Source organism: Microbacterium sp. GQ128 (assembly GCF_059758615.1).
In genome coordinates this window covers 280,336-330,998 of sequence record NZ_JCAXDY010000005.1, presented here as the reverse complement: position 1 = coordinate 330,998, position 50,663 = coordinate 280,336, and the positions used below count along the sequence as shown (strand labels likewise).

The 50,663-nt window shown below is 69.1% G+C and carries 55 protein-coding genes and 1 riboswitch (1 of these 56 running past the window's edge); of the genes, 13 read left to right on the top strand and 42 right to left on the bottom strand.

Annotated features, from left to right (window positions below; translation table 11 throughout):
* Window positions 1–335: 335 nt before the first annotated feature.
* Window positions 336–1,679, top strand: a complete 1,344-nt coding sequence (locus tag AC6CHX_RS17555; RefSeq protein ID WP_498273849.1) for a CoA transferase — start codon at window positions 336–338, stop codon at window positions 1,677–1,679.
* Here AC6CHX_RS17555 and AC6CHX_RS17550 read toward each other — a convergent pair.
* Genes AC6CHX_RS17550 through AC6CHX_RS17540 form a run of 3 tightly spaced genes read right to left on the bottom strand, consistent with a single transcriptional unit; the run spans window position 1,664 to window position 4,781 of the window.
* Window positions 1,664–2,458, bottom strand: a complete 795-nt coding sequence (locus AC6CHX_RS17550; RefSeq protein WP_498273848.1) for a DUF4184 family protein — start codon at window positions 2,456–2,458, stop codon at window positions 1,664–1,666. The genes AC6CHX_RS17555 and AC6CHX_RS17550 overlap by 16 nt on opposite strands.
* 28 nt (window positions 2,459–2,486) lie before the next feature.
* Window positions 2,487–3,788, bottom strand: coding sequence for a tyrosine--tRNA ligase (gene tyrS / locus AC6CHX_RS17545; RefSeq protein WP_498273847.1), 1,302 nt, complete (start codon window positions 3,786–3,788; stop codon window positions 2,487–2,489).
* Window positions 3,789–3,827: 39 nt separating this feature from the next.
* Entirely contained in the window at window positions 3,828–4,781 is a 954-nt protein-coding gene (locus AC6CHX_RS17540; protein WP_498273846.1) for an aldo/keto reductase, read from the bottom strand.
* A 53-nt stretch (window positions 4,782–4,834) separates the two neighbouring features.
* On the opposite strand from AC6CHX_RS17540, the gene AC6CHX_RS17535 reads away from it, so the two are divergent.
* The gene (locus AC6CHX_RS17535) at window positions 4,835–5,191 is read left to right on the top strand and encodes a MerR family transcriptional regulator (RefSeq protein ID WP_498273845.1); all 357 of its coding nucleotides are present in this window, start codon (window positions 4,835–4,837) and stop codon (window positions 5,189–5,191) included.
* 7 nt (window positions 5,192–5,198) lie between these two features.
* On the opposite strand, the gene AC6CHX_RS17530 is transcribed toward AC6CHX_RS17535, so the two are convergent.
* Together AC6CHX_RS17530 and AC6CHX_RS17525 are read right to left on the bottom strand one after the other, a co-directional pair.
* Window positions 5,199–6,026 (bottom strand): hypothetical protein, encoded by an 828-nt coding sequence (locus AC6CHX_RS17530; RefSeq protein ID WP_498273844.1) that lies wholly within the window; start codon window positions 6,024–6,026, stop codon window positions 5,199–5,201.
* Complete coding sequence (locus AC6CHX_RS17525) at window positions 6,023–6,667, bottom strand: SatD family protein (protein WP_498273843.1); 645 nt, start codon at window positions 6,665–6,667, stop codon at window positions 6,023–6,025. Before AC6CHX_RS17525 ends, AC6CHX_RS17530 begins: the two co-directional genes overlap by 4 nt.
* 75 nt (window positions 6,668–6,742) lie before the next feature.
* Here AC6CHX_RS17525 and AC6CHX_RS17520 point away from each other — a divergent pair, with 75 nt between their 5' ends.
* Window positions 6,743–7,312, top strand: coding sequence for a DUF1349 domain-containing protein (locus tag AC6CHX_RS17520; protein ID WP_240745039.1), 570 nt, complete (start codon window positions 6,743–6,745; stop codon window positions 7,310–7,312).
* A gap of 27 nt (window positions 7,313–7,339) precedes the next feature.
* Here AC6CHX_RS17520 and argH read toward each other — a convergent pair whose 3' ends face one another.
* From argH to infC, 24 genes are all read right to left on the bottom strand, one after another.
* Entirely contained in the window at window positions 7,340–8,770 is a 1,431-nt protein-coding gene (gene argH, locus AC6CHX_RS17515) for an argininosuccinate lyase (protein WP_498273842.1), read from the bottom strand.
* Complete coding sequence (argF, locus tag AC6CHX_RS17510) at window positions 8,770–9,699, bottom strand: ornithine carbamoyltransferase (protein ID WP_136041676.1); 930 nt, start codon at window positions 9,697–9,699, stop codon at window positions 8,770–8,772. The genes argH and argF overlap by 1 nt, the downstream gene beginning before the upstream one ends.
* Window positions 9,696–10,901, bottom strand: coding sequence for an acetylornithine transaminase (locus tag AC6CHX_RS17505; RefSeq protein ID WP_498273841.1), 1,206 nt, complete (start codon window positions 10,899–10,901; stop codon window positions 9,696–9,698). Before AC6CHX_RS17505 ends, argF begins: the two co-directional genes overlap by 4 nt.
* Complete coding sequence (gene argB, locus AC6CHX_RS17500) at window positions 10,898–11,815, bottom strand: acetylglutamate kinase (protein WP_091030447.1); 918 nt, start codon at window positions 11,813–11,815, stop codon at window positions 10,898–10,900. The genes AC6CHX_RS17505 and argB overlap by 4 nt, the downstream gene beginning before the upstream one ends.
* The gene (argJ, locus tag AC6CHX_RS17495; RefSeq protein WP_452326929.1) at window positions 11,812–12,969 is read right to left on the bottom strand and encodes a bifunctional glutamate N-acetyltransferase/amino-acid acetyltransferase ArgJ; all 1,158 of its coding nucleotides are present in this window, start codon (window positions 12,967–12,969) and stop codon (window positions 11,812–11,814) included. Before argJ ends, argB begins: the two co-directional genes overlap by 4 nt.
* Window positions 12,966–14,018 carry an N-acetyl-gamma-glutamyl-phosphate reductase gene (gene argC, locus AC6CHX_RS17490; RefSeq protein ID WP_498273840.1) on the bottom strand — a complete coding sequence of 351 codons (1,053 nt, stop codon included), beginning with the start codon at window positions 14,016–14,018 and terminating at the stop codon, window positions 12,966–12,968. Before argC ends, argJ begins: the two co-directional genes overlap by 4 nt.
* Before the next feature lie 234 nt (window positions 14,019–14,252).
* The gene (locus AC6CHX_RS17485) at window positions 14,253–16,403 is read right to left on the bottom strand and encodes a bifunctional hydroxymethylpyrimidine kinase/phosphomethylpyrimidine kinase (protein WP_498273839.1); all 2,151 of its coding nucleotides are present in this window, start codon (window positions 16,401–16,403) and stop codon (window positions 14,253–14,255) included.
* Window positions 16,400–17,248, bottom strand: coding sequence for a hydroxyethylthiazole kinase (gene thiM, locus AC6CHX_RS17480; RefSeq protein WP_498273838.1), 849 nt, complete (start codon window positions 17,246–17,248; stop codon window positions 16,400–16,402). The genes AC6CHX_RS17485 and thiM overlap by 4 nt, the downstream gene beginning before the upstream one ends.
* Window positions 17,239–17,332, bottom strand: a riboswitch (TPP riboswitch). It overlaps the preceding gene by 10 nt.
* A gap of 27 nt (window positions 17,333–17,359) precedes the next feature.
* The gene (locus AC6CHX_RS17475; RefSeq protein WP_498273837.1) at window positions 17,360–18,322 is read right to left on the bottom strand and encodes an NAD-dependent epimerase/dehydratase family protein; all 963 of its coding nucleotides are present in this window, start codon (window positions 18,320–18,322) and stop codon (window positions 17,360–17,362) included.
* A gap of 60 nt (window positions 18,323–18,382) precedes the next feature.
* Entirely contained in the window at window positions 18,383–18,697 is a 315-nt protein-coding gene (locus AC6CHX_RS17470; RefSeq protein ID WP_136041683.1) for a type II toxin-antitoxin system PemK/MazF family toxin, read from the bottom strand.
* Window positions 18,698–18,699: 2 nt separating this feature from the next.
* Window positions 18,700–18,933, bottom strand: coding sequence for a YlcI/YnfO family protein (locus AC6CHX_RS17465; protein WP_498273836.1), 234 nt, complete (start codon window positions 18,931–18,933; stop codon window positions 18,700–18,702).
* Between the two features lie 52 nt (window positions 18,934–18,985).
* On the bottom strand, window positions 18,986–21,496 hold the full coding sequence (pheT, locus tag AC6CHX_RS17460) for a phenylalanine--tRNA ligase subunit beta (RefSeq protein WP_498273835.1): 2,511 nt from the start codon (window positions 21,494–21,496) through the stop codon (window positions 18,986–18,988).
* Window positions 21,496–22,536 (bottom strand): phenylalanine--tRNA ligase subunit alpha, encoded by a 1,041-nt coding sequence (gene pheS, locus AC6CHX_RS17455; RefSeq protein WP_376107873.1) that lies wholly within the window; start codon window positions 22,534–22,536, stop codon window positions 21,496–21,498. The genes pheT and pheS overlap by 1 nt, the downstream gene beginning before the upstream one ends.
* Window positions 22,537–22,578: 42 nt before the next feature.
* Window positions 22,579–23,481 (bottom strand): amino acid ABC transporter permease, encoded by a 903-nt coding sequence (locus tag AC6CHX_RS17450; RefSeq protein WP_498273834.1) that lies wholly within the window; start codon window positions 23,479–23,481, stop codon window positions 22,579–22,581.
* Window positions 23,478–24,125, bottom strand: coding sequence for an amino acid ABC transporter permease (locus tag AC6CHX_RS17445; protein WP_498273833.1), 648 nt, complete (start codon window positions 24,123–24,125; stop codon window positions 23,478–23,480). The genes AC6CHX_RS17450 and AC6CHX_RS17445 overlap by 4 nt, the downstream gene beginning before the upstream one ends.
* An 80-nt stretch (window positions 24,126–24,205) precedes the next feature.
* Window positions 24,206–25,120: a glutamate ABC transporter substrate-binding protein gene (locus tag AC6CHX_RS17440; protein ID WP_498273832.1), complete on the bottom strand. Its 915-nt coding sequence runs from the start codon at window positions 25,118–25,120 to the stop codon at window positions 24,206–24,208.
* A gap of 50 nt (window positions 25,121–25,170) precedes the next feature.
* Window positions 25,171–25,917: an amino acid ABC transporter ATP-binding protein gene (locus AC6CHX_RS17435; protein WP_376107961.1), complete on the bottom strand. Its 747-nt coding sequence runs from the start codon at window positions 25,915–25,917 to the stop codon at window positions 25,171–25,173.
* Between the two features lie 256 nt (window positions 25,918–26,173).
* Window positions 26,174–27,136, bottom strand: coding sequence for a TAXI family TRAP transporter solute-binding subunit (locus AC6CHX_RS17430; protein WP_498273831.1), 963 nt, complete (start codon window positions 27,134–27,136; stop codon window positions 26,174–26,176).
* Window positions 27,133–28,509: a sensor histidine kinase gene (locus tag AC6CHX_RS17425; RefSeq protein ID WP_498273830.1), complete on the bottom strand. Its 1,377-nt coding sequence runs from the start codon at window positions 28,507–28,509 to the stop codon at window positions 27,133–27,135. The genes AC6CHX_RS17430 and AC6CHX_RS17425 overlap by 4 nt, the downstream gene beginning before the upstream one ends.
* Window positions 28,510–28,512: 3 nt before the next feature.
* Window positions 28,513–29,184, bottom strand: a complete 672-nt coding sequence (locus AC6CHX_RS17420) for a response regulator transcription factor (RefSeq protein WP_376107863.1) — start codon at window positions 29,182–29,184, stop codon at window positions 28,513–28,515.
* Window positions 29,185–29,219: 35 nt separating this feature from the next.
* The gene (locus AC6CHX_RS17415; RefSeq protein WP_498273829.1) at window positions 29,220–30,032 is read right to left on the bottom strand and encodes a TrmH family RNA methyltransferase; all 813 of its coding nucleotides are present in this window, start codon (window positions 30,030–30,032) and stop codon (window positions 29,220–29,222) included.
* An 84-nt stretch (window positions 30,033–30,116) separates the two neighbouring features.
* Window positions 30,117–30,503: a 50S ribosomal protein L20 gene (rplT, locus tag AC6CHX_RS17410; RefSeq protein WP_029262486.1), complete on the bottom strand. Its 387-nt coding sequence runs from the start codon at window positions 30,501–30,503 to the stop codon at window positions 30,117–30,119.
* Between the two features lie 31 nt (window positions 30,504–30,534).
* The gene (gene rpmI, locus AC6CHX_RS17405) at window positions 30,535–30,729 is read right to left on the bottom strand and encodes a 50S ribosomal protein L35 (RefSeq protein ID WP_017828564.1); all 195 of its coding nucleotides are present in this window, start codon (window positions 30,727–30,729) and stop codon (window positions 30,535–30,537) included.
* A gap of 72 nt (window positions 30,730–30,801) precedes the next feature.
* Window positions 30,802–31,428 (bottom strand): translation initiation factor IF-3, encoded by a 627-nt coding sequence (gene infC / locus AC6CHX_RS17400; protein WP_136041694.1) that lies wholly within the window; start codon window positions 31,426–31,428, stop codon window positions 30,802–30,804.
* Window positions 31,429–31,682: 254 nt separating this feature from the next.
* Between infC and AC6CHX_RS17395 the strand changes: the two genes are divergently transcribed.
* On the top strand, window positions 31,683–32,081 hold the full coding sequence (locus AC6CHX_RS17395) for a DUF1844 domain-containing protein (protein ID WP_116636340.1): 399 nt from the start codon (window positions 31,683–31,685) through the stop codon (window positions 32,079–32,081).
* Between the two features lies 1 nt (window position 32,082).
* Here the strand turns inward: AC6CHX_RS17395 and AC6CHX_RS17390 are convergent, their stop codons facing one another.
* The 7 genes from AC6CHX_RS17390 to AC6CHX_RS17360 all read right to left on the bottom strand — a co-directional run bounded on the left by AC6CHX_RS17390 (window position 32,083) and on the right by AC6CHX_RS17360 (window position 36,922).
* Window positions 32,083–32,502, bottom strand: coding sequence for a hypothetical protein (locus AC6CHX_RS17390; RefSeq protein ID WP_498273828.1), 420 nt, complete (start codon window positions 32,500–32,502; stop codon window positions 32,083–32,085).
* Between the two features lie 22 nt (window positions 32,503–32,524).
* Window positions 32,525–33,322 carry an SseB family protein gene (locus AC6CHX_RS17385; protein ID WP_498273827.1) on the bottom strand — a complete coding sequence of 266 codons (798 nt, stop codon included), beginning with the start codon at window positions 33,320–33,322 and terminating at the stop codon, window positions 32,525–32,527.
* Window positions 33,306–34,052, bottom strand: coding sequence for a bifunctional 1-(5-phosphoribosyl)-5-((5-phosphoribosylamino)methylideneamino)imidazole-4-carboxamide isomerase/phosphoribosylanthranilate isomerase PriA (priA, locus tag AC6CHX_RS17380; RefSeq protein WP_136041697.1), 747 nt, complete (start codon window positions 34,050–34,052; stop codon window positions 33,306–33,308). The genes AC6CHX_RS17385 and priA overlap by 17 nt, the downstream gene beginning before the upstream one ends.
* A 103-nt stretch (window positions 34,053–34,155) precedes the next feature.
* Complete coding sequence (gene hisH, locus AC6CHX_RS17375; protein WP_498273826.1) at window positions 34,156–34,791, bottom strand: imidazole glycerol phosphate synthase subunit HisH; 636 nt, start codon at window positions 34,789–34,791, stop codon at window positions 34,156–34,158.
* Window positions 34,788–35,405 (bottom strand): imidazoleglycerol-phosphate dehydratase HisB, encoded by a 618-nt coding sequence (gene hisB / locus AC6CHX_RS17370; protein WP_498273825.1) that lies wholly within the window; start codon window positions 35,403–35,405, stop codon window positions 34,788–34,790. The genes hisH and hisB overlap by 4 nt, the downstream gene beginning before the upstream one ends.
* A complete protein-coding gene (locus AC6CHX_RS17365; protein WP_498273824.1) occupies window positions 35,402–36,487 on the bottom strand; it encodes a histidinol-phosphate transaminase in 1,086 nt (361 codons plus the stop codon). Before AC6CHX_RS17365 ends, hisB begins: the two co-directional genes overlap by 4 nt.
* Before the next feature lie 66 nt (window positions 36,488–36,553).
* Complete coding sequence (locus AC6CHX_RS17360; RefSeq protein ID WP_498273823.1) at window positions 36,554–36,922, bottom strand: LysM peptidoglycan-binding domain-containing protein; 369 nt, start codon at window positions 36,920–36,922, stop codon at window positions 36,554–36,556.
* 290 nt (window positions 36,923–37,212) lie between these two features.
* Here AC6CHX_RS17360 and lexA point away from each other — a divergent pair, with 290 nt between their 5' ends.
* Window positions 37,213–37,899, top strand: coding sequence for a transcriptional repressor LexA (lexA, locus tag AC6CHX_RS17355; RefSeq protein ID WP_029262496.1), 687 nt, complete (start codon window positions 37,213–37,215; stop codon window positions 37,897–37,899).
* Window positions 37,900–37,920: 21 nt separating this feature from the next.
* Window positions 37,921–39,786 (top strand): S9 family peptidase, encoded by a 1,866-nt coding sequence (locus tag AC6CHX_RS17350; protein ID WP_498273822.1) that lies wholly within the window; start codon window positions 37,921–37,923, stop codon window positions 39,784–39,786.
* A gap of 10 nt (window positions 39,787–39,796) precedes the next feature.
* On the opposite strand, the gene smpB is transcribed toward AC6CHX_RS17350, so the two are convergent.
* The 3 genes from smpB to ftsE form a co-directional block, all read right to left on the bottom strand.
* On the bottom strand, window positions 39,797–40,273 hold the full coding sequence (gene smpB, locus AC6CHX_RS17345) for an SsrA-binding protein SmpB (protein WP_021199784.1): 477 nt from the start codon (window positions 40,271–40,273) through the stop codon (window positions 39,797–39,799).
* 63 nt (window positions 40,274–40,336) lie between these two features.
* Entirely contained in the window at window positions 40,337–41,251 is a 915-nt protein-coding gene (ftsX, locus tag AC6CHX_RS17340; RefSeq protein ID WP_136041703.1) for a permease-like cell division protein FtsX, read from the bottom strand.
* On the bottom strand, window positions 41,248–42,369 hold the full coding sequence (gene ftsE / locus AC6CHX_RS17335; RefSeq protein WP_498273821.1) for a cell division ATP-binding protein FtsE: 1,122 nt from the start codon (window positions 42,367–42,369) through the stop codon (window positions 41,248–41,250). The genes ftsX and ftsE overlap by 4 nt, the downstream gene beginning before the upstream one ends.
* 184 nt (window positions 42,370–42,553) lie before the next feature.
* On the opposite strand from ftsE, the gene AC6CHX_RS17330 reads away from it, so the two are divergent.
* A complete protein-coding gene (locus tag AC6CHX_RS17330; RefSeq protein ID WP_498273820.1) occupies window positions 42,554–43,567 on the top strand; it encodes a DUF2510 domain-containing protein in 1,014 nt (337 codons plus the stop codon).
* 25 nt (window positions 43,568–43,592) lie between these two features.
* Entirely contained in the window at window positions 43,593–44,549 is a 957-nt protein-coding gene (locus tag AC6CHX_RS17325; RefSeq protein WP_498273819.1) for a DUF2510 domain-containing protein, read from the top strand.
* Window positions 44,550–44,600: 51 nt separating this feature from the next.
* On the opposite strand, the gene prfB is transcribed toward AC6CHX_RS17325, so the two are convergent.
* Window positions 44,601–45,710 carry a peptide chain release factor 2 gene (gene prfB, locus AC6CHX_RS17320; protein WP_029260598.1) on the bottom strand — a complete coding sequence of 370 codons (1,110 nt, stop codon included), beginning with the start codon at window positions 45,708–45,710 and terminating at the stop codon, window positions 44,601–44,603.
* 118 nt (window positions 45,711–45,828) lie between these two features.
* On the opposite strand from prfB, the gene AC6CHX_RS17315 reads away from it, so the two are divergent.
* The 5 genes from AC6CHX_RS17315 to AC6CHX_RS17295 all read left to right on the top strand — a co-directional run bounded on the left by AC6CHX_RS17315 (window position 45,829) and on the right by AC6CHX_RS17295 (window position 50,000).
* Window positions 45,829–47,088, top strand: coding sequence for an MFS transporter (locus AC6CHX_RS17315; protein WP_498273853.1), 1,260 nt, complete (start codon window positions 45,829–45,831; stop codon window positions 47,086–47,088).
* A complete protein-coding gene (locus AC6CHX_RS17310) occupies window positions 47,085–47,645 on the top strand; it encodes an NUDIX hydrolase (RefSeq protein ID WP_498273818.1) in 561 nt (186 codons plus the stop codon). The genes AC6CHX_RS17315 and AC6CHX_RS17310 overlap by 4 nt, the downstream gene beginning before the upstream one ends.
* A 134-nt stretch (window positions 47,646–47,779) precedes the next feature.
* Window positions 47,780–48,577 carry a glycosyltransferase family 2 protein gene (locus AC6CHX_RS17305; RefSeq protein ID WP_498273817.1) on the top strand — a complete coding sequence of 266 codons (798 nt, stop codon included), beginning with the start codon at window positions 47,780–47,782 and terminating at the stop codon, window positions 48,575–48,577.
* Window positions 48,574–49,425, top strand: a complete 852-nt coding sequence (locus AC6CHX_RS17300; RefSeq protein ID WP_498273816.1) for an endonuclease/exonuclease/phosphatase family protein — start codon at window positions 48,574–48,576, stop codon at window positions 49,423–49,425. Before AC6CHX_RS17305 ends, AC6CHX_RS17300 begins: the two co-directional genes overlap by 4 nt.
* A complete protein-coding gene (locus AC6CHX_RS17295) occupies window positions 49,422–50,000 on the top strand; it encodes a DUF2238 domain-containing protein (RefSeq protein ID WP_136041709.1) in 579 nt (192 codons plus the stop codon). The genes AC6CHX_RS17300 and AC6CHX_RS17295 overlap by 4 nt, the downstream gene beginning before the upstream one ends.
* Before the next feature lie 12 nt (window positions 50,001–50,012).
* On the opposite strand, the gene AC6CHX_RS17290 is transcribed toward AC6CHX_RS17295, so the two are convergent.
* Together AC6CHX_RS17290 and AC6CHX_RS17285 are read right to left on the bottom strand one after the other, a co-directional pair.
* Complete coding sequence (locus AC6CHX_RS17290; protein ID WP_498273815.1) at window positions 50,013–50,450, bottom strand: pilus assembly protein TadG-related protein; 438 nt, start codon at window positions 50,448–50,450, stop codon at window positions 50,013–50,015.
* Window positions 50,447–50,663: the final stretch of a TadE family protein gene (locus tag AC6CHX_RS17285; protein ID WP_498273814.1), read on the bottom strand. Its footprint extends 239 nt past the window's final position; the window shows 217 of its 456 coding nt (coding positions 240–456); its start codon lies off the right edge, out of view — the gene reads right to left on this strand; it ends in the stop codon at window positions 50,447–50,449. The genes AC6CHX_RS17290 and AC6CHX_RS17285 overlap by 4 nt, the downstream gene beginning before the upstream one ends.

The following is a 50,663-nucleotide window of genomic DNA, read 5'->3' as shown; positions in this document are numbered from 1 at the left end:
CACCCTGTCCCGCTTGTCAAATCGGCGCGCCGTGCAGATCAGAGATCCGCAGCGCAGCTGATGACAGCCGCAGAAGAGGTGGATTCCCTATCCTAGACGCAAGTGCCTGATCTCTCAAGTGAGAGTGGATCGGGAGTGGTTCTCCGCTTGAGGGGGGTGAAGCTCTTGGCTCCTCCGCTTCCCTGTGGGGCGAACAAGTAATAAGTTACGTGGGTTCCGGGGTTCTGGCAAATCGGGGCATACCGCCCGGGCGTGTCGCCTGAGCGCCCCAGGTGCTTTACGCCGGATCAGCCGCGGTTTCCGGCGCAGCATCCCCTCGAGAGTACGATCTGGCCATGTTCCCGACCACCGTTGACCCGGCCATCAGCCCGGGAGCCGCCCTGCTCGATCGGGTCAGGATCCTGCTCGATCTCCGCCCCATCAATCGCGCGCTCGACGCCCACGCCGCGGTCCCGCTCCCCTCTCGGCTGGCGACCGGCGAACTCGCCTGGGCCAGTGTCGCCTCGGCCATGCTCTCCGCAGGCCGCTCCCCCGCGGCCATCGACCCCCACCGTGCGGCGACCGCCTATCGGAGCGACCGCGTGCTCTCGATCGACGGCGTCGCTCCCCCGGTGTGGTCGCCCTACTCGGGGTTCTGGCGGACCGCGGACGGGTGGATCAGGACCCACGGCAACTACCCGCATCACGCGACTGCCCTGTGTACCGCTCTCGGAGTGCACGATGACGCCGACGCGGATGCGGTTCGGGCTGCGCTCCACGAACGGGCGACGGCGGAGGCCGTCGCAGCGGTCACGCGCGCCGGAGGGCTCGCCGTCGCCGTGACCGCCGAGGATCCGGCGATTGATCGAGCGCTCCGTGATGCGCCGCTTCTCGACGTCCGACACATCACCGGCGCCACACCTCGCTACCGGCGGCCCGAACGCGCAATGCCGACGCACGACGATCGTCTCCCCCTCGCCGGTATGCGCGTGCTCGACCTCACCCGCGTAATCGCCGGTCCCGTGTGCACCCGCACGCTCGCTCTCCTCGGCGCGGACGTTCTGCGCATCGATCCGCCGCACCTCCCGGAGCCCGAGTGGCAGCACCTCGACACCGGTCACGGCAAGCGCTCGGCTCGGCTGGATGCGCGCACGCCGCAGATGCACGAGTTGCTCGCAGCTGCCGACGCCGTCGTGCTCGGTTATCGCCCCGGGGCGCTGGACCGGCTGGGGCTCAACCCCTCCGTACTCGCCGAACGCTATCCGGGCCTGATCATCGCGCAACTCAGTGCCTGGGGTACCGAGCATCCCGATCGCGCCGGCTTCGACAGCCTCGTGCAGGCAGCATCCGGTATCGCGCTCGTCGAGTCACCGGACGGCGACCGCCCCGGCACGCTTCCCGCCCAGGCGCTCGACCACAGTGCCGGATACCTGCTCGCCGCTGCGGTGACCACGCAGCTTCTGCGCCGCGCACGCGAAGGCGGTTCCTGGTACACCGGCACCTCACTCCGCCGCATCGCCGCCGAGCTCCTCGGGATGCCGCGCCGCCGGGAGCCGGAAGACGACGTCGAGTTCGATGTCGGCCCGCACCTCGCGCGCTTCGAGGTCGACGCCAGATCCCTCGTCACCGCGCGACCGGCGATGACCGGACTCGAGTTCGACGCCCCGCACCCCTGGGGGTCGGATCAGCCGATCTGGTGACGACGCCCGCGAACCGCCAGCACGATGCAGAGCACGAACGTGATCGCACCCCACACGGCACACGCCGGAGGCAGGACCCGATAGGCCAGATGCTGCACGGTGAACTCGGCGTCGATGGGGCCGAACGCGATGATCCCCCAGACGAGCGCGGCGACCAGGATCACCGGAAGCGAGACCCACCACGCGATGCGCAGCCCCTGCGGCAGCGACTGCGTGACATCCGCTCGCGCGTCCCGCCGACGCAGCCACAGCAGCGCCCAGACGCCGATGATCAGCAGGCCGATCACACTCGACCCGTGCTGGAGCCACTTGAATCCGGGCAGCGGACCCCACATCGCATCGAGACCGGGGAGCAGCTGCACGCCGGCACGACCCTCGTGTGTGAAGAGATCCCACAGGATGTGCGATGCCACGCCGATCAGGAAAGACACCGCGAGGAGCACCGGGTACCCGCGCTTCTCCCCCACGCCGACGGCTCGCCCCGCGGCTTCCGCACCGCCCTCGCTCCAGTCCTCCGGAAGCCGACGCGCCAGCCACAGCGGCGCGAGTTCCGGCACCGCCGGTCGCAGGATCACGCGCCAGAGGAGGAAGAGGACGAAGGCGAGCAGCGCCGTCCACAGGATGTTGCCGAAGGTGTGGGTGAACGAGTAGTTCAACCCGACACCGCGCACGAACAGCGGCAGATCCGGGGTCATGGCGCCGATCGCGATCGCCGCGGGCACCAACGGTGTCCGGATGAACGGCAGCGCGACGAGCGCGTGGCTGGGAGTGAAGGGCATGCGGCGCCGCTATCCGAAGAGCGAAGGCTCAGCCGAGGAAGACGCCGGCGAGAGTCTTCTTGCCGCGGCGGAGGACGGACACTCCCCCGGGAAGAGTTCCCTGGACCGTGGCGGCATCGTCTTCGACACGTTGACCGTCGAGCGTGACACCGCCCTGGGCGATCGCGCGCCTCGCCTCGGAGAGACTGGCGACCAGGCCGGTCGCGACCAGAGCCTCGACCACCGCAGTGCCGGGCGCGACGGTCGCGTTGGGAAGCTCTTCCAGCGCGGTGCGAAGCGTCGCCGCGTCGAGCGCGGTCAGATCGCCCTGCCCGAACAGCGCCTCGGATGCCGCGATCACCGCCGCCGCGGCGTCGACACCGTGCACGGTCACCACCACCTCGAGCGCGAGACGCTTCTGGGCGGCGCGCCGGAAAGGCTCGGTCGCCACGAGTTCCGCGTACTCCTCGATCTCCGCTCGGCTCAGGAACGTGAAGACCTTCAGACGGTCGATGACGTCGGAATCCGCGGTGCTCAGCCAGAACTGGTACATCCGGTAGGGGCTGCACATCTCGGCGTCGAGCCAGACGGCATTGCCCTCGCTCTTGCCGAACTTCGTGCCGTCGCTGTTGGTGATCAGCGGAGTGCCGATCGCATGCACCGACGCTCCCTCGGCGCGGCGGATCAGGTCCGTCCCGCTGGTGAGGTTGCCCCACTGGTCGGACCCGCCCGTCTGCAGCACGCAGTCGTACTGGCGGTACAGCTCGAGGAAGTCCATCCCCTGCAGGATCTGGTAGCTGAACTCGGTGTAGCTGATGCCCTCGTCGGAGTTCAGACGCGCAGCGACCGCATCCTTCTTGAGCATCGTGCCGACACGGTAGTGCTTGCCGATCTCGCGGAGGAAGTCGATCGCGCTCAGCGGCGCCGTCCAGTCGAGGTTGTTCACGATGCGGGCCGCGTTGTCACCCTCGAAGCTCAGGTAGCGCTCGACCTGCGTGCGCAGACGTCCCACCCACTCCTCGACGGTCTCCCGCGTGTTGAGGGTGCGCTCCGCTGTCGGACGCGGGTCGCCGATCAGACCGGTGGAACCACCGACCAGGCCGAGAGGCTTGTGCCCGGCGAGCTGGATGCGACGCAGCGTCAGGAGCTGCACGAGGTTGCCCAGGTGCAGGCTCGGCGCGGTCGGATCGAACCCGCAGTAATACGTGATGGGGTCTCCCGCGAGCAGGGCGCGCAGCGCCTCCTGGTCGGTGGACACCTGGACCAGGCCACGCCACACGAGTTCGTCCCACACGTTCTCGAACGTGGGGTCGATCGCCTGGGGTGCGGTCGTCAGAGCGGGAGTTGACACGCGTTCCAGGCTATCAGCGCAGAGCAGCACCGAATCGCCTCAGACCGGCTCGTCGAGGCGCTCGATCTCCTCGACGGACAGGGTGATCGACGCGGCATCCAGCGCGACATCCAGCTGATCGAGCTTGCTGCCACCGAGGATGGGACGGATGCCGCGCGCGAGCTGCCACGCCAGCACGACCTGCCCTCGGCCGAGACCCCGCGCCGCCGCGATCTCGTCCAGCACCGCGAGCCGACGTGCAGTCCCGGGGTGGTCGTACACCTCGGGAACCGGCTTCTCCGGATTGTCGTAGGCACCCGAGAGCAGCGGGGTGTACGCCCAGATCTCGATCCCGTTCGCCCGGGCGAAGTCGCGTTGCTCGTCGCTCAGCACACCGAAGGGGTGAGCGACGCCGGGCGGAAGCGTCCCCGGACGCGTGCGCAGGTACGTGCTGTTCAACTGGAACGCGTCGATGGGCACGCTTCCGATGGACCTCGCGTGCGCACGGGCGCGCTCGATGCGCCAGGCCGGGTGGTTGGAGGCGCCGACCCGGCTCACCGTGGCGTCGGCGGTGAGCTCCGCGAGAGCGTCCACGGTGTCCTCGATCGCGACCGCCCGATCCTCCTGGTGCAGCCAGAGCAGGTCGATCCTGTCGACGCCCAGGCGTTCGAGACTCCCGTCGACCGCAGCGCGGATCGCGCGCGGAGAGAGTCCGGTCCGGCGCTCGGGCCAGGATCCGGGCCAGAGGGGTTCGGCGCCGACCTTGGTGGAGATACGGACCTGCGCGCGTGCACCCGGTCGCGCTGCCAGCCATCGACCGAGCACCGCCTCGGAGGCCCCTCCGTGCCCCGTCCCACTGGCCCAGAAGCTGTAGCAGTCGGCGGTGTCGATCCAGATGCCGCCGCGTTCGACGAAGCGGTCGAGCAGGGCGAAAGAGGTCTCCTCATCGACGAGCGTTCCGAAGGACATCGCTCCGAGAACGAGCGGGGATACAGGGGTGTTCAGGTTGGTCATGACTTCACTGTGCAACCTGGAGCGCGCTCCAGGTCAAGCCCTATGCTCTGCTCATGACGACGTACACTCCGGCGGAGACCGCGGCCCGGTCCGGCTTCAGCATCGACACCCTCCGGTACTACGAGCGCGAGGGCATCCTGCCCGCGGTGTCGCGCACGGCCGGCGGACATCGCGCGTACACCGATGCCGAACTCGGACTCCTGGAGTTCCTCAAGTGCCTCCGCGAGACCGGTATGCCGGTGGAACGCCTGCGCCGCTACGGTCGACTCTGCCAGCGCGAGGACACGATCCCGGAGCGGATCGCGCTTCTCGAGGAGCACGCGATGACCGTCGAGAAACAGCTCGCCGAGGTTCTCGCGCAGCAGCGGCGTCTCGCAGAGAAGCTGGACTGGTACCGATCGTTGGGCTGACCCGCCGTCAGCTGTGCGCCGCCCACCAGACGAGGAAGGCTGCGCCGAGGGCGATGACCCAGCTGACGAGGCTCCCCACGAGGAAGTACTCGGCCCTGGCGCCGGTCTCGCCGTCGCGCGAGATCTCCGGGAAGCGGACGATGCCCTTCGCCGCCAGCATCGCCGCGAGGATCGGGTACGCCGCGGCGAGCGTGAGGATCAGGGCGAGGATGCGCTCGAGCGGGCCGATCAGGCGCCCGCCCTGGAAACCGGTTCGGGGGTCGGGGGCGGTCGCCACCGCAGACGGCTGATCGTCGGTCGGTCCGGCGACCGTCGGATGCGGTTCCGTGGCGCGGGATGCGGCTTCGGGGACGGATGCGTCGTCAGAGCCGGAATCGGGCTCCGCGATCTGCTCCGCCGGACGCCAGGTGTGCTCGCCGTCGAGAGCCGCACGCACCACGAGGTTCGCGGACTCCAAGAGGAACGCCGTCACTCCGAGCACCAGGATCGCCAGATCGAATGTGACCTCACCGAACGGCGAACGCAGCTGCCACACCGCGCCGATGAGGCCGGCATGCGCTCGCCCACCCGTCCAGATCACAGCTCCCACGACGATGAGAGCGAGGACGACGGCCGGCCAGAATCCGGCGCGCGACGCTCGATCGTCGGGCATGCACCAGATCCAGAGCGCGCCGGCCACGAGCGCGGCGATCATCGGCAGCAGAGCGTCGCTGACGCTGCCGAGCAGCAGCAGCACGACAGCAGCGGCCAGATATCCGATCCAGCGACGGGGAACGAACTGCCGCACGAGGTCTGCGGCTCCGATGGCGAGCAGGATGAACCCGGCGAGGATCATGCCGACTCCTCCCTGAGCGCAGCGAGTCCTTCGATGAGCGCGGCGGATCCGGCGCGTCGCAGCGACTTCGAGATGCTCGGCTGGGAGATGCCCTCCTGCTCCGCGAGCTCCTGCTGCGATCGGCCGACCAGGCGCCCGTAGGTGAGTCGGCGCTCGCGCGCACTCATCGCTCCCACCAGCTCGTCACGCGCGAGCAGATAGGCGTTGGAGACCGCGATCGTCGAAGCCATGACCTCATCCTGCCCCGGCGCTCCGACAATCCAGGTGCGCGTCCGCGGCACGGCGCGCTGCTCACGGGAGTGCACGGTCTCGATCGCCGCGCGGGCGGCGTACCAGCCGGGCCCGTCGGCCAGTTCGCCGTGCACGGAGGCGACGGCGCGCACCTCCCCCACGCCGATGCCGAATCGGAAGGCGATCCCATCGGGCAGCAGCAGCTGGATCAGGAAGAGCGAGGTCAGCGCATCGCGGAGCTCCCGGTAGACGCCCTGCTGCTCGTCTCCCACCGTGGGGGTCAACGGCTGAACGGCCAGAGGAAGGTCGGTCTCGGCCTGCGCGATGGTCTCGTCCAGCACGCGCTGCGCCGCTCCACGATCCCCGAGCTCCCGGGATCCCACGATGTCTGCGATCACGGCTATGACCATGCGATAACCTTATCACGAATATTTGCTGATATATGCGTTATTAGGTTATGGATTGGAAATATGCCTCATACAAGCATGATTGCATGGTCCGAAGGAACCTGGACCCATGCCCCTGCCGCCGTGGAGGACGCCGAGCACCTCGACGTCACCGCCGTCGAAGGCAGCGACGCCTGGCGGCACACCGCATATGGATTCGTGCACGACACCGAGCACGCTCTGCTTGCCCCGCTCGCTGTGGGCGAGGCGATGGAGGTGTCGTTCCGTGCACCGTGGGACGGCCAGTTCGACCAGGCGGGGGTCTTCGTGCGTATCGACGACGAGCACTGGGTGAAGACCGGCCTCGAGTACGCCGACGATCATCTCGGGCTCGGTGCCGTCGTCACCGCCGGAGGATCCGACTGGTCGGTCGGATTCGTCGACGAGTGGCACGACCGAGAGATCACGGTGCGCGTGAGCCGGTGGGCGGATGCCGTGATCGTCCGGGCGCGCGCCGACGACGAACCGTGGCGGCTGGTGCGCGTCGCTCCGTTCGACGGCCAGGCTGCGGCGTCCGCCGGGCCTTTCCTCGCCGCACCGACACGTGCGGGTCTCACCGTACGGTTCACCCGATGGGAACGGTCGGCTGCCGACGCCGAGCTGCACTGAGCTCGAAAGGCCGCCGTCCGCGACCGACTACAAGCCGAGGGCGTGGGCGGCGGCCTGAGCGCGGGCGACGAGTTCCGCACGCTGCTCGGCGACCCGCACCGGGGCGGTCCCGCCGACGCCGGTCCGCGATGCGACCGACCCCTCGATCGTGAGGACCTCGCGCACCTCCGGCACCAGATGCGGCGAAACCGACAGCAGCAGCTCGTCGGACGCGTCTTCCAGCCCGATCCCCTGCTCCTCGCACGCGCGCACGAGAGCGCCCGAGATCTCATGGGCATCACGGAACGGCACCCGCCGCTTCACGAGCCACTCCGCGACATCGGTCGCGAGGGAGAAGCCCTGCGGTGCCAGCGCCGCCATCCGCTCGGTGTCGAAACGCAGCGTCGCGACCATGCCGGCAAACGCGGGGAGCACGACCTCGAGGGTCTGCACCGAGTCGAAGACGGGCTCCTTGTCCTCCTGCAGATCGCGGTTGTACGCGAGCGGCAGCCCCTTGAGCGTGGCCAGGAGGCCGGACAGGTTGCCGATGAGGCGGCCGGACTTGCCGCGGGCGAGCTCGGCGATGTCGGGGTTCTTCTTCTGCGGCATGATGCTCGACCCCGTCGAATAGCCGTCGTCGAGCGTGACGAAACCGAACTCGCGGGTGTTCCAGAGGATGATCTCCTCGGAGAGCCGCGAGAGGTCGACTCCGGTCATCGCCGTGATGAACGCGAACTCGGCCACCACATCGCGTGCGGCTGTGCCATCGAGCGAGTTCTCGGCGGGACGATCGAGGCCCAGCTCCGTCGCCACGAGTGCGGGGTCGAGGCCGAGCGTCGAGCCGGCCAGCGCTCCCCCGCCGTAGGGCGAGACACCGGCACGACGACGCCAGTCCACGAGGCGCTCGAGCTCGCGCACCAGCGGCCAGCCGTGCGCCTGCAGGTGGTGGGCGAGGAGCACGGGCTGCGCATGCTGCAGGTGCGTGCGTCCGGGGAGGATGGCGTCGGGGTGCGCCTCGGCCTGGGCGACCAGCGCGTCGATCACCCGCAGGATGTCGCGGGCGATCACCCGCGCGTGGTCGATCAGGTACATGCGCACCAGCGTCGCGATCTGGTCGTTGCGGCTGCGACCGGCACGCAGGCGACCACCCAGCTCCGGACCGAGCTCGGCGATCAGCGCCTGCTCGAGCGCGCCGTGCACGTCCTCATCGGTCGGCACAGGGCGCAGGGTGCCGTCGGCGACCTTGCGGGCCACGGCATCCAGCCCCTCGTGCATGCGTCGCGCCTCGTCGGGTTCGAGGTATCCGGCCGCCTCGAGCGCGGTGGCGTGCGCGTGGGAGCCGGCGATGTCGTACGGCGCGAGGATCCAGTCGAAGTGCGTCGAGCGGCTGAGCTCCACCAGCTCGGGCGACGGCCCGGTGGCGAAGCGGGCACCCCAGAGCGCGCCCTCGTTGGTGCCTTCGTGCGTCGACTCGCTCATCACGCGTCCTTCTTGCCGAGCAGCCAGACCAGGAGCGCCTTCTGCGCGTGCAGCCGGTTCTCGGCCTCGTCCCAGACCACGCTCTGCGGACCGTCGATCACGCTGGAGTCGACCTCGTAGCCGCGGTCGGCGGGGAGGCAGTGGATGAAGATCGCCTCGGGGTCGGCGAGGGTCATCGTCTCGGGAGTGACCTTGTAGCCGCCGAGATCGCGGATGCGCGCGAGCTTCTCCTCCTCCTTGCCCATCGAGACCCAGGTGTCGGTGACCACGACGTCGGCACCGGCCGCGGCCTCGACCGGATCGGTGTATAGCGTGATCGAACCGCCGGTCTCGGCGGCACGGCGGTCGGCGGCCTCGATCACATCCGCGCGGGGCGCGTAGTCCTCCGGAGAGGCGATCCGCACGTGCATGCCCGCCGTGACGCCGGCGAGCGCGTAGGAGTGCGCCATGTTGCTCTCTCCATCACCGAGGAATGTGAGCGTGAGCCCCTTCAGCTCGCCCTTGTGCTCGCGGATGGTCAGCAGATCGGCGAGCAGCTGGCACGGGTGGAAGTCGTCCGAGAGTGCGTTGATCACGGGGACGCGCGTGCCTGCCGCCATCTCCTCGAGCCCGGACTGCGCGTAGGTGCGCCACACGATGGCCGCGACCTGGCGCTCGAGCACCCGCGCGGTGTCGGAGGGCGTCTCCTTGCCGCCGAGCTGGCTGCTCGCGGTCGAGATGATGAGGGGGGAACCGCCGAGGTCGGCGATGCCCACCGCGAACGAGACGCGGGTGCGCGTGGAGGACTTGTCGAAGATCACCGCGACCGTCTGCGGACCCGCCAAGCTCTTGTCGGCCCACCGATCCTTCTTCAGCTCGATGGCGAGATCGAGGATCTCGGCCTGCTCGGCGGGCGTCAGGTCGTCGTCACGCAGCAGGTGGCGGGTCATGCGGATACCTTTCCGGCAACAGAGGCCTGGACGTCGGCGAGAGCGGCGGTGAACAGCTCGCGGAACTCGGCGAGCTCGGCGTCGCCGATCGTGAGAGCCGGTGCGATGCGCACGGTCTCGGGGTTGGCGGCGTTGACGATGAGCCCGCGCTCCTGCGCTGCGGCGACGACGGCACCGGCCACCGGCTCGGTCAGCGCGACACCGACCAGGAGGCCACGGCCGCGGACGCCGTCGATCAGCGGGGAGTCGATGCCGAGCAGGATCTCGCGCAGCTCCGCACCGCGGCGCGCAGCATTCTCCACCAGACCCGCACTCTCGATCTCGGTGAGCACCGCGTCGGCGACCGCAGTCGCGAGCGGGTTGCCGCCGAAGGTCGAGCCGTGCGACCCCGGGGTGAACAGCGCGCTGGCTGCACCGTAGGTGACCAGAGCGCCGATCGGGAAGCCGCCGCCGATGCCCTTCGCGAGCGTGATGGCGTCGGGGGTGATGCCCTCATGGCTGAAACCGAACCACGCGCCGGTACGACCGGCGCCGGTCTGGATCTCGTCCAGGATGAGCAGCGCACCGTGCGCGAGCGTCAGCGAGCGGGCGGCGGCCAGGTAGCCCTCTGGCAGCTCGACGACACCGGCCTCACCCTGAATCGGCTCCACGATGATCGCGCCGACACGGTCGTCCATCGCCGCCTCCAAAGCCTCGATCGTGGCGGGGATGTGCTCGACACCCGCGGGCATCGGCTCGAACGGCGCTCGCATCGACACCTTCGCGGTCAGCGCGAGCGACCCCATGGTGCGGCCGTGGAAGCCGTTCTCGAGCGCGAGGATGCGCGGACGCTCGGTGCCGCCGTGCAGACGCGCGAGCTTGAACGCGGCCTCGTTGGCCTCGGCACCCGAGTTCGAGAAGAACACCCGACCGTCGAGGCCGGCACCGGCCAAGCGCTTGAGGCGCGCGGCGAGGGCGAGCTGCGGTGGCGTCGCGAAGTAGTTCGACACGTGCGCGAGGGTGGCCGCCTGCCTCGAGACGGCTTCGACGAAGACCGGGTGCGCGTGCCCGAGGGAGGTCACCGCCACGCCGGCGAGGAAGTCGAGGTGACGTCGGCCGTCGGCGTCCCAGACGTGCGAGCCCTCACCGCGGACCAGCATCGCGAGCCGGTCCCCTGCGTTGAGCACGAGATCGCGTGCCGCGTCGTCCTGCCAGACGGTCATGCCGTCACCTCATTCTTTCCCAGGACCACTTCGGTCCCGATTCCCTTGCTGGTGAAAAGTTCGACGAGCACCGAATGCGGCACCCGCCCGTCGATGATCGCCGCCGCATCGACGCCGCCCTCGACCGCGTCCAGGCAGGCGCGCATCTTCGGGATCATCCCCGACTCGAGCTTCGGCAGCATCTCGATGAGGGCCTCCGAGGTCAGGTGCGAGACGAGCGAGTCGCGGTTGGGCCAGTCGGCGTAAAGGCCGGGCACATCGGTGAGGATCACGAGCTTGCGGGCGTTCAGCGACACCGCGAGAGCGGCGGCCGCGGCATCCGCGTTGACGTTGAGCGACTGACCCGGGTGGTCGAGGTCGGGGGCGATGCTCGACACGACCGGGATGCGGCCGGCCGCGAGGTGATCGAGCACGGGCGTCGGATCGACCTCCACGACGTCGCCGACGCGGCCGAGGTCGACCTCTTCGCCGTCGATCACGACGCCGCGGCGGCGGCCGCCGAAGAGCCCGGCATCCTCCCCGCTGAGGCCGGTCGCGATCGGACCGTGCGAGTTGATCTTGGTCACGAGCTGCGGGTTGACCTGACCGGTGAGCACCATCCGCACGACGCTGATCGCCTCGGTGTTGGTGACGCGGTAGCCGCCCTTGAACTCGCTGGGGATCTCGAGCCTCTGCAGCATGTTCGAGATCTGCGGACCGCCGCCGTGCACGACGACCGGCAGCACTCCGACGTAGCGGAGATAGGCGATGTCCTGAGCGAAGGCGTCCTGCAGCTCCTCCGACACCATCGCGTTGCCGCCGTATTTGATCACGACGATCTGGTCACGGAACTTCTTCAGCCACGGCAGCGACTCGATCAGCGTGGTGGCCTTCTGCGCGGCGACCTCGGCAGGAGTGTCCTGGATGTCGGTCATGAGGCGTACGCACTGTTCTCGTGCACGTAGTCGTGGGTGAGGTCGTTGGTGAGCACGGTGGCGGTCTGATCCCCGACCTTGAGGTCGATCACGAGGTGCGTGGCGCGCGGCGTCAGGTCGACCTCCTCACGCGGACGGTCGGGGCCACCCTCGGTGCAGACGCGCACGCCGTTCATCCAGACGTCGACGTCGTAGGGGTCGAACTGCGCGTTCGTGGTTCCGATCGCGGCGAGCACACGGCCCCAGTTCGGGTCGTTTCCGAAGATCGCGGCCTTGAAGAGGTTGTTGCGCGCGACCGACCGGCCGACCTCGACGGCGTCCTGCTCGGACACCGCATGCTGCACCTCGATGGTGATGTCGTGGCTCGCGCCCTCGGCATCGCCCTGCAGCTTCACCGCGAGTTCTTGCGACAGCTCGGTCAATGCGGCGGCGAAGTCGTCGAGGTCGGGGACGATCTCGGATGCGCCGTTGGCGAGCAGCGTGACCTGGTCGTTCGTCGACATGCAGCCGTCGGAGTCGAGCCGGTCGAAGGTCTGCCCCGTCGCGCGGCGCAGCACCTCGTCGGCCTGCAGCGGCTCGAGGACGGCGTCGGTCGTGATCACCACGAGCATGGTGGCGAGGCCGGGAGCGAGCATTCCCGCCCCCTTCGCCATGCCGCCGATCGTCCAGCCGTCGCGGCTGATCACGGCGGTCTTCGCCACGGTGTCGGTGGTCATGATCGCCTGCGCCGCGGCGTCGCCGCCGTCGGTGCTGAGTGCGGCGATCGCCTGCTCCGTGCCGGCGAGCACCCGCTGCCGGAACGTCTCGTCTCCGGTGCCGATGAGTCCGGTGGAGCAGATCAGCACGTCACCGGCGCTCACTCCGAGGAGCTCGGCGGCCTTCTCGGCGGTCTGGTGCGTGGTCTGGAACCCGAAGGCGCCGGTGAAGCAGTTCGCCCCGCCGGAGTTCAGCACCACGGCCTCGACGATGCGGTCGGCGACGGCCTGCTGCGACCAGATGATCGGGTTCGCCTTGGCGCGGTTGCTCGTGAAGACGGCGGCACCGACCTTGCGCGGGCCCCGGTTCACGACGACGGCGACATCGGGCTTGCCGGTGGACTTCAGGCCGGCGGCGACTCCGGCCGCCTCGAATCCTGCGGGGGCGGTGACGCTCACGGCGCGACTCCGTTCACTGAGAGGGCGCGGTTCTCGGGAAGACCCAGCGCGATGTTCATGGACTGGATGGCAGCGCCGGCGGTGCCCTTGACGAGGTTGTCGACGGCGGTGACCACCGTGACGCGGTTGGCGGCCCGATCGATCGCGAGGCCGATGAGCGCGGTGTTGGCGCCGAGCACGTCGGCCGTGCGCGGGAATCGTCCTTCCGGCAGCAGCTGCACGAACGTCTCGTCGCCGTACGCGCTCTGCCAGGCGTCGCGGATCTGCGCGTCGGTCGCGCCCTCGACGATGGGCGCGGTCGAGGTGGCGAGGATCCCCCGCGACATCGGCACGAGCACCGGGGTGAAGGAGATGCGGATGCCCGCGGCATCCGCCCCGGACGCCGCGGCGAGCGCCTGACGGATCTCGGGGATGTGCCGGTGGGTACCGCCGACCGCATAGGGGTTCGCGGTGCCGAGGATCTCGCTGCCGAGCAGATTCGTCTTCAGGCTCTTGCCTGCTCCGGACGGCCCGACGGCCAGCACCGAGACGATGTCGGAGGGGTCGATCACTCCGGCCGCGACGCCCGGGGCGAGGCTGAGACTCACCGTGGAGGCATTGCAGCCCGGGGCGGCGATGCGCGTCGCCCCGCGGAGGTGCTCGCGCTGCTTCACGCCGTCGACCAGGAGCTCGGGGACGCCGTACGCCCACGGTTCGTGGAAGGCACCACCGTAGAACGCATCCCAGGCCGATGCCGAGGTGAGGCGGTGATCGGCGCCCGCGTCGATGACGAGCGGCGCGTCGCCCAGCGCGTCGGTGTACTGCCCCGACTGCCCGTGGGGAAGCGCGAGGAACACGATGTCGTGACCCGCGAGGATCTCCGGCGTCGTGTCCTGCAGGGTCAGGTGCGCGAGCGAACGCAGATGCGGCTGATGGTCGACGAGAGGCTGTCCGGCGTTCGAATGCGCCGTGACGGTGCGGATCTCCATGTCGGGATGGTCGGCCAGGAGGCGTAGGATCTCGCCGCCTGCGTAGCCGGATGCGCCGGAGACGGCGACGGAATACGTCATGCTTCTACCTTAACGGTCGGGTCTTTCCTCGAAAGGAGGACCGGGGGCGGGGCCGGCGACACCGGCTCTCGACCGCCGCGCGGGCGCAGGCAGGAGGGCGGGGTCGCCTACAGTCGGCGGCCGCGGCGTCGGCGCACAGCGATGACGCTCGGAGCGAGCGTCGAAGAAGCGGTGGCGGCCGAAGGCATGTCGCGACAGTAGCGCGGCCTCGGCAGCCACCGCAAATCCGGCTCGTCATCGAGGGAGCGACGACTCCAGTGGTGCGGCGAAGAAGGCGAGCTCGTGCGCGCTCGACGACACGAAGGCGCGCCGCATCCTCGCCCTCGTGTCGGCATCCGCCGCCGCGGCTGCGGCGGTCACGTACTCGATCGCCGTCCGGGTCGCCCGCTCGAATGCGGGGTCGGCGTACGTCGCGAGCCACGAGGCGTACGGATGCTGCGGATCCGTCGCGTACTCGCCGAGCTCTCCCGCGTGCAGGCGCCGGCCGAGGTCCGTGTAGAGCCAGAAGCACGGGAGTACTGCGGCGACGATCTCGCCGTAGTCACCGCCGAATGCGACGGACCGCAGGTGATCGAGGTACCCCGTCGTCACCGCGGAAGGTTCCGCCGCGAATGTCGCCGCGCTCACCCCCTGTGACGGGGTCAGCCACGACGCGTGCAGTTCGAGTTCGCCGACGATCGAACCGTGGGCGGAGTCCGCCCAGAACGCCTGCTCCGCCGAGGTGGGCGCGAGACGGGCGGCTTCGGCCAGCACCCGGGCGTAGTCGCGCAGATACAGTGCGTCCTGCGCGAGATAGGACAGGAACGGCGTGCGCTCGAGAGAACCGTCGGCGAGCTTGCGGATGAACGGCAGCTCGTCGATCCCGGCACGGATGCCGGCGACTTCCCGCCACCACTCCGCGGCGATGTCGGTCGCCTCCGGTCGCGTCGCGATACCGCCACGTTCCCAGAGCCCGGCGAAGTGGCTGATCGGGCCGTGCCCACGTCCCACGCGCAGCCCGTCCCCTGCGCGGATGGACTCGCGGAGCCAGGCGCGTGCCTTGCGCACCGCCTCCTCGGGCTCACTCCCCCGGGCCAGCAGCGTGGCCAGCGCCGAGGAGAGCGAGCAGCCCGTGCCGTGCGTGCTCGCCGTCACGATGCGCGGTCCGGTGAACTCCTGGCGAAGGCCGCCACGCGCGTCGACCAGCGCGTCCGGAGCCTCGTCGCCCGTGAGGTGACCGCCCTTGACGAGCACGGCGGCACCGATCTCGGCCGACAGCTCCTCGGCGGCGAGGATGCCGTCGGCCCAGTCGACGATGTCCCGGCCGATCAGCACCGCGAGCTCGGCGAGATTCGGGGTGACCAGCGTCGCGCGGCCGAGCAGACCGCGCAGCTCCGCCTCGGCATCCGGAGAGAGGAGCCTGTCCCCCGAGGTGGCGACCATGACCGGGTCGAGCACGACGACGGGCGGACGCACCCGGTCGAGCCACTCGCCCACTGCGCGGATCACCTCCGTCTCGGCGAGCATCCCGATCTTCACCGCGTCGATCGCGATGTCGTCCGACACCGCGTCGAGCTGAGCGCGGAGAAAGTCCGCGGGCGGCACGTGCACCGCCCGGACACCCTGCGTGTTCTGCGCGGTCAGCGCGGTGAGGACGGCCATGCCGTATCCGCCGTTCGCAGCGATGGACTTGAGGTCGGCCTGGACTCCCGCCCCACCCGACGGGTCGCTCCCGGCGATGCTCAGCACCCGCGGAACGCTACCCGCGCGCCACCGTCGCCGGAACTCCACGGCGGTCGCTGCCGGATCCTCCGCCGCGCACAGCGCCGAGACCACGGCGAGGCCGGCGGCACCGGCATCGCGGAGGGCTTCGGTGTCATCGATGCCGACACCCCCGATCGCCACGCACGGGAGCGGACTGCGCGCCACGAAGTCGCGGAACCCTCCCACGCCGAGGGGCTCGGGATGATCCGGCTTCGTCGAGGTCGGGCGGATGACGCCGACGCCCAGGTAGTCGACGGTTCCCGCGGGCAGCGCGAGAACGGCATCGAGGTGCTCGGGGGTGTTCGCTGTGAGGCCGATCAGCGCATCCGGTCCGAGAGCCTTACGCGCGCGCAGCACCGACGCATCCCCTTGTCCCAGGTGCACGCCGTCGATGCGCGCACCACGGGCGCGGGCGGCGATCGCGGCATCCAGCCCGTCGTTCACGACGAGCAGTGCGCGGCCGTCGATGGCCTGCGACAGCGCGACGAGCTGGTCGACCGTCTCGGCGTCGGATGCGCTCTTGTCTCGAAGCTGCACGATGCGGACGCCCCCGTCCACAGCGCGGCGCACGGTCTCGACCACACCGCGGTCCCCGCAGAGCTCCGCATCTGTGACGAGGTAGAGGGAGAGATCGGCGTTCACAGCGCACCCGCCTCCACACGGGCGTCCGCGATCACGTCGGCGGGCCCCAGCGAGGCGAGTGCGTCCAGCAGTGCCACGGCGAAGCTGCCGGGACCGTTCGAGACCGCGGCCGCGCGCTCCGCAGCGATCGTGTAGACGAGGCTCGCGGAGGCGACGGCCGTGAGCGCGTCGTGTCCGGTGTTCCGCGCAGCACCGAGGAATGCGGCCATCACGGCCCCGAGAGCACAGCCTCCGCCGGTGACCCGGGTCAGCAGCTCGTGGCCGTTCGCCAGGAACAGCACCCGCTCACCATCGGTGAGGAGGTCGATCGGACCGGACACCGCGATCACGGCGCCCGTGTTTCGCGCGAGCGCAGCGGCTGCATCGGCGGCGGCATCCGTGCTGTCCGTCGCATCGACTCCGCGCCCACCCGCACTGAGGCCGGCGAGCGCGAGGATCTCGGAGGCATTGCCGCGGATCGCCGTCGGTCGAAGTTCGGCCAGCCGGTGCGCCAGGGCGGTACGGATCGGAAGGGCCCCGATGGCGACCGGATCGAGCACCCAGGGAGTGCCGGATGCCGCAGCTCCGGCCACGGCCTCGAGACTCGCCGCGCGCTGCTCCGGGGTCGGCGTGCCCAGGTTGATCAGCACACCGGAGGCGACGCCGGCGAACATCTCGGCTTCCCCGACGATGTCGACCATGGCCGGGGCGGCACCCAGGGCGAGCAGCACGTTGGCGGTGAACCCGGTGACGACGTTGTTGGTGATGCAGTGCGTCAGCGGGGGCGTCTCGCGCAGCACCCCCCACAGCGCCGCGGCGGCACCGGGCAGATCGGTGGTGGAATCAGGACGCAGAAAATCGCTCATCGCGACATCCCTTCGCTAGTACGAACTAGATCAGGTTCGACGGGTCTGTTCTCAGCCGCGGATGCGGCACCCCGTGTCACTGCTCAGAGTCTAGCGATCGGCTAGAAGCGTCTATCGATCGGCCAGGAGGGCCCGCTCCTCCGCTCGGGTGAGTCCAGCACGACGGTCGCGGTCGACTCCGCGCTCTCGCTCATCGGCGACGACCGACCGGATGGTGTCGTTCAGCGGCCGCAGCCGTCCACCCGCATCGCGGTAGGCGGTATTCGACCGGGTCATGAAGCCCGTCATCTCCGGCGGGAGCCACAGCGGCAGGGATCTCGGCCCCGCCCAGTACCCGACCTCGTGTTCGACGAGCCACTCCTCCTCGGCGACCACGATCTCGCCGGTGTGCCCCGCGGCCGACCGGACAGCCTGCAGCACGTCGCCGAGGGGATGCTCGTCCCCGATCGCGTTGACCGGCCCGCTCACGGTGGCGGTGGCGATGAAGTCGGCGAGATCGTCCACATCGATCACCTGCGCGCTCCGCCCGTCGAGCGGCGGCAGCAGCACCGGCTCCGCACCCGCCCGCGCGAACGCCGCTGCCCAGTAGCCGAATCGATCACTGGGATCGCCGTCGCCGACGATGAGCCCCGGCCGCACGATGAGCGCGCGATCGCCCAGGGCGCCCACGGCATCCTCGGCCGCCGCCTTCTGCGGTCCGTACTCGTACTCGTCGCCGGGGCGAGCGGGCGGATGCCGCGGTGCCGACTCGTCGGCAGCGATCGTCTCGTCGTCGGAGTACACCGACATGGATGACACGTAGGTCCACCGTGCGGCACGCTCGCCGAGGGCCCCGACGGCGGCCTCGACCTGTGATGCCTGCGACGAGATGTCGACCACGTGGTCCCACTCCCGGCCCGCGAGCCGGTCGTACACCTCGGGATCGTCGCGGTCTCCGCGCACGAGCACGGCACCGTCCGGCGCGGGGCGCCCACCGCGAGCGAGACACGTTACCGTCGCTCCCGCGTCCAGCCATCGGCGGGCGATGCGCCAGGAGAGCCAGCCCGTTCCACCGAGGATCAGCACGTGCGTCATGGACCCATGTCACCAGGATCTTGCGTCGGACGGAAGGCCTCTCCGCTCAGCGCAGGGCGATCATCCCTGGAGGGGCAGATCGAGGTCGAAAGCGAGCATCACAGCGGTCGCGAGCTGCACCTCCTGCTTCTCGGAGAGGTACCCGATCGTGCGTCCCAGGGCAGAGACGGGGATCGTGATCAGGTTGTCGATCGACACCGCGCACTCGTGGTCGAGACCATTGGTCGGCCCGACCGGAACTTCGCTGCTCAAACCTTTCATCGTGGAGGTGATCGGCGCCACCGTCACCTTCGTCATCGCCGGGCGGGCGGCATCTCTCGTGAGGATCACCACTGGGCGGGTCTTGTCGAGCCGCGCCAGACAGATCTCGCGCACCGTCAGCGCTCGATCACGATGTGACCGCCGGTCCAGTCCACGAGCGAATCGAGATCGTCGCCCGCCCCCTGCGTATTCAGTATCTCTGCGTCGTGCTCGGCTGCCCTCCGACGGAGTTCGCGGGCGATCGCGACGGAGACCAGAGCCGTCCGGCTGGGAGCGGCACCGGCGGAGACCAGAGCATCGAGCGCTGCGACCATCTCGTCGGAAAGTCTGAGGGCGATCTGCGTGCTCATGCGGCCACTCTACTCCGAGTGCATCCCGTTCTGGTATGCACTCGGAGGAGGATCAGTCGCGCAGCGCGGCTCCGAAGCGCTGGGCTGCGACCTTGACGCCGGCGAGCTTGGCCGCCGTGGCCTCGGCTGCCGTGAGTGTGCGGTCGCCGGAGCGGAAACGCAGCGCGAACGTCAGACTCTTCGAGCCCTCCGGCACGCCTTCGCCGCGATAGTCGTCCACCAGGCGCACCGATTCGAGCAGCGCGCCCGCGCCCTCGGCGAGTGCGGCCTGAACGTCGGCGGCCGGCACCTCCGCCGGCAGCGTCAGCGAGACGTCCTGCGTGGCAGCGGGGAACGTCGACAGGGACGCCGCGACGACCCGGCCACCCGCGAGCGTCAGGAGGCGATCGAGGTCGAGTTCGAACACGGTCGCGCGCCCGGGGAGATCGGCTCCCTCGGCCACGGCGGGGTGCAGCTCGCCGACGTAGCCGACCTCTTCGCCCGCGACACGCAGCGACCCGGTACGACCCGGGTGCAGGGCGGCGCGCTCCGCCTGCACGACATCGATCTCGACACCGGCGGCGGCCGCGATCACCCGCACGGCGTCCAGCGCCTCGACGAGTCCGGCGGCCTCGGCCGGACGGCCGGGCTGCCGCGGTGCGACATGACCCGTCAGCAGCGCCGAGACGAACCTGTGCTGCGGCGGGATCGAGGCGTTCAGCGCCGCGAGCGTCTCATCGGAGGGGCGCTCCCCCAACGGCGGCACCTCGTCCGTGCCGTATTCGACGCCCGGCTCGGGAAGGAACACGGCGCCCGTCTCGAAGATCGCCAGGTCGGTGAGTCCGCGCGAGATGTTGCGGTGCGCGGTCTGCAGCAGACCGGGGATGAGCGAGCGGCGCAGGAACGGCGCCTGCCCGTCGAGCGGGTTCGCCAGGCGGATGCTCGGCAGGTGCTCTCCCGAGGCGGAGCCGTGGAGGTCGTTCTGCGCCTCGGTGGTGAACGGGAACGACGGCGTCTCGACCAGGCCGGCAGCGGCGAGAGCGTCGGCCACGCGGCGACGGCCCTGCTGGTGCGCGGTGAGCCCGCGGCCGGACGGCGGCGTCGGCAGCACCGAGGGGATGCGGTCGAGACCGTGGATGCGGGCGACCTCCTCGGCCAGCGTCCACTTGTCGGTGAGGTCGGGGCGCCAGGTCGGCGGGATGACGGTCCAGCCGGAGCCGTCTTCCGCCGCGGTGACGTCCGCGCCGATCGTGGTCAGCGCACCGGTGATCTCGTCGTCGGTGTAGTCGACGCCGATGAGTCCCTGCACGAAGCCGGCGGGCAGCTCGATGTCTGCGACGAAGACCTCGGCGAACAGCGCACCGCCCTCTTCCGTGAGCGTGCCTCCGGCGAGCTCGACCATCAGGTCGGCAGCCCGGCGCGCGGCGACGAACGGGATGAGCGGGTCGACACCGCGCTCGAAGCGCTTGGATGCCTCGCTCGGGAGCTTGTGCCGACGCGCCGTGCGGGCGATCGTGATCGGGTCGAAGTTCGCGGCCTCGATGAGCACGTTGCGAGTGGTGTCGCTCATCTCCGTGGTGCCGCCGCCCATGACGCCGGCGAGGCCGATCGGGCCGGACCCGTCGGTGATGAGGAGGTCTTCGACGTGCAGCGAGCGCTCGACGCCGTCGAGGGTGGTCATCTTCTCGCCCGGGGTGGCGCGGCGGACAGTGATTCCCCCCGTCAGCTTGTCGAGGTCGTAACCGTGCAGCGGCTGACCCAGCTCGAGCATCACGTAGTTGGTGATGTCGATCAGGACGCCCAGCGAGCGCATCCCCGCGAGGCTGAGCCGCGCGATCATCCAGGGCGGAGTCGGGCGCGAGGGATCGACATCCCGCACGACGCGGGTCACGAACTCGCTCGCGCCGACGCGTCCCCGCACGGGGGCGACGTCGTCGACCACGGTCGTGTGTCCGGTTCCCGGCTGGAGCTCGGCGAAGTCACGCTCGGCGGGGTCACGGAATTCCGCCCCCGTGGCGTGTGCGTACTCACGGGCGACGCCGCGCAGGGAGAACGCGTAGCCGCGGTCGGGGGTGACGTTGATCTCCACCGCGACGTCGTCGAGGCCGAGCAGCGCGATCGCGTCGGTGCCGACCGGCGCATCGATGCCGAGGTCGGAGAGCACGATGATGCCGTTGTGCTCGTCACCCAGGCCCAGTTCGCGCGCCGAGGCGATCATGCCGTCGGAGACGTGACCGTAGGTCTTGCGGGCAGCGATCGGGAACGGCCCCGGCAGCACGGCGCCCGGCAGCGTCACGACGACCTTGTCGCCGGCGACGAAGTTGTGCGCGCCGCAGACGATCCCGCGGATGCCACCGTTCGCCTCGCCCACATCGACCTGGCACCAGTTGATCGTCTTGCCGTTGGACTGCGGCTCGGCCTCGATCGAGACGACCTGCCCGACGACGACGGGACCCGAGATCTCGAAGCGGTGCACGTCCTCTTCTTCGAAGCCGACGGTCACCAGCGCCGCGAGGACATCCTCGGGCGTGGCATCCGCTGCCAGATCGACGTACTCACGCAACCACGAAAGCGGGACGCGCATCACACCACCATCCCGAACTGCTCGCTGAAACGGACATCGCCCTCGGCCATGTCGCGCATGTCCTGCACATCGCTGCGGAACATCAGGCCCCGCTCGATGCCCATGCCGAACGCGAAGCCGCTGTACACCTCGGGGTCGATCCCGGCGGCGCGCAGCACGTTCGGGTTGACCATGCCGCACCCGCCCCACTCGATCCAGCGCGCGCCGCCCTTGAAGGTCGGGTGCCACAGGTCGAGCTCGGCGGAGGGCTCGGTGAACGGGAAGTAGTTGGTGCGGAAGCGGGTCTCGGCCTCGGGACCGAACAGCTGCTTCGCGAAGTGGTCGAGCGTGCCCTTGAGGTGCGCCATCGTGATGCCCTTGTCGATGACGAGTCCCTCGAACTGCGTGAACACCGGCAGGTGCGTGGCGTCGAATTCATCGGTGCGGTACACCCGCCCCGGGCACAGCACATAGATCGGCACCTCGCGGTCGAGCATCGAGCGCACCTGCACCGGGCTCGTGTGCGTGCGCATCACCAGGTGACGCGAGGTCGGGTCGACGTAGAAGGTGTCCTGCTCCTGACGTGCCGGGTGGTCGACGTCGAAGTTCAGGGCGTCGAAGTTGAACCACTCGTGCTCGAGCTCCGGTCCCTCCGCGATCTCCCATCCCATGCCGACGAAGATGTCGCAGACCTGGTCCTGGAGGAGCGTGAGCGGGTGCCGGGCGCCGACCCGCGTGCGCGAGGGCACAGCGGTGATGTCGACACGCTCGGCCTCGAGACGCGCAGCCACCTCAGCGGCGGCCAGCTCTGCCTCCTTGGCCGCGAGCGCCTGCGTCACCTGCCCGCGTCCCTGGCCCACGAGCTTGCCGAATGCGGCCTTGTTCTCGGGGGCGACCTGGCGCATCGAGGCGTTCAGGACCGCGAGCGGCGAACCCTCCGCGACGTGTGCGGCACGAGCCGCCTTCAGCTCGGCGGTGTCGGCGGCTGCGGCGATCGCCGCGAGGGCGTCGGCGACAGCGGCTTCGACCGCTTCCGGGGTGATTTCAGGAGACTCTGACACGAGAATCGAGTCTACCGGGGGCGCGTGGGTCCCTTTCGCGACTCAGCGCGTCGGCTCGGCGCCGTCCCCCTGCAGCACGATGAGCGAGGTGTTGGTCTCCCCGCCGTGCTGACGGGGATCGGGCTCTGCGGGCCCTGCCTTCGGCGAGCGCTTGGCACGACGCTGCAGGCGGTAGGCGACGTAGGAGAGCACGAGACACACGGCCACGTACATCGATCCGCCGATGATCGCGGCAGGGATCAGCGGGGAGCCGTAGGGCGCTTGGTTGCCGATCTGGTTGATGACGTAGAGCAGCTCCTGGTAGGTGATGATGAACCCGAGCGCGGTGTCCTTCAGGGCGACGACGAGCTGCGCGATGATCACGGGCATCATGGCCCGCACGGCCTGCGGGATGAGGATGAAGTACATCACCCCGGTCTTGCGCAGTCCGATCGCATATCCGGCTTCCGCCTGCCCGCGGGGCAGCGACTCGATGCCGGCCCTGAGCACCTCCGCGAGCACCGAGCCGTTGTAGACGATGAGCGCGATGACGACCGCCCAGTACGGCGGCATCTTCACGCCGATCACGGGAAGGCCGTAGTACAGCAGCATCATGAGCACGAGGACGGGCACGGCCCGGAGCACCTCGATGATCCACCGGACCGGCTCACGCACCCAGGCGTGCTCCGAGAGGCGACCGATGCCAAGCACGAAGCCGAGGATGATCGAGCCGACTCCCGCGGCGCCGAAGGCGGCCAGCGTGGCCAGCAGACCTTCGCCGAAACGGACCCAGACGGCGGAGAAAGTGAAGATGTTCCATTTCTCGGCGGTGAACTGTCCGGTGGCGAACAGCCGCCATACGACCCAGCCGAGCACGGCGAGGACGACGACGACCGTCGCGACTCCGATGAGTCGGTTGCGGGCGACGGCTCGAGGGCCGGGGACGTCGAACAGGACGGAACTCATCGCGCGATCCTCCACTTGTTCTCGAGCGCGCGCTGCACCCAGGCGAGCAGCAGCACCAGCACCACGAAGATGACCATGACCCACAGCAGGACGACGAGGGCGTTCTCGCCGCGCTCACTGAGTGAGGCGCGGATGGTGCCGAGGTTGACGACGGAGAAGCCCGCGGCGACCGTGGTGTTCTTCATGAGGGCGATGAGGACGCTCATCATCGGGGGGACCACCGAGCGCGTGGCCTGCGGCAGGATGACGTAGCGCATGACCTGACCGAAGTTGAGACCGATCGCCCTCGCCGCCTCGGCCTGCCCGACCGGCACCGTGTTGATGCCGGCCCGCAGCGCCTCGGCGACGTAGGTCGCGGTGTAGAGACCGAGCGCGATGACGGCGAGCAGCAGGGCGTTCACCCGCTCGCCCAGCAGGATCGGCAGGCAGAACGCGAAGAAGAACATCACGAGGGTGAGCGGGGTGTTGCGGATCCAGTTCACGTAGATGCCGCCGACCGCCCGGGCGATCGGCACCGGGGACACCCGTGCCGCTCCCACGATCAGTCCGAGCACCAGGGCGATGAGGCCTCCGCCCAGGAACAGCACGATCGTTCCCCACAGTGCTTCACCCCAGAGATCGAGGTGGTCGCTGATGACTCCCACGGCTGCTCCTGTCGATTCGTGTTCTCGCGATGACCCTGCTGATGGAGGGGGCGGCCGATGGTGTCGGCCGCCCCCTGCGATCAACCGATCGGGTCGACCTCGGGCTGTTCGGCCTCGACGCCGGAGGCACCGAGGTTGTTGTCGAAGATCTGCTGCCAGATGTCGCCACCGTCGGTCAGCTGGGTGTTGAAGTACTCGGCCAGCGCGTCATCGTCCTTGGCGAGGCCGATGCCGTAGCGCTCCTCGCTGAACGGCTCGCCGACGACCTTGAGCTGCTCCGGGGCCTGCGCCGCGTAGCCGATGAGGATCGCCTCGTCGGTGGTGACGGCATCCACCTGCCCGCTCTTGAGGTCCTCGACGCACTTCGAGTACGTGTCGTACTCCTTGGTCGGGACCTCCGGGTAGTTCTCCTTGATGTTCTGGATCGGCGTCGAGCCGGTCGCCGAGCAGACCGTCGTCGCGTCGCTCAGGTCGTCCACGCTCTCGATGTCGCTGTCGGCACCGACGAGGAGGCCCTGTCCGGTCAGGAAGTACGGGCCGGCGAAGGAGATCTGCTCCTTGCGCTTGTCGGTGATCGAGTATGTGCCGACGTAGTAGTCGATGTCGCCGTTCACGATCGCCTGCTCGCGGTTTGCCGAGGCGATCGCCTGGAACTCGATCTTCTCCGGGTCGACCCCGAGGGAAGCCGCCATCCAGCGGGCGATGTCGACGTCGAAACCGGTGCGGTCGCCGGTGACCGGGTCGAGGTAGCCGAGGCCCGGCTGGTCTTCCTTCACGCCGACCTTGATGGTGCCGGAGGACGAGATCCGATCGAACGTCGGGCTCCCGTCGATGCTGACATCCTCGAGGACCGTCCAGGGTGTGCTGGAGGTCTCCTCCTCGCCGCCGTCTTCCGGGGCTCCCGAGCTCGACGGCGTGCCGCTGTTGCAGGCCGTGAGCGCGAGCAGTGCCACCGCTGCGATTCCGATGCCTGCCAGTGTCCGTGTGCGTCGCATGTGCGTCTCCTTCGTGTGCTGTGTGTGCAGGGTCTGTGTGGTCGGGTGCGTCAGTGCGTCAGGAGCTTCGACAGGAAGTCCTTGGCACGGTCGCTCTTAGGGTTCGTGAAGAACTCCTCGGGAGTCGCCTCCTCCACGATCCGCCCGTCGGCCATGAAGACCACCCGGTCGGCCGCCTTCCGGGCGAAGCCCATCTCGTGCGTGACGACGATCATGGTCATGCCCTCGTGGGCCAGCTCGACCATCACGTCGAGGACCTCGTTGATCATCTCGGGGTCGAGCGCGCTGGTCGGCTCGTCGAAGAGCATGACCTTGGGCTGCATCGCGAGCGCCCGGGCGATCGCCACACGCTGCTGCTGGCCGCCGGAGAGCTGGGCGGGGAGCTTCGATGCCTGCTGCGCGACGCCGACGCGCTTGAGCAGCATCATCGCCTCGGCCTCGGCATCCGCCTTCTTGAGGCCACGGACCTTGATCGGTCCCAGGGTCACGTTCTCGAGGATCGTGAGGTGCGCGAACAGGTTGAAGGACTGGAACACCATGCCGACATCTGCGCGGAGGTGGGCGAGGCCCTTGCCCTCGGCGGGCAGTTCCTTGCCGTCGATGCGGATGGTGCCGCTGGTGATCGTCTCGAGTCGGTTGATCGTGCGACACAGGGTCGACTTGCCGGAGCCGGACGGGCCGATCACGACGACGACCTCCCCCGAGTTGACCGTGAGGTCGATGTCGGCGAGAGCTTGGAAATCTCCGTAGTGCTTCTGGACGTTCTCGACCACGACGAGGGGTGTATCAGAGGTCATCATTTCTCCAAACTAGCCACGTCGGACGCGGGTCTCCAGGCGCCTCGGTGAGATTTACACGTTCGTAATCACCTGATCGCGGTACCAATGCTGCTCTGCATGGGTACCCCACGGCCCGCCCCCACGGGCCGCGGGACCGTCCTGCCACCTCGCCCCCCAACGACAGCTGAGCAGCAGGATCCGATCGTGCGCGATCGACCTCACATTGGCAGAGCCACGGGCCCGGTGTCAGACTTCTTGAGGATTTCTTGAGAAGTCAGCCGCGCAGGTCCCGGTAATAGTCGACCGCACCCGGATGCAGCGGGACGGGCCCCGTGAAGATCGCCGATCGGCGATCCAGCAGAGCGGCGGCCGGAACCTCCCCCGCTATCCGCAGACGGGCATCGAAGAGTCCGGTCAGGATGTCGCGCACGATCCCGCGCGGGGTCGACGACGCGGTGACGAGGTAGTTCGGGACGGCCATCGTCGGCGCCGAGGCCGCGATGCCGTAGGTGCCGGCCGGGACATCAGCGGGACGATACGCGTCCGAGTAGCGGTCGTTCACCTCGTTCACCCAGTCCTGCTCGATCGGGAGCAGGCGCACGGCTGTCGTCTGCGAGAGGGCGGCGATTCCCGGCGTCGGCAGCCCACCCACCCAGAAGAACCCGTCGATCTCGCCGCGCTCCATCGCCGCGATCGACTCGCCGAGATCGAGCTGAGGATCCTGAAGAGATCCGACGTCGACGCCCGCGGCATCCAAAACCCGTGCGGAGATCACGTTCACTCCTGAGTTCTCCGCGCCGAGGGAGACCGTCCGCCCCGCAAGATCCGGGAGGCTCGTCACATCGGAGTCGCCGCGCACCACGACCTGCACGTACTCGTCGTAGAGACGCGCCAGAGCCCGCACTTCGAGGGGCGCGTCGAAGGCACCGGTTCCCGCCACGGCATCGGCTGCTGCGTCACCCTGCGCGAACCCGATCAGGGCTTCGCCGGAGTCCACGCGCAGCAGATTGTCCACGGATCCGGCCGTCTCCTGCCCGACGACACGGATGTCCAGGTCCGCAGAGAGCTCGTCGGCGAGATGGCTGCCGTACTCGTAGTAGACACCCGTGGAACCGCCGGCCGCGATCGCATACTCCGCGTCGGTCCACTCGCTCGCACGCTGACTGCAGGCGACGAGCGTCCCGAGGAGCACGAGCGAGAGGATTCCCGCCACCATCCGTCGCACCGCGGCCGTCATGGGGTCGTCCTGTCGGGAAGCAGCAGCACGACCTCGAGGCCGCCGCCCTCGGCCGCAGCCACCGTCAGCTCGCCGCCGACCGTCGCCAGCAGGTCGGTCGCGATCGCGAGCCCGAGTCCGGTGCCCGGCGTGTCCTCGCTCTCGGCACTCCGCCAGAATCTGTCCGTCGCAGCCGCAGCCTGCTCGGCGGTCAGCCCAGGACCATGATCGCGGACCGTGATCCGGCAGACGCCTCCCTCGCGACGCGCCCCGACGTCGATGCCGGCGCCATCCGGCGAGAACTTCACGGCATTGTCGATCACGGCGTCCAGCGCGCTCTCCACGACCGTCCGGTCGGTCACGCTCATCACCGTCCGCTCACCCGTCGAGCGCAGGGCGATCCCGCGCCGTTCCGCGACGTCACGCCAGGCATCGAGTCGGCGCGCGGACAGCGTCGCGAGGTCGACCGCGGAGATCGTGGAGTCCACACGTCCGCCCCGTGCGAGGCCGAGCAGCGTCTCGAGGATCCTCGTCATCCGACGGCCTTCCTCCCTCGTCTCCTCCACATCATCGCGCCACTCCCGTCCGAGCCCGGTCGCGAGGTGCTCCACGCGCAGGAGCAGAGCGTTGAGCGGGTTGCGCAACTCATGCGAGGCGTTGAGCGCGAACTCCTGCTGGCGCGTCATGACGCGCTCGATCTGATCGGCCATGCCGTTGAAGACCCGCGCCATGCGGCGGAGTTCCGGTGGCCCGGCGTCTTCGGCGACACGCGCGTCCATCTCGCCGCGCTCGATGGCCACCATCGCCTCGTCGAGTCGTCTGACGGGAGAAAGGACCCACCGGGCGAGACGGAAGACGAGCAGCACACCCAGGGCGATCAGCACCAGCGCGATGGCGGAGATGACCAGCAGCTGCTGCATGATCGCGGCCCGCGGGGCATCGGCATCTCCGGCGACCAGCACCGCACCGATCACGTCGCCATCGTCGAACACCGGCTCCGCCAGCGCGGCATCCGCCACCGTCCAGGGGAACACGGCTGCGGGTTGCTCGGCGCGTCGCCCCGAGAGGGCCAGCCGCACCCGTTCCGCGTCGTCCTCCGCGAGCACGGCCGAGCCGGACTCCCCCGCAGCCCACGGCGCACCTCCGAGATCGAACACCGTCACCCCGATCCCGTACACCTCCTGAAAGCGGTCGACCTCGGCGTCGATCACCGCCGAGCTGCCGGAACGCAGCGACTGACGCGCGCTCGTGACGAAGTAGCCGAGGTCGCCGAGCTGTTGGGCGTAGAAGGACTGCTGCACGCTCTGTGCCGCACTCCATCCGGCTGCACCGCCCAGCGCGACCAGGATAGCCACGAGCGGTACGAGGAAGACGATGACGAGACGCCGACGCATGGCTCAGGACCCCACGAGGCGGTAGCCGACTCCGCGCACGGTCTCGATCACACCGCGAGACCCGGTCTTCTTCCTGATCGCACCGACGTGCACCTCGAGCGAATGCCCGAAGCCTCGCCAATCCGTGTTCCACACCTCGCGGATGAGACGCTCCTTCGGCACCGCCACGCCCGGGTACCGGGCGAGCACGGCGATGATGTCGAACTCCTTGCGGGTGAGCTCGATCGGCGCACCGCCGACCAGCACCTGCCGCCCGACGAGGTCGATCTCCAGCGATCCGTCGAGGAGCCGCACGCGCGCGTCGGACTCCGGGAGCATCGGTCGCGAACGCCGGGTCACTGCCTCGATCCTGGCCAGGAGCTCGTGCACGTCGTAGGGCTTCACGACGAAGTCGTCGGCACCGGCGCGCAGTCCCTTGATGCGCTCGGCGACCTGGTTTCGCGCGGTCACGATCATGATCGGAACCTCGGAGCGGGCACGAATGCGACGACACAGATCGACGCCGTCCATATCGGGAAGGCCCAGGTCGAGGAGCACGACCTCGGTCTCGGCCCCGACGAGCTCCAGCGCCGTCGTCCCGTCGGACGCGCGGACCGTCGCATAACCGGACCTCGCGAGGAACGCTTCGAGCGCCGCAGCGACTCGGTCGTCGTCTTCGACGATCAGAATCCTCATCGACCCCGCAACCCGCTTCCTCCGTCGGTCGGCCGTCAGCCGACCGACGCCGCCCGCTGCGCGAAGGCGCTCTCGTACAGGCACACGCTGGCAGCGGTAGCCAGGTTGAGAGACTCGGCCTTGCCGAAGATCGGCAGCCGCAGCACCCGGTCGGCGAGACCGAGAGCCTCGTCTTCCAGACCACGCGCCTCGTTGCCGAAGAGCCATCCGGTCGGCTCCGCGAGCACGCCCTCGGCTCGGGCCTCCAGCAGGTCGTCGCCCTTCACATCGGCGGCGAGGATGTGCAGACCCGCTGCGTGCGCGCGCTTCACGACATCGTCGAGGTCTCCCCCGACCGAGACCGGGAGGTGGAACAGCGAACCGGTCGTGGCGCGTACGACCTTCGGGTTGTAGGGGTCGACGGTCCGGCCGGTCAGCACGACGGCGTCCGCTCCGGCCGCATCGGCAGCCCGGATGATCGTGCCCAGGTTCCCCGGGTCGCGCACCTCTTCGCAGATCGCGACCAGACGCGGCGAGGCTTCGAAGATGTCGCGCACGGAGGTCGGCGTCTGCTGGACGACCGCGACCAGTCCCTGCGGAGTGACCGTGTCGGCCATCGCGTTCAACACGTATTCCGTGACGTACTCGACGTCGATCTCGGCGTCGACGGCCTTCGCACGGATGTCGGGGTGCTTCTCCCACCCGTTCGGCGTCGCGAACAGCTCGACGATCGCCTCCGGACGATACGTGAGCGCCTCACGCACCGACTGCGGGCCTTCCAGAAGGAAGAGGCCCGTCTCGGTTCGCGCACTGCGCTTGGTCAGCTTCGCGACGGCACGGACTCGGGGCGAACGGGGGTTCTCCAGCACGTTCACAGTCTAGGGTCACCGTGGGCGCCGGATACGCGAAACGGGCGCCTCCCCGAAGGAAGACGCCCGTTCAGAGCGAGATGCTTACGCAGCCGACTTCGGTGCGTTGACGTCGGAGGGCAGAGCCTTCTTCGCCGTCTCGACCAGCGTCGTGAACGTGGCAGCGTCGTTGACCGCAAGGTCGGCGAGCATGCGACGGTCGACGGTGACACCCGCGAGGCCGAGGCCCTGGATGAAGCGGTTGTACGTGATGCCGTTCTGGCGAGCCGCAGCGTTGATGCGCTGGATCCAGAGGCGACGGAAGTCACCCTTGCGCTTGCGACGGTCACGGTACGAGTAGACCAGCGAGTGGATGACCTGCTCTTTGGCCTTGCGGTAGAGGCGCGAACGCTGACCGCGGTAACCCTTTGCGCGCTCGAGGATGACCCGGCGCTTCTTGTGGGCGTTTACTGCCCGCTTGACTCTTGCCATTTTCCTGTGTTCCTATCGTGCGTCGGGCGCGTCAGCGGCCGAGAAGCTTCTTCGCGACCTTGGTGTCAGCCTTCGAGAGCACCTGGTCCTGGTTCAGACGACGGGTGCGACGGCTCGACTTGTGCTCGAGGTTGTGGCGCATCCCGGCCTGCTGCTTCTTCAGCTTTCCGCTGCCGGTGATCTTGAAGCGCTTCTTAGCACCCGAGTGGGTCTTCTGCTTCGGCATCTTCTCTTCCTTCGTATGGCGCCTTCTCAGGCGACGGTGTCAACCCGCGGTGCGGGAGTTCTGGGGGCGGATCTACTCCGCGGCAGCTGCTGCCGGTGCGTCGGCATCGCTCTTGGCGTCGCGGGAAGCCTGCTTGTTCGCTGCGCGCTGTGCGTCGCGAACCGCGTTCTGCTCCTGCTTGGCCTCGGACTTGCTCTTCAGCGGAGCAACGATCATGACCATGTTGCGTCCGTCGATGGTCGGGTTCGACTCGACCGTTCCGAGCTCGGCCACGTCTTCGGCGAACTTGCGCAGCAGACGCACACCCTGTTCAGGACGCGACTGCTCGCGACCGCGGAACAGGATCATGGCCTTGACCTTGTCGCCGGCCTTGAGGAAGCCCTCGGCACGCTTCAGCTTGGTCGTGTAGTCGTGAGCCTCGATCTTCAGACGGAAGCGGACTTCCTTGAGGATCGTGTTCGCCTGGTTGCGGCGCGCTTCCTTTTCCTTCTGGGCGGCCTCGTACTTGAATTTGCCGTAGTCCATGATCTTGACGACGGGCGGCTTCGAGTTGGGGGCGACCTCGACGAGGTCGAGATCGGCTTCCTGCGCGAGGCGCAGCGCTGCCTCGATGCGGACGACGCCGATCTGCTCACCCGCGGGGCCGACGAGGCGGACCTCGGGGACGCGGATGCGCTCATTGGTACGGGGATCGCTGATGCGGAACTCCTTAGACGATGTGATTCGGCCACCGCGATGCTGTCTGCATCACGGGCGAAATCGGAATCGTCCCACCCACCGGCATTCAGACGCCGGCTCCGCACCCTGCCTGCCGGGTCCGTCTTGCGAACGGAGCCGGTGGAGTGCAAGACCCGGTAGCCTTGAACGGCAAGCGCGGGTGGGAAGTGAATCCTCTTTCGATCCGGAGCATGACGCTCCGGAGCCCGCCAAAGTCTAACAGAAAGCAAGGCGAAGTGACGAACCAGGCACCGGACGAGGCCGCACGCGAGCGCGAAGAGCGCTGGGCACGTCAGGAGGAGGCCGCATCGTCGGCCACTCGAGACATCGCCGACGTACCCGCTGTCGAGGTGATCACCACCGCGGCCGTGCACCTCATGAGCGCGGCAGCCGTCAAGCTCGGCCTCGCCGACGACCCCGACGCGGCGGCGCAACTCGACCTCGATGAGGCCCGCAAGCTCATCAACGCCCTCGCCGGACTCATCACGGCCGGCGCACCGGAGATCAGCGACATGCACGCGCGCTCGCTGCGCGACGGCCTCCGCTCCCTGCAGCTCGCGTTCCGCGAAGCCTCCTCGATCCCCGACCCCATCGGCAAGGGTCCGGGCGAGAAGTGGACCGGGCCGGTCAACTAGTTCAGGGTTCGACGACGATCGGATCCGCCGTGGCGGGGCCACCGCACGGCTCGGTCGAGTGCGTCCACGAGATCGATACCTCGGACTCGTGGATGAGCGTGTTCTGGGCGTCGAACAGGCGGAGGTCGATGACGTCGGGGGTCGACATGTCGAGCCCGAGCACCCACGTCCCATCGTCCTGCGGTGTCACCATGAACAGATTGGTCGACGAAGTCGGCTCTGTACCCGGAGCCGGGGAACACTCCCCCTCGACGCAGAACTGCACCGACACCACCCCCGCGACGGCGCTGGTGTCGAGCGCGACGGCGTTCGTCCATCCGATCGCCGGACAGGCACCGAAGGTCACGCACCCCGTCGTGGTCGTCAGCGCGCCGCCGAGAAGCACGACGATCGCGATGGCACGCATCACACCACGGAGCATGCCCCGATGGTAGCGAACGCGTTCAGACGCTGCGGCGGAGCTTCACGGTGAGGGAGTCCGCGAGCACGGCGATGCGGTCGTCCGACGCCCAGCGCTGAGCCAGACGCGAGAGCACGGAATCGAGCACCTCGCGCTCCAGACCGTCGACGAGTTCCAGGACCACGATCAGCTCCGGGCCACGCAGCCGTGCGTCGGGGTCTCCGGACGCCACCGCCACGTCGATCACGGCCAGTTCGTGGGCCACACTCTCCTGGAGCGCGGTGTAGACCTCGGTGGAGAGGAAGCTCGGCTCCCAGGCATGCTCCTGCGCGATCGCCCAGACGGCGGGGCGCCGGATCACGAACTCCGTGTCGGAGGTCGGGTCGAGCACGATCAGGTCGGTGTCTTCGGCCGATGCCGCCAGCGCCGCCCGGAGCGCCTCCACGGGAATGGGGCGTGCGGTGGGATCCCACTTCTGCATGGCCTGGACGGACGAGAACACCGGCTGCACCCGCCGCCCGTCGGGGGCCGCGACCGTGACGATCGACAGCTCCTGCGTCTTGTCGACGGCGAGACCGTTCGGCGCGACGCCCTCCTCGCCCTTCTCGGCGATGAGCGGGATCAGCACGCGAGCAGCACGGAATGCGTCGACGACTTCAACCTGGCTGCCCTCGCCCGCACGGAAACGCTGCAGTGCGGCGAGCAGCGCCGGGTCGGCCGATCCGTCGTCCGCCGCATGCGGGTTCGACTCGAAGCTGCGTCCCTCCCAGGGAACGCCGGCCGAGTCGCCCTGATCGCGCGACTCGGGCCCGCAGGCGTGCGCGTCAGTCTCCTGCGACATCCAGTGCCTCAGCCAGCGTGAACGCGCCGGCGTACAGGGCCTTGCCGACGATCGCACCCTCGACGCCCAGGGGCACGAGGTCACGGAGCGCGGCGATGTCGTCGAGGTTGGAGATCCCGCCGGACGCGACGACCGGCTTCGGCGTGCGCGAGGTCACTTCGCGGAGGAGCTCGAGGTTCGGGCCGCGGAGCGTGCCGTCCTTGGTCACGTCGGTGACCACGTAGCGGCTGCACCCGGCATCCTCCAGGCGGTCGAGGACCTCCCAGAGGTCTCCACCCTCCTTGGTCCAGCCGCGTGCCGCGAGGGTCGTCCCGCGCACGTCGAGGCCCACCGCGATCGCTTCGCCGTAGCGACCGATCACATCGGCGGCCCACTCGGGGTTCTCCAGAGCGGCCGTGCCGAGGTTGATGCGGGTGGCGCCGCTCTCGAGCGCGGCCTCGAGGGTCGCGTCGTCGCGGATGCCGCCGGAGAGCTCGATGTTGACGCCCTTGAACTGCTTGATCACCTTGCGCAGGATCGGCGCGTTGCTCCCGCGACCGAAGGCGGCGTCGAGGTCGACGAGGTGGATCCACTTCGCGCCTTGCGCTGCCCACTCCCCCGCGGCGTCGAGCGGGTCGCCGTAGCTCGTCTCGGTTCCGGCCTCCCCCTGGGTGAGGCGGACGGCCTTGCCCCCGGCGACATCGACCGCGGGAAGGAGCGTGAGCGAGGGAGACTGCGCGAAGTCGTTCATGGGGTCCTTGGCTAGGGAAGGTCTGCAGCCCGGAACGGGCACGAGAGTCGAGGGTAGTCCGCCGGACGGCGGGTGACAAAACGGATGACGTCCACGGTGGGGGTCAGAGGCTCCCGACCCAGTTGCGCAGCAGCTGGATGCCCGCTTCGCCCGACTTCTCCGGGTGGAACTGGGTCGCCGAGAGCGGTCCGTTCTCGACGGCCGCGAGGAAGGGATCGCCGTAGGTCGTCCACGTCAGCACGGGCTCGGGGAACGGCGGGATGACGTCGAGCTCCCAGGACTGCGCAGCATACGAGTGCACGAAGTAGAAGCGCTCCTGCTCCAGGCCGCGGAAGAGAACACTGTCGGCGCCGGGCTCGACGGTGTTCCAGCCCATGTGCGGCAGGACGGGTGCGTTGAGCTCGGTGACAGCTCCTGGCCACTCGCCGAGGCCCGCGGTGTCGTGCCCGCGCTCGACGCCGTGCTCGAAGAGGACCTGCATGCCGACGCAGATCCCGAGCACCGGTCGCCCGCCGGCCAGACGGCGGTCGACGATCTCGTCGCCGCCGTGCGCGTGCAGCGCGTCACGAACCGCCTGGAACGCACCGACCCCCGGCACCAGGAGGCCATCGGCCTCGAGTGCGACCTTGCGATCGCGCGTCAGCACGGCATCCGCGCCGGCCGCGGCCAGCGCCTTGACCGCCGAGTGGACGTTGCCGGACTCGTAGTCGAAGACGGCGACGCGGGGTGAAGTGCTCACAGTGCGCCCTTGGTGGATGGAATGCCGTCGACCAGCGGGTCGAGCGCCTTGGCCTGCCGGAAGGCTCGTGCGAACGCCTTGTACTCCGCCTCGGCGATGTGGTGCGGGTCGCGGCCGCCGAGCACGCGCACGTGCACGGTCAGCGCAGCGTTGAAGGTGATCGCCTCGAACGAGTGCCGCACCAGCGAGCCGGTGAAGTGCCCGCCGATCAGGTGGTGCTCGAAACCTGCGGGCTCCCCGGTGTGCACGAGGTACGGGCGCCCTGAGATGTCCACGACCGCCTGCGCGAGGGCCTCGTCGAGCGGGACGAGGGCATCGCCGTAACGGGAGATGCCGGACTTGTCCCCCAGCGCCTCGAGGATCGCCTGCCCGAGCACGATCGACACGTCCTCCACGGTGTGGTGTGCGTCGATGTTCGTGTCGCCGGACGCGCGCACGGTCAGGTCGGTCAGCGAGTGCTTCGCGAAGGCGGTGAGCATGTGGTCGAAGAACGGCACCGAGGTGTCGATGCGGCTCGCGCCGGTGCCGTCGAGGTTCAGCTCGAGTTCGACGGTGGACTCCGACGTGCTGCGCACGCGGCTCGCGGTGCGCGGGGTCGGTGACGGGGTGCTCATGATGCCGATCCTATCGAGGCCAGAGCATCGAGGAACGCGGTGGTCTCGGCCTCGGTGCCCGCGCTGACCCTGAGGTGACCGGGGATCCCGACGTCACGCACGAGCACACCGCGATCGTAGAGCTGCTGCCACGTCGCCCGCGGGTCGGCGACGCCGCCGAAGAGGACGAAGTTCGACCAGGATTCGTGGGGTGCGTAGCCGAGGGCCTCGAGGGTCGCGGTGATGCGATCGCGTTGTTCGACGATCTCCTCGACCATGCCGAGCATCACGTCGGAATTGCGCAGCGCGGCGACGGCCGCAGCCTGCGTGAGCGTGCTCAGGTGATACGGCAAGCGGACCAATCGCAGCGCATCGATGAACGTCGGGTCCGCCGCCAGATACCCGACTCGGGCCCCTGCGAAGGCGAAGGCCTTGCTCATGGTGCGGGAGACCGCCAGGCGCGGGCGCCCGTCGAGCAGCGTCAGCGCGGAAGGCGCGTCGTGCGGTGCGAACTCCTGGTAGGCCTCGTCGACGATCACGATGCCCCGCGCCGCTTCGTACACGGCTTCGACGACGTCCAGGCCGAGCGGAGTTCCTGTCGGGTTGTTCGGCGAACAGAGGATGATCACGTCGGGGTCGGCTGCGCGCACCTGCTCGACAGCTTCCTCTGGCGTGATCGTGTAGTCGGGCTGCCTCGTCCCGGCGATCCAGCGCGCGCCCGTGCCCTGCGCGATGAGTGGGTACATCGAGTACGTCGGCGCGAAGCCGAAGGCAGTGCGCCCGGGGCCACCGAAGGCCTGCAGGATGTGCTGGAGCACCTCGTTCGAGCCGTTGCCCGCCCAGATCTGCTCCGCGGAGAGCCCGTGCCCCAGGTACTCCGCGAACGCCTCGCGCAACGTGGTGAACTCCCGATCCGGGTACCGATTCACGTCACGCATCGCCAGGGCGATGTCGTCGAGGATGTCGCTCGCGACCGCTTCCGGGATGGGATGCGTGTTCTCGTTCACGTTGAGGGCGATCGGGAGCGGCGCCTGCGGAGCGCCGTAGGGCGTCAGTCCGCGAAGATCATCACGTAGCGGGAGATCGTTGAGGGAGAGGGTCACCCTTCCCATGCTAAGCGGCGCGTGGAGTCGATGACGCAAAGTTGCCGCAGCGCCGCCGCGACGGGATCAGTTGGCGTACTGGGCCGGGATGGCGAGCGTCTGGCCGATCTGGAGCTCGCCGCCACGCAGCAGATTCATCCGGCTGATCTCACCGATGACGTCGCGCGGGTCGGCGTCGGGGGCGACCCCGGTGGCGATCGACCAGAGAGTGTCGCCGGGCATGACGGTCACGGTCTCGACGCCGACGGCTGCCGTGTCTGCATCCGAGGCGATCGCGCTTCCGCCGCTGAGTGCGGCGAAGGCGATGCCGATCGCGAGCGGCACGGAGGCGAGCGCCAGCAGCACGGCGCGGCCACGCGTGGTCAGTCGGAGTCGCGTCGAAGGACGGGTCGACGCCGGGATGACTGCTGCGGTGCTGAAGCCGATGCTGCTCATGTGGTGCTCCTTAGCCTGTCCCGGAGCGGTGAGGCTGCCGGGGAAGTTGGCGTAGCGTTCGCATTCCCGTCTCGGCCGGGAGCCGTGAATGCGAAGCTACGTACCGAAGATATCTTCGAGTTCGAACATCTGTCAAGTTGTCTTCGAAACCGGATGCACGATTATGCCGACACGCTCGAACAGATCTTCCAGATCGGGCCGTTTCTCGGATACGGTTTCGATGAGAACACCACACCACGGGCCTCCGACATTCGAAGAGCGACGTCGGAACACCGCACTTAAGGAGCACCATGAGCGAGAACTCGGCCCCCGAGTCGGAGGCACCGCGGACGCGCCGCCGCAAGAGCCTGAGCCCCAAGCAGATGGCGATCCTCGAGGTCATCCAGAACTCCATCGCCCACCACGGCTACCCGCCGAGCATGCGCGAGATCGGCGACGCCGTCGGCCTGAAGTCCCTCTCGAGCGTGACCCACCAGCTCGGTCAGCTCGAACTGAGCGGCTACCTCCGGCGCGACCCGGGCAAGACGCGTGCGATGGAGGTCCTGATCGACCTCCCCGGCGCCAGCGGCGAGAATCCCGCCGACGTGGCGACCCCGGTCGGCGACGCGGCGCTGGTGCCCCTGGTCGGTCGCATCGCCGCCGGCGTGCCGATCACCGCCGATCAGCAGGTGGAGGAGATCTTCCCCCTCCCCCGTCAGCTGGTGGGCAAGGGAGACCTCTTCATGCTCAAGGTCTCGGGAGAGTCGATGATCGACGCCGCGATCTGCGACGGCGACTGGGTCGTCGTGCGCTCGCAGAACAATGCGGAGAACGGCGAGATCGTGGCCGCGATGCTCGACGGCGAGGCCACCGTCAAGGTGCTCCGCCGTCGCGACGGCCACACCTGGCTCCTCCCCCGCAACTCCTCCTTCGAGCCCATCCTCGGCGATGAGTCCGTGGTGCTCGGCAAGGTCGTGGCGGTGCTGCGCGCCGTCTGACGTCCGCCATAGGCTCGAGGCATGTCGTCCCCGTACGGTTCCTGGCCCTCACCCTTCTCCGCGGCCTCCGTCGCGGCGTCCTCCCCGCGGATCGACGGGGCGCGCTTCGTCGGCTCCGTGATCTGGTGGGGGGAATCCGTGCCCGCCGAGAAGGGGCGGGTCACGGTGCGAAGCTCTTCCGGAGCCGAGATCCTCCCGGCTCCCTGGAGCGCGCGCTCCCGCGTGCACGAGTACGGAGGCGGAGCATGGACCGCCGATGCCGCAGGCACCCTGTACTTCGTCGATGCCGGCGATCAGCGTGTGCATCGCATGGCACCCGGGGCCGAGCCCGTTCCGCTGACACCGGCGGGACCGTCGCACGGCGGCCTCCGCGTGCAGCAAGGCCGTCTGCTCGCGGTGCGCGAAGATCTGTCGACCGCGCCGCACACCCGCGCGATCGTCGAGATCCCGATCGACGGCTCCGCGGCGGAGGACCCGTCCGGAATTCGAGTGATCGTCGAGGGCGACGGTTTCTTCGCACATCCCGCGCTCTCGCCGGACGGAACCCGCATCGCCTGGGTCGCCTGGAACCGCGGACGGATGCCGTGGGAGGCCGCGCACCTGCAGATCGCGAAGAGCGACGGCGGCGATGTGCACGAGATCCCCACTCGAGCCGCGCTGCAGCCCGAGTGGCTCAGCGACGCGGAGCTGGTGTTCGCCGATGATCCGGACGACCGCTGGGGCCTGTACCGCATCGAGCTCGACGGATTCTCACCGCTCGGCGCACCGCGCGCGCTCACCCCGAGCGACGCCGACACCGGCTACGGACTCTGGGTGCTCGGCAACCGCTGGTATCGGCCGCTCGCCGACGAGCGGATCGTCGCGGTCCGCACCAACGGGCGCGACGAGATCGTCGTGATCGCTCCGGACGGCGTCGTGCACCCGATCGATGTCCCGGCCGACGGACACGTCAGCGTCGACGACGTCGACGGTTCCCGCGTGCTGCTCTCCGGCAACGGCTCCGGGGTGACCGCCGGCCTGTGGTGCGTCGATGTGGACTCCGGCGAGACCGTCGCGGTGCGTGGAGGCGAGCCCGTGGATGCCGACTGGATGCCGCATGCCCTGCCGATCGACGTCGACGGGCGGCACGGCGTGGTGCACGCTTTCGCGTACCCGCCGGCGAACCCCGACGCGACAGCCTCCGCCGATGAACTCCCTCCGTACGTGGTGCTGGTGCACGGCGGGCCGACCGCTCACGTCACCGGTGCGGCGTCGGCAGCCAACGCGTTCTATACGAGCCGCGGCATCGGGGTGCTCGACGTCAACTACGGCGGGTCCACCGGCTATGGGCGCGCCTACCGCGAACGTCTGGACGGCCGGTGGGGGGTCGTGGACGTCGATGACGTGATCGCCGCCGCGCAGGGCCTCGCGGATGCCGGGCTCGCCGATCCGTCGCGCATCGCCATCCGCGGAGGTTCCGCGGGCGGCTGGACGGTGCTGTCCGCGCTGGTACGCGGCGGAGCCTTCGCCGCGGGAATCAGCCGCTACGGCGTGGCCGACCTGCGGATGCTGGTCGCCGAGACCCACGATTTCGAGGCGTCATACATCGACGGTCTCGTGGGGCCCCTCCCCGAGTACGAGGATGTCTACGTCGAAAGATCACCACTCACCCATGCGGATCGCATCGGAGTCCCCGTGCTGCTGCTGCAGGGCGGGGAGGACCGGGTGGTCCCGCCGTCGCAGTCCGAGGCGATCAGAGACGCGCTGGCCGCGCGGGGCGTCGACCACGAATACGCCCTCTACCCCGCTGAGGGGCACGGCTTCCGCAGCGCTGACACGATCATCGACGCGCTCGAGCGCGAGCTGACCTTCCTCGGCCGCGTGTTCGGGTTCGAGCCGACGCTGTGACGACCGGCCGCTACTCGCCCACGCGATTGCGCAGGCGCATGGCACGATCCGCCTCGCGGGTGTCCTGGCGCTCGCGCAGGGTCTGACGCTTGTCGTATTCGCGCTTTCCCTTGGCGAGGGCGATCTCGACCTTGGCCCGGCCGTCGGAGAAATAGAGCTTCAGCGGGATCAGGGTGTATCCACCCGCCGAGACGGCATGCGCGATCTTGGCGATCTCCTCGCGATGCAGCAGCAGCTTGCGGATGCGCTTCGCGGAGTGGTTGGTCCAGTGGCCCTGGGAGTACTCCGGGATGTGCACGGAGTCGAGGAAGACCTCGTTGCCCTTCACGAACGCGTAGCCGTCGCTGAGGTTGGCGCGCCCCTGGCGCAGCGACTTGACCTCGGTGCCGGTGAGCACCATCCCCGCTTCGTACGACTTCTCGATCGTGTAGTCGTGACGTGCGCGACGATTGGTCGCGACGACCTTCTCTCCGCGTTCCCTGGGCATGATGCTCTCCTGTTGCCGTGATGAGCTCGATCGATCGTTCCGACCGAGCAGCCTTTCAGGATATCAGGTACGGAGCCAGCGCCTGATCGCGAAGCCGGCGGACAGCGCGGCCAGCACGATGCCGATGCCGATCAGCACCGGCACCACGAGCATCGCATCCTGCATCGTCACCCACGTCGTGATGAACGGGACCCGACCGCGCAGGTAGCCGTTCACTCCGAAGTGCATCCCGGCCACGACCGCGGCACTGGCCAGCGCCGAGCCGAGGAACGCGGCGAACACGCCTTCGAGCACGAACGGTGTCTGGATGAACCGGTTCGAGGCACCGACGAGCCGCATGATGCCGATCTCCTTGCGCCGCGCATACGCGGACAACCGGATCGTCGTGCCTATCAGCAGGGTCGCCGCAATCAGCATGAGCACGGCGATGCCGACGGCGATGTACGTCGCGACGGTCAGGGCGGAGAACAGGGGTTCCAGATATTGGAGCTGATCCTTGACCTGCTCCACCCCGGCCTGGCCGCTGAATGCCTCGGTGAGCACCTGCGACTGCCCCGGGTCTTTCATCGTCACGAAGAAGACCTCGAACGCCTGGTCGGCCGTGAGGACACTCGCCTGATCCTCGCCGAGCTGGTCGACGAGCTTGGCGTACGTGTCCTCCTTGGTGTCGAAGGTCAGCGAGCTGATGAGCGGCGCCAGCGCGTCCCCTTCGAGCTGCGCGCGAACTGCGGCGACCTGTTCCTCGCTCGCGGCACCGTCGATGCACGTGTCGGATTCCGAGACCGCGGAGCACATGTACACGGCGACCTGGGCACGCTCGGCCCAGTAACCCCGCATCACACCGATCTGCGACTGCATCAGGATCGCCGCACCGACGAAGGTGAGAGATACGAAGGTGACGAGGATCACCGAGATGACCATCGAGATGTTCCGCCGAAGGCCACCCAGGGCCTCGGTCAGGATGAGTCCGATTCTCATGAGGTCGGGCCCACTTCCTCGTCGTCTTCATCCGAGAGTCCGAGTCGGTCGGCGACTCCGAGCTCGGCGACGTCGACGGTCGGGAGGGTGATCGGGTGGGAGCGAGGTCGGACGACCGCCGGCGGCTCCACCGCGGTCGGCGGCTCGACGACAGCGGGCGGTTCCACCACAGGCGGCTCGACGACATCAGCGACCGTCTCGGGCTCCGGCACGGAGGGCGCCTCCGGCGGCTCGACCGTCTGAGGGGCGTCTGCAGCTGCAGCCGACCCGCTTTCCGCGGCGGCGGCCTTCCGCTGCGAGCTGAGCTCCTCGGCGAGGGCCGCGCGGACCGAGGAGAGGTCCGCCGTCTGGCGCTGGACCTCCTGCACCGCCGTCAGTGCCGCTGCTGCGGCCGCACCGCGCACCTGCTCCGGCACGAGACGCGGGATGTTGGACGTGTCGCCGTAGCCACCGTGCACCTCGTCTCGCACCATCTCTCCGTCACGCAGCTCGATCACTCGGCGCTGCATCTGGTCGACGAAGCCGGCCTCGTGCGTGGCCATCAGGACGGTCGTGCCTCCGGCGTTGATACGGGCCAGCAGCTGCATGATGTCGACGGAGGTCGCGGGGTCGAGGTTGCCGGTGGGCTCGTCGGCGAGCAGAACCTGCGGACGGTTGACGAGGGCGCGAGCGATCGCGACGCGCTGCTGCTCTCCGCCGGAGAGTTCGTGCGGCATGCGCTTCTGCTTGCCGTCGAGGCCGACGAGCGCGAGCGCCTCGGGTACGGCCTGTTGGATGAAGCCGCGCGAGGAGCCGGTCACCTGCAGGGTGAAGGCGACGTTCTGGTAGACGGTCTTCGACGGCAGCAGGCGGAAGTCCTGGAACACCGAACCGATGTGGCGCCGGAAGTAGGGCACCTTGCGGTTGGCGAGCGAGCGGAGGTCCCGGCCGAGCACGGCGACACGGCCTGCCGTCGGCACGTCCTCGCGCAGGATCAGGCGAAGACAGGAGGACTTGCCGGAGCCCGAGGCGCCGACGAGGAAGACGAATTCCCCGCGTTGCACTTCGAAGTCGACACCGGAGAGGGCGGGCTTCGACGTCCCGCGGTAGCGTTTCGTGACGTTCTCGAACCGAATCATGACGCTTCGAGCCTAAGCGCGGCCCTCCGGCTCACCGCGAGCGACACCCCGCACCGGCGCGTCCGCTTCGGGAGACGATGGGGACTGCTCCCCATCTTGAACACCCTGGGAAGTCACCGGCCACTGCTATACATAAGGGTGCGGTCGCACCATGGAGCGGCCGAATCGTCTTCGAGGGGGACCCATGAGCACGACACCAGCAGGTTGGTACGACGACGGCAGCGGACGCCAGCGGTGGTGGGACGGTCAGCAGTGGACGGAGCACTTCGCTCCGGACGCCTCCGCGACCGAGGCCGACTCGGCATCGGAAGCACCGGTAGCAGCGGAGGGATCGTCCGCGATCGAGACGCCGACCGAGGCTCCCGCCGCCGGCGAAGCGCCGTCTTACGACGCACCGGAAGCGCCGTCCACCGATGACACCGTGCTCCACGACTCCGCCGAGGCGCCGACCGCGGCGACCACGCCACTCGGCGACGATGTCCCCGCGTACTCCGCACCGGCCACACCCGACCAGCCCGCGTCGAGCTACCCGGGCACCGCGCCGGCCTACCCGGGTGCGGATGCGCAGCCCGCCTATCCGGCGGCCGGGCCCTACCTCCAGACAGAACCGGAAGCTCCCAAGAAGCTCTCGATTCTGGGACTCGTCGGACTCGGGCTGTCCGCCGTCGGCACGATCCTGGCGTTCATCCCGCTGATCGGCTTCATCGGCTTCATCCTCCTCGGCGCAGGATTCATCGTCTCCCTCATCTCGCTCTTCCTGAAGGGGAAGAAGTGGCCGGGAATCGCCGGCCTGATCCTCTCGGTGGTCGGCGGCATCATCAGCGCCGTGATGTTCTTCGTCTTCTTCTTCGCCATCGCCCAGAACGCGAGCGACGAGCTGAACAACCTGCCCAGTTCCTCGCCGTCGTTCGAGGCCATCGAGCCGGGCGAGACCGACGGCACCGACGACGGCACGCGTCCGACCTCGGCCGAGGTGGCGGTCGGCCTGACCGCGATCCTGGCTGCCGAGGGCACGGAGGGCTACACCGAGCCGCAGATCACCTGCCTCTCGGATCTGCTCGTCGAGTCCGATCTCGACAACTCGACGCTGCGCGCGATCGCGGAGAGCGACGGCACGCTGACGGATGTCGACGCCGCGTACGGTTTCGCCGAGGTGCTGGGCGATACCGAAGCCGTCACCGCGTGCTTCGCCCCCTGAGCCGTCTGACGAGCGGAACCATCCGATGACGACGCCTGCCGGCTGGTACGACGACGGCACCGGCAGCCTGCGGTGGTGGGACGGCACGCAGTGGACCGCACACGTGCGGAACTCTGACGGAGCGCCGGTGGCCCCGGAACGACCGTCTGTGGAGCCGACTCCCTCCGACGCGCCTACTCCCGCCATGGCGCCGTTCACCCCGCCCTACACGCTGCCCCCGTCGGGCGCGTCGACCGAACGGGTGATCGCGCCCGACCGCGCCGGCGTACCCGACGGGGCGTGGGTTGCGCCGGCACCGCAGCCGCCCGCGCCCGGAGTGTCGGTGCTCGGGCTCATCGGTCTCGCAGTCGTGGTCGTCGGCGTCGTCTGCGCCTGCATCCCGCTGACCTCCATCGTCGGCTGGGCGCTTCTCGGCGTCGGTTTCGTGCTGTCGCTCGTCTCCCTGTTCCTGCGCGGCCGGAAGTGGCCGGGGATCGCTGGGCTGGCGGTCTCCGTGCTCGGAGCGGTGCTCGCGTTCGCCGTGTCACTGGTCCTGATCGCAACCGTCTCGGTCCCGGCCGATGACGACGAGGGAGCCGGAGAGGGCACGGATCCCTCCTCGATCGAGGGGGCCGACATGGTGCCGTTCGCCGAACTCGAGATCGGCGACTGCCTGCCTTTCGTCGACTACGGGGACACGGGGCAGATCTACGAGCTTCCCGTCGTCCCGTGCGATCAGCCGCACACGGACGAGGTGTACTTCATCTTCGACGTCGACGACGAGGAGTTCCCCGGCGACGATGCTCTCGGCGAGGCGGCGTGGGATGGTTGTGCCGCGCAGTTCGACGCATACGTCGGCATCGCCTACGAAGACTCGGTGCTGGATTTCTACACCTATCAGCCGACGGAGACGTCTTGGGCCCGCGCAGACGATCGCGCGGTCCAGTGCATCCTGTTCAGCTATGAAGACGTGACCGGCAGCCTCGAGGGTGCCGGGTACTGACGACCATCGATGAAGAAGGCCCCGGAGTGATCCGGGGCCTTCTTCTTAGGTTCAATCCTCGATCTTGCGCTTGCGCCAGCGGATGCCCGCGGAGATGAAATCATCCAGGTCACCGTCGAACACCGCAGCCGGGTTGCCCGACTCCTGGCCGGTGCGCAGATCCTTCACCAGCTGCTGACCGTAGAGGAAGTACGAGCGCATCTGGTCGCCCCAGCTCGCCGTGATGTTACCCGCGAGCTCCTTCTTCTTCGCTGCTTCCTGTTCCTTCTGCAGCAGCAGCAGGCGGGTCTGCAGCACGCGCATGGCGGCGGCGCGGTTCTGGATCTGCGACTTCTCGTTCTGCATCGATACCACGATGCCGGTAGGAAGGTGCGTCAGACGCACAGCGGAGTCGGTCGTGTTCACCGACTGACCGCCGGGGCCGGAGGAACGGAAGACATCAACTCGGATGTCGCTCTCGGGGATGTCGACCTCGGTCGCCTCCTCCATCAGCGGGATGACCTCGACCGCGGCGAACGAGGTCTGGCGCTTGTCGGCGGAGCCGAACGGGCTGATGCGCGCGAGGCGGTGCGTGCCTGCCTCGACCGAGATGGTTCCGAAGGCGTAGGGCGCGTCGATCTCGAACGTCGCCGACTTGATGCCGGCGCCCTCGGCATACGAGGTGTCCATGACCTTGACCGGGTACTTGTGCCGCTCGGCCCAGCGCAGGTACATGCGCATCAGCATCTCGGCGAAGTCGGTGGCGTCGTCGCCGCCCGCACCGGAGCGGATCGTGATGATGGCGCTGCGCTCGTCGTACTCGCCGTCGAGCAGCGTCTGCACCTCGAGCTGGTTGATGAGGTCGGTGAGCGCGGCGAGTTCGGCGCGGGCCTCCTGCGCGGAGTCCTCATCCCCCATCTCGTTCGCGAGACCCACGAGCACCTCGAGGTCGTCGAGTCGCTGAGCGATGCCGGTGATGCGGGCGAGCTCGGACTGACGGTGGCTGAGTGCGCTGGTCACCTTCTGCGCGTTCTCGGTGTCGTCCCAGAGGTCGGGGGCGCCGGCCTCCTCGCTGAGACGCGCGATGTCGTCGCGGAGACGGGAGACATCGACGACCTCGCTGATGTCGCCGAAGGTGTGCCTGAGCGCCTGGATTTCGGCGGAGAGATCTAGTTCGAGCATGACACCTCAGCCTAACGTGCCGCCTGCCTACGCGGGGACGTCGTCTTCGACGGCACATCGGCCGGAGTAGCGTGAAGACGTGAGCAGTGCATCGGCGGTCCTTCGACAGTTCGGACCCATGGTGTACCTGCCGACGATCCTGTTCGCGCTCGGCGAGGGCGCCGTGATCCCGCTCATCCCGGTGCTGGCGGCTTCCATGGGTGCCGACGTGGCCTTCGCCGCGCTCGTGGCATCCGCCCTCGTGATCGGCCAGCTGTGCGGCAACCTCCCTGCCGGGTGGGCGGTGGGCCGGATCGGCGAGCGGTACACGATGGTGATCGCCGGCATGATCGCGATCATCGCCGGGGTCGGGATGGTGTTCGCGCCGTCGCTCGGCGTGCTGGCGGCGTCGGTCTTCCTGCTCGGCATCTGTGCGGCGGCTTTCGGCCTCGCACGTCACGCCTTCATGACCACCCGGGTGCCGGTCGCCTTCCGTGCCCGCTCCCTCTCGCTGCTCGGCGGGAGCTTCCGGCTCGGCATCTTCATCGGACCGTTCGTCGCGGCGGGACTCCTGCAGTTGTTCGGCAGCGAGGCCGCGGCGATCTGGTTCTTCCTGGGCTGCCTCGTGGTCATGGTCGTCCTGGTCCTCTTCGGTCCCGATCCGGAGAAGACGATCCCGCCTGTCCCGACGACCACGCACGAGCGCTATCTGGAGGACTCCGGCGAGGCCGTGAGCGGATCGATCCCGACGATCGAGCGCCTGGGGATCTTCCAGACCATGTGGCGCCAGCGGGCGGTGCTCGGGCGACTGGGGCTGGCCGCCGCCTCTCTGTCCGCTGTGCGATCGGCACGGCAGGTCGTGCTCCCGCTGTGGGGGCTCTCGCTGGGCTTGGATGCCTCGACCATCGCCCTGGTGGTCGGCGTCTCCGGAGCGATCGACTTCGCGCTGTTCTATGCGAGCGGCCAGGTTATGGACCGCTTCGGACGGCTGTGGGCGGCGATGCCCGCGATGGTGCTGATGGGTGCCGGCTTCCTCGCCCTCTCGTTCACCCACGATCTCGATGCGGCGGTGCTGTGGTTCGGGATGTTCGCGGCGATGCTCGGCGTCGGCAACGGCTTGTCCAGCGGCATCCTGCTCACCCTCGGCGCAGACGTCGCCCCGAAGCGAGAACCCGCGGCATTCCTCGGATCCTGGCGGACGCTGACGGATGCCGGCGGTGCGATCGCGCCACTGCTGGTCTCGGCGATCACCGCCGTGGCCGCTCTTCCGTTCGCCGCAGCCGCCATGGGTGTGATCGGCCTCGTCGGCGCGGCAGGGTTCCTGCGCTGGATCCCCCGGTTCGTGCCGCGGGAGCGGCCGGACTCCGGCGACCCATCGACGGAGGAGGAAAACGAATGATCTCGACCCTGCAGGCTGAGGCCCATCGCCTGGTCTCGACTTTCGAGCCCCGCTCCGACCGGGAGATCCGCGCACAGGCGGATTTCGCCTCGTTCTTCCGGCCGGATCACGGGCCCGTGCATCGCGGTTCCGGCCCCGACCATCTCACCGCGTCCTGCGTCGTCTTCGATGCGTCGTTCGAGCACACGCTGCTCGTCTTCCATCGCAAGGGTCAGTTCTGGGTGCAGCCGGGCGGTCACGTGGACGACACGGATGAGTCGGTCGTGGCGGCCGCGCTTCGCGAGCTACGCGAGGAGACCGGCCTCCTGGTCGACCCCCCGGTCGCACCGCTCGCCTATGACCTCGACCACCATGGGCTGTCGTCTCGCTTCGGTACGTGCACCTCGCACCTCGACATCGGGATCGCCGTCGTGGTCGATCGAGATGCGGCGCTCACCGTCAGCGAGGAGTCCGAGGATCTGCGCTGGTGGCCGGTCGACGCCCTGCCTGCCGAGATACCGCCGCAGCTCGAGCCGAGGCTCGACGGGCTGCTCGAGCAGCTGCGCGATCCGCGCTGAGAGCGCGGCGGAGTCGGCGAGCGCGTCCAGGCGCTTCTGCGCGCCGCGTTGCTCGAAGATGAGCCGCGTGTCAACCAGCTCGTCCCGGCCAGGGGCACTCCCTAGGCTGAGACGTCCACACGCGAGGAGACGATGTGCAGCGCGCCACACCAGCCGACCCCGAGCCCACGATCAGCGTGGTCATCCCGGTGAAGGACGACGCGGCCGCGCTGCAGCGATGCCTGCGCGCCCTCGCCGTGCAGACACTGCCCGCGGACGAGATCATCATCGTCGACAACGCCTCCACCGATTCCTCGGCCGACGTCGCGGTGCGGCACGGGGCTCGCGTCGTGCGATGCGAGGACGACGGTATTCCGGCGGCGAGTGCTGCCGGCTACGACGCGGCGACCGGCCAAGTGATCCTGCGTCTCGACGCCGACGGCGTGCCGGATCCGCGGTGGATCGAGTCGATGATGGCCGCGTGCACACAGGATCCGCGGGTCGGGGCGTGGACCGGCGGTGCGCACTTCATCGACGGACCCCGGGCGCTTCGCCGCTCCCTGGCCGCGGCATATCTCCTCGCGTACGCGCTGGTGTGCGGGGTCGCGCTCGGGCACTCCCCGCTCTTCGGTTCGAACCTCGCGCTGCGCCGTTCGACCTGGCTCGCGGTGCGCGAGCACGTGCACCGCGACGACCCGGCTTTGCATGACGACCTCGACCTCGCCTTCCACGTGGGCGAGCGCCACCGCATCCGCTGGATCCGCAGCGCAGGGATGGGCATCTCGATGCGGCCGTTCGGGAATGGGCGTTCGTTTCTGCGTCGCATCGCCGCCGGCTTCCGCACCGTGGTCGTGCATTGGCCCGAGGATTTCCCTCCGGTGCGCTGGGTACGCCTCGTGCTGCGGCGCATACTCCATCGGCTCGGCGTTCCCGCTCCAGGAGCCCGGCGATGACCGCCCCTCTTCTCGGCTCTCACCGCGACGGCGACCTGCACGTCATGACATTGAACGTACGGCGGGACCTCGGGACGCTGGCCTGGCCGCGTGCTGACCGGTGGTCCACGAGACAACGGCGCGTCTCGGCGCTGCTGCGCGCCGAGCGACCGCACGTGGTCGGCGTGCAGGAGGCGCTGCCTGCACAGGCATCGCTCATCGGCGCCGCGCTCGGCCCGTCGTATCGGATGGTCGGACACGGCCGGCGCCCCGGTCGACGGGGTGAGGGTTGCCCGTTGTTCTTCGACGCCGAGCGGCTCGAACTGCGCGACTGGCGCCAGTACGCGCTGTCGCGACACCCGGAGCGGGAGGGCTCGTCGTCGTGGCTCAGCGCCGCTCCGCGGATCGTGGTCGAGGCGATCCTCCGCGATCGGATCACGGGCCGCGAGATCACCGTCCTGAACACCCACCTGGACGCGTTCTCCCCGTGGGCACGGCTCCGCCAGGCACAGGCGATCCGCGGCCGCGCGAGCGAGGCGACGTCGCCCGTCCTCGTCCTCGGTGACCTCAATGCTCCTGCCGGCTCAGCCCTGTGGCGCGCTCTCCAGGAGGGCGGCCTGCTCTCCGACTCCTGGACGGCGTCCGCGGCGCGGTGCACCCCGGCCTGGGGTACGTTCGCGCGCTACCGTGCCCCACGGAGTGGACGGCGCATCGACGCGATCCTCGCCTCGCCCGAACTGCCTGTGCGCCGCGCGGGCATCAACGGGCGACAGTACGAGCGCGGGTGGCCCTCGGATCATCTGCCGGTGCAGGCCTTGTTCGACCTCGCCTCCTGCCCTGCCGACTCACCCGAAGAGGAGGCGTCGTGAAAGCGGACTTCCTGAGACCCCCGCGCACGGTCGCGGAGTACGGTGCCGATGCCGTACGCGTGATCGGAGTGCTCAGCGTCCTCGTCGCGGCCATCTGGTCCACGCCGACCGACGCGGGGATCCTCGCCCTCACCACGCCCGCGCTCATGCTCCCCCGTGCGCTCGGGATGCGCGGTGGCGTCGACCTGGCGGTCGGCGTGATCGTGCTCGTCGCGGGGGCGAGCAACGTCTTCGACCTCTACCGCACGGTGCCGGGGTGGGACCTCGTGGTGCACTTCGTGTGCACCGGCGCGATCGCTGCGACCGGCTACACGGTGCTCGCCAGGCTCGGTGTCGTCGTGCCTCAGGGCGCGCCGGAGTTCCGTCCGCGGATCCCGATCGTCCTCTGCACGATCCTCGGTCTCGCCGTCAGCGCTGTCTGGGAGATGATCGAATGGGCCGGACGCACGTTCGTCACCGCCGAGATCTTCGTGACCTACCAGGACACCATCGGAGACATGGCCCTCGGCGGGCTCGGAGCTCTCGCGGCCGGAGTCCTCGTCGCGTTCGTACCGTTGGAAAAGCGTCCTCGGTGATCCGACGCACCCTCAGCGAAGAGCCGTGCGACTCGTGGCGGTGGACTCCAACTCGACCCCCTCAGGCATGAACGGGCCGAACAGCGGGGGACGCCAGTCCGCGACGACGGTGACCTGCGCCGAGACACCATCCGGTGTTCCCGCGGCCACGATCGAGGCGGGACTCGAAATGGACTGCACCAGCGCCGCCGCCTGCTCCTCCACGCCGGCATCGGTCAATTCCGCACGAACGGCGTCGTCGACCGCCACCAGGGTGAACCCGTCAGCCCCGGCGAGCGCGGCGGCATCGGCCAGCGCGTCCAGCCGCTTCTGAGCGAGGTAGAGGTCCGTGGCGCACACGCACACGAAGATCACCGCCAGCGCGAGCAGCACGTATCCGAGGGTGAGCAGCAGTGTGGTGCCCTCGTCGTTCCCGAGCGCCTCCCGTGACCCGCGCGCGTCTCTGCTCATGGGGCGCCCCACGATCGCGACACCTTCTGCACAGCCTCCGCCTGCACTGGGATCGCCGTGGAACGCTCGAGACCGAGCACCTCTGGTATCAGTGGGAGCCGTACGCGGGTGCTGACCAGGACGGTGATCGTCGCTCCTGCCGAGGGACACTCAACGCCCGACGGCGTGCACGACAGCGACAGATCGACGGCGTCCGGATCGAGGCCGTACTCG

What these genes read in the sequence shown, in the direction of transcription:
- AC6CHX_RS17555 (WP_498273849.1), top strand. Translation starts at nt 336, where the DNA reads ATGTTCCCGACCACCGTTGACCCGGCCATCAGCCCGGGAGCCGCCCTG.
- AC6CHX_RS17550 (WP_498273848.1), bottom strand. Translation starts at nt 2,458, where the DNA reads ATGCCCTTCACTCCCAGCCACGCGCTCGTCGCGCTGCCGTTCATCCGG.
- AC6CHX_RS17540 (WP_498273846.1), bottom strand. Translation starts at nt 4,781, where the DNA reads ATGACCAACCTGAACACCCCTGTATCCCCGCTCGTTCTCGGAGCGATG.
- AC6CHX_RS17535 (WP_498273845.1), top strand. Translation starts at nt 4,835, where the DNA reads ATGACGACGTACACTCCGGCGGAGACCGCGGCCCGGTCCGGCTTCAGC.
- AC6CHX_RS17530 (WP_498273844.1), bottom strand. Translation starts at nt 6,026, where the DNA reads ATGATCCTCGCCGGGTTCATCCTGCTCGCCATCGGAGCCGCAGACCTC.
- AC6CHX_RS17525 (WP_498273843.1), bottom strand. Translation starts at nt 6,667, where the DNA reads ATGGTCATAGCCGTGATCGCAGACATCGTGGGATCCCGGGAGCTCGGG.
- AC6CHX_RS17520 (WP_240745039.1), top strand. Translation starts at nt 6,743, where the DNA reads ATGATTGCATGGTCCGAAGGAACCTGGACCCATGCCCCTGCCGCCGTG.
- argH (WP_498273842.1), bottom strand. Translation starts at nt 8,770, where the DNA reads ATGAGCGAGTCGACGCACGAAGGCACCAACGAGGGCGCGCTCTGGGGT.
- argF (WP_136041676.1), bottom strand. Translation starts at nt 9,699, where the DNA reads ATGACCCGCCACCTGCTGCGTGACGACGACCTGACGCCCGCCGAGCAG.
- AC6CHX_RS17505 (WP_498273841.1), bottom strand. Translation starts at nt 10,901, where the DNA reads ATGACCGTCTGGCAGGACGACGCGGCACGCGATCTCGTGCTCAACGCA.
- argB (WP_091030447.1), bottom strand. Translation starts at nt 11,815, where the DNA reads ATGACCGACATCCAGGACACTCCTGCCGAGGTCGCCGCGCAGAAGGCC.
- argC (WP_498273840.1), bottom strand. Translation starts at nt 14,018, where the DNA reads ATGACGTATTCCGTCGCCGTCTCCGGCGCATCCGGCTACGCAGGCGGC.
- thiM (WP_498273838.1), bottom strand. Translation starts at nt 17,248, where the DNA reads ATGAGCGATTTTCTGCGTCCTGATTCCACCACCGATCTGCCCGGTGCC.
- AC6CHX_RS17475 (WP_498273837.1), bottom strand. Translation starts at nt 18,322, where the DNA reads ATGACGCACGTGCTGATCCTCGGTGGAACGGGCTGGCTCTCCTGGCGC.
- AC6CHX_RS17465 (WP_498273836.1), bottom strand. Translation starts at nt 18,933, where the DNA reads ATGAGCACGCAGATCGCCCTCAGACTTTCCGACGAGATGGTCGCAGCG.
- pheT (WP_498273835.1), bottom strand. Translation starts at nt 21,496, where the DNA reads ATGCGCGTCCCGCTTTCGTGGTTGCGTGAGTACGTCGATCTGGCAGCG.
- AC6CHX_RS17450 (WP_498273834.1), bottom strand. Translation starts at nt 23,481, where the DNA reads ATGAGTTCCGTCCTGTTCGACGTCCCCGGCCCTCGAGCCGTCGCCCGC.
- AC6CHX_RS17440 (WP_498273832.1), bottom strand. Translation starts at nt 25,120, where the DNA reads ATGCGACGCACACGGACACTGGCAGGCATCGGAATCGCAGCGGTGGCA.
- AC6CHX_RS17435 (WP_376107961.1), bottom strand. Translation starts at nt 25,917, where the DNA reads ATGACCTCTGATACACCCCTCGTCGTGGTCGAGAACGTCCAGAAGCAC.
- AC6CHX_RS17430 (WP_498273831.1), bottom strand. Translation starts at nt 27,136, where the DNA reads ATGACGGCCGCGGTGCGACGGATGGTGGCGGGAATCCTCTCGCTCGTG.
- AC6CHX_RS17425 (WP_498273830.1), bottom strand. Translation starts at nt 28,509, where the DNA reads ATGCGTCGGCGTCTCGTCATCGTCTTCCTCGTACCGCTCGTGGCTATC.
- AC6CHX_RS17420 (WP_376107863.1), bottom strand. Translation starts at nt 29,184, where the DNA reads ATGAGGATTCTGATCGTCGAAGACGACGACCGAGTCGCTGCGGCGCTC.
- rplT (WP_029262486.1), bottom strand. Translation starts at nt 30,503, where the DNA reads ATGGCAAGAGTCAAGCGGGCAGTAAACGCCCACAAGAAGCGCCGGGTC.
- rpmI (WP_017828564.1), bottom strand. Translation starts at nt 30,729, where the DNA reads ATGCCGAAGCAGAAGACCCACTCGGGTGCTAAGAAGCGCTTCAAGATC.
- AC6CHX_RS17390 (WP_498273828.1), bottom strand. Translation starts at nt 32,502, where the DNA reads ATGCTCCGTGGTGTGATGCGTGCCATCGCGATCGTCGTGCTTCTCGGC.
- AC6CHX_RS17385 (WP_498273827.1), bottom strand. Translation starts at nt 33,322, where the DNA reads ATGTCGCAGGAGACTGACGCGCACGCCTGCGGGCCCGAGTCGCGCGAT.
- priA (WP_136041697.1), bottom strand. Translation starts at nt 34,052, where the DNA reads ATGAACGACTTCGCGCAGTCTCCCTCGCTCACGCTCCTTCCCGCGGTC.
- hisB (WP_498273825.1), bottom strand. Translation starts at nt 35,405, where the DNA reads ATGAGCACCCCGTCACCGACCCCGCGCACCGCGAGCCGCGTGCGCAGC.
- AC6CHX_RS17360 (WP_498273823.1), bottom strand. Translation starts at nt 36,922, where the DNA reads ATGAGCAGCATCGGCTTCAGCACCGCAGCAGTCATCCCGGCGTCGACC.
- lexA (WP_029262496.1), top strand. Translation starts at nt 37,213, where the DNA reads ATGAGCGAGAACTCGGCCCCCGAGTCGGAGGCACCGCGGACGCGCCGC.
- AC6CHX_RS17350 (WP_498273822.1), top strand. Translation starts at nt 37,921, where the DNA reads ATGTCGTCCCCGTACGGTTCCTGGCCCTCACCCTTCTCCGCGGCCTCC.
- smpB (WP_021199784.1), bottom strand. Translation starts at nt 40,273, where the DNA reads ATGCCCAGGGAACGCGGAGAGAAGGTCGTCGCGACCAATCGTCGCGCA.
- ftsX (WP_136041703.1), bottom strand. Translation starts at nt 41,251, where the DNA reads ATGAGAATCGGACTCATCCTGACCGAGGCCCTGGGTGGCCTTCGGCGG.
- ftsE (WP_498273821.1), bottom strand. Translation starts at nt 42,369, where the DNA reads ATGATTCGGTTCGAGAACGTCACGAAACGCTACCGCGGGACGTCGAAG.
- AC6CHX_RS17330 (WP_498273820.1), top strand. Translation starts at nt 42,554, where the DNA reads ATGAGCACGACACCAGCAGGTTGGTACGACGACGGCAGCGGACGCCAG.
- AC6CHX_RS17325 (WP_498273819.1), top strand. Translation starts at nt 43,593, where the DNA reads ATGACGACGCCTGCCGGCTGGTACGACGACGGCACCGGCAGCCTGCGG.
- prfB (WP_029260598.1), bottom strand. Translation starts at nt 45,710, where the DNA reads ATGCTCGAACTAGATCTCTCCGCCGAAATCCAGGCGCTCAGGCACACC.
- AC6CHX_RS17315 (WP_498273853.1), top strand. Translation starts at nt 45,829, where the DNA reads ATGGTGTACCTGCCGACGATCCTGTTCGCGCTCGGCGAGGGCGCCGTG.
- AC6CHX_RS17310 (WP_498273818.1), top strand. Translation starts at nt 47,085, where the DNA reads ATGATCTCGACCCTGCAGGCTGAGGCCCATCGCCTGGTCTCGACTTTC.
- AC6CHX_RS17300 (WP_498273816.1), top strand. Translation starts at nt 48,574, where the DNA reads ATGACCGCCCCTCTTCTCGGCTCTCACCGCGACGGCGACCTGCACGTC.
- AC6CHX_RS17290 (WP_498273815.1), bottom strand. Translation starts at nt 50,450, where the DNA reads ATGAGCAGAGACGCGCGCGGGTCACGGGAGGCGCTCGGGAACGACGAG.